The sequence below is a fragment of the Burkholderia sp. AU39826 genome (genome assembly GCF_020419965.1).
In the GTDB taxonomy this organism is placed as follows: Bacteria; Pseudomonadota; Gammaproteobacteria; order Burkholderiales; family Burkholderiaceae; genus Burkholderia; species Burkholderia semiarida.
On the sequence record NZ_JAIZQG010000024.1, the window covers coordinates 55860 to 105370 of the forward strand.

General features: G+C 68.6%; 41 protein-coding genes and 1 pseudogene (1 of these 42 only partly in view). 14 read left to right on the forward strand and 28 right to left on the reverse strand.

From position 1 onward, the window contains the following. The 3 genes in view from LGM42_RS28465 to LGM42_RS28475 are tightly spaced (at most 2 nt apart) and all read left to right on the forward strand, a layout consistent with a single transcriptional unit that may run on beyond the window. A protein-coding gene (locus tag LGM42_RS28465) for an efflux transporter outer membrane subunit (RefSeq protein WP_226234030.1) crosses the window boundary here: on the forward strand, nt 1-894 show its 3' portion. It extends 552 nt beyond the left edge of the window; only the last 894 of its 1446 coding nucleotides appear in the window; its start codon lies off the left edge, out of view; its stop codon occupies nt 892-894. Then, nucleotides 891-2090, forward strand: a complete 1200-nt coding sequence (locus tag LGM42_RS28470; RefSeq protein ID WP_060011813.1) for an efflux RND transporter periplasmic adaptor subunit — start codon at nt 891-893, stop codon at nt 2088-2090. Before LGM42_RS28465 ends, LGM42_RS28470 begins: the two co-directional genes overlap by 4 nt. Before the next feature lie 2 nt (nt 2091-2092). Continuing rightward, entirely contained in the window at nt 2093-3631 is a 1539-nt protein-coding gene (locus LGM42_RS28475) for a DHA2 family efflux MFS transporter permease subunit (RefSeq protein WP_059639816.1), read from the forward strand. Between the two features lie 215 nt (nt 3632-3846). Here the strand turns inward: LGM42_RS28475 and LGM42_RS28480 are convergent, their stop codons facing one another. From LGM42_RS28480 to LGM42_RS28500, 5 genes are read right to left on the reverse strand one after another with little or no spacing between them, the layout of a single operon-like run. After that, nucleotides 3847-4158 carry a DUF1330 domain-containing protein gene (locus tag LGM42_RS28480; protein WP_059584607.1) on the reverse strand — a complete coding sequence of 104 codons (312 nt, stop codon included), beginning with the start codon at nt 4156-4158 and terminating at the stop codon, nt 3847-3849. Then, nucleotides 4155-4511: a non-heme iron oxygenase ferredoxin subunit gene (locus tag LGM42_RS28485; RefSeq protein ID WP_059585100.1), complete on the reverse strand. Its 357-nt coding sequence runs from the start codon at nt 4509-4511 to the stop codon at nt 4155-4157. Before LGM42_RS28485 ends, LGM42_RS28480 begins: the two co-directional genes overlap by 4 nt. Before the next feature lie 14 nt (nt 4512-4525). Next, nucleotides 4526-5053: an aromatic-ring-hydroxylating dioxygenase subunit beta gene (locus LGM42_RS28490; RefSeq protein ID WP_059584605.1), complete on the reverse strand. Its 528-nt coding sequence runs from the start codon at nt 5051-5053 to the stop codon at nt 4526-4528. Then, nucleotides 5054-6313, reverse strand: coding sequence for an aromatic ring-hydroxylating oxygenase subunit alpha (locus tag LGM42_RS28495; protein WP_050018149.1), 1260 nt, complete (start codon nt 6311-6313; stop codon nt 5054-5056). A gap of 15 nt (nt 6314-6328) precedes the next feature. Next, nucleotides 6329-7435, reverse strand: coding sequence for a 3-deoxy-7-phosphoheptulonate synthase (locus LGM42_RS28500; RefSeq protein ID WP_060310612.1), 1107 nt, complete (start codon nt 7433-7435; stop codon nt 6329-6331). A 207-nt stretch (nt 7436-7642) separates the two neighbouring features. On the opposite strand from LGM42_RS28500, the gene LGM42_RS28505 reads away from it, so the two are divergent. Then, nucleotides 7643-8083: an acyl-CoA thioesterase gene (locus tag LGM42_RS28505; protein ID WP_060011819.1), complete on the forward strand. Its 441-nt coding sequence runs from the start codon at nt 7643-7645 to the stop codon at nt 8081-8083. Nucleotides 8084-8124: 41 nt separating this feature from the next. Here the strand turns inward: LGM42_RS28505 and LGM42_RS28510 are convergent. From LGM42_RS28510 to LGM42_RS28520, 3 genes and pseudogenes are all read right to left on the reverse strand, one after another. Then, nucleotides 8125-8322 (reverse strand): annotated as a pseudogene (locus LGM42_RS28510) (LuxR C-terminal-related transcriptional regulator); the annotation flags it as partial. A 306-nt stretch (nt 8323-8628) separates the two neighbouring features. Further along, on the reverse strand, nt 8629-9567 hold the full coding sequence (locus tag LGM42_RS28515) for a LysR family transcriptional regulator (protein ID WP_059584601.1): 939 nt from the start codon (nt 9565-9567) through the stop codon (nt 8629-8631). A gap of 1025 nt (nt 9568-10592) precedes the next feature. Continuing rightward, on the reverse strand, nt 10593-11030 hold the full coding sequence (locus LGM42_RS28520; protein WP_059584599.1) for a hypothetical protein: 438 nt from the start codon (nt 11028-11030) through the stop codon (nt 10593-10595). A 297-nt stretch (nt 11031-11327) separates the two neighbouring features. On the opposite strand from LGM42_RS28520, the gene LGM42_RS28525 reads away from it, so the two are divergent. Further along, nucleotides 11328-12065: a sulfite exporter TauE/SafE family protein gene (locus LGM42_RS28525; protein WP_059584597.1), complete on the forward strand. Its 738-nt coding sequence runs from the start codon at nt 11328-11330 to the stop codon at nt 12063-12065. 280 nt (nt 12066-12345) lie between these two features. Here the strand turns inward: LGM42_RS28525 and LGM42_RS28530 are convergent, their stop codons facing one another. From LGM42_RS28530 to ftrA, 5 genes are all read right to left on the reverse strand, one after another. Beyond that, on the reverse strand, nt 12346-12924 hold the full coding sequence (locus tag LGM42_RS28530; protein ID WP_060310609.1) for an NnrU family protein: 579 nt from the start codon (nt 12922-12924) through the stop codon (nt 12346-12348). A 301-nt stretch (nt 12925-13225) separates the two neighbouring features. After that, the gene (locus tag LGM42_RS28535) at nt 13226-13849 is read right to left on the reverse strand and encodes a TfoX/Sxy family protein (protein ID WP_226234033.1); all 624 of its coding nucleotides are present in this window, start codon (nt 13847-13849) and stop codon (nt 13226-13228) included. After that, entirely contained in the window at nt 13846-14955 is a 1110-nt protein-coding gene (locus tag LGM42_RS28540) for a malate/lactate/ureidoglycolate dehydrogenase (protein ID WP_226234035.1), read from the reverse strand. Before LGM42_RS28540 ends, LGM42_RS28535 begins: the two co-directional genes overlap by 4 nt. Nucleotides 14956-15015: 60 nt before the next feature. Next, on the reverse strand, nt 15016-16470 hold the full coding sequence (locus tag LGM42_RS28545) for a M20 family metallopeptidase (protein WP_059639823.1): 1455 nt from the start codon (nt 16468-16470) through the stop codon (nt 15016-15018). Between the two features lie 269 nt (nt 16471-16739). Continuing rightward, nucleotides 16740-17702, reverse strand: coding sequence for a transcriptional regulator FtrA (gene ftrA, locus LGM42_RS28550; RefSeq protein ID WP_226234037.1), 963 nt, complete (start codon nt 17700-17702; stop codon nt 16740-16742). Nucleotides 17703-17815: 113 nt separating this feature from the next. Between ftrA and LGM42_RS28555 the strand changes: the two genes are divergently transcribed. Both LGM42_RS28555 and LGM42_RS28560 read left to right on the forward strand, forming a co-directional pair. Continuing rightward, a complete protein-coding gene (locus LGM42_RS28555; RefSeq protein ID WP_226234038.1) occupies nt 17816-18235 on the forward strand; it encodes a rhodanese-like domain-containing protein in 420 nt (139 codons plus the stop codon). Between the two features lie 90 nt (nt 18236-18325). Continuing rightward, a complete protein-coding gene (locus LGM42_RS28560; protein WP_006480800.1) occupies nt 18326-18652 on the forward strand; it encodes a superinfection immunity protein in 327 nt (108 codons plus the stop codon). A 30-nt stretch (nt 18653-18682) separates the two neighbouring features. Here the strand turns inward: LGM42_RS28560 and LGM42_RS28565 are convergent, their stop codons facing one another. The 7 genes from LGM42_RS28565 to LGM42_RS28595 form a co-directional block, all read right to left on the reverse strand. Next, nucleotides 18683-19843, reverse strand: a complete 1161-nt coding sequence (locus tag LGM42_RS28565; RefSeq protein WP_226234039.1) for a cytochrome P450 — start codon at nt 19841-19843, stop codon at nt 18683-18685. Nucleotides 19844-19958: 115 nt separating this feature from the next. Further along, nucleotides 19959-20225, reverse strand: a complete 267-nt coding sequence (locus LGM42_RS28570) for a YodC family protein (RefSeq protein ID WP_059584584.1) — start codon at nt 20223-20225, stop codon at nt 19959-19961. A 344-nt stretch (nt 20226-20569) separates the two neighbouring features. After that, nucleotides 20570-21430 (reverse strand): isocitrate lyase/PEP mutase family protein, encoded by an 861-nt coding sequence (locus tag LGM42_RS28575; protein WP_059584582.1) that lies wholly within the window; start codon nt 21428-21430, stop codon nt 20570-20572. Nucleotides 21431-21574: 144 nt separating this feature from the next. Beyond that, a complete protein-coding gene (locus tag LGM42_RS28580) occupies nt 21575-23242 on the reverse strand; it encodes an ankyrin repeat domain-containing protein (protein WP_226234040.1) in 1668 nt (555 codons plus the stop codon). Between the two features lie 201 nt (nt 23243-23443). Further along, complete coding sequence (locus LGM42_RS28585; protein ID WP_226234041.1) at nt 23444-23869, reverse strand: GNAT family N-acetyltransferase; 426 nt, start codon at nt 23867-23869, stop codon at nt 23444-23446. Nucleotides 23870-23923: 54 nt separating this feature from the next. Beyond that, nucleotides 23924-24784: a MurR/RpiR family transcriptional regulator gene (locus LGM42_RS28590; protein WP_089465703.1), complete on the reverse strand. Its 861-nt coding sequence runs from the start codon at nt 24782-24784 to the stop codon at nt 23924-23926. Between the two features lie 55 nt (nt 24785-24839). Then, nucleotides 24840-25193 (reverse strand): YgiW/YdeI family stress tolerance OB fold protein, encoded by a 354-nt coding sequence (locus tag LGM42_RS28595; protein ID WP_226234042.1) that lies wholly within the window; start codon nt 25191-25193, stop codon nt 24840-24842. Between the two features lie 233 nt (nt 25194-25426). Between LGM42_RS28595 and LGM42_RS28600 the strand changes: the two genes are divergently transcribed. Genes LGM42_RS28600 through LGM42_RS28610 form a run of 3 tightly spaced genes read left to right on the forward strand, consistent with a single transcriptional unit; the run spans nt 25427 to nt 27661 of the window. Continuing rightward, nucleotides 25427-26089, forward strand: a complete 663-nt coding sequence (locus tag LGM42_RS28600) for a response regulator (protein ID WP_059584573.1) — start codon at nt 25427-25429, stop codon at nt 26087-26089. After that, nucleotides 26086-27462, forward strand: coding sequence for a sensor histidine kinase (locus LGM42_RS28605; protein WP_226234043.1), 1377 nt, complete (start codon nt 26086-26088; stop codon nt 27460-27462). Before LGM42_RS28600 ends, LGM42_RS28605 begins: the two co-directional genes overlap by 4 nt. Before the next feature lie 46 nt (nt 27463-27508). After that, entirely contained in the window at nt 27509-27661 is a 153-nt protein-coding gene (locus LGM42_RS28610; protein ID WP_226234044.1) for a hypothetical protein, read from the forward strand. Nucleotides 27662-28495: 834 nt separating this feature from the next. On the opposite strand, the gene blaPEN-B is transcribed toward LGM42_RS28610, so the two are convergent. Next, nucleotides 28496-29434: a PEN-B family class A beta-lactamase gene (gene blaPEN-B, locus LGM42_RS28615; RefSeq protein WP_104012598.1), complete on the reverse strand. Its 939-nt coding sequence runs from the start codon at nt 29432-29434 to the stop codon at nt 28496-28498. A gap of 136 nt (nt 29435-29570) precedes the next feature. Here blaPEN-B and penR point away from each other — a divergent pair, with 136 nt between their 5' ends. Continuing rightward, entirely contained in the window at nt 29571-30461 is an 891-nt protein-coding gene (penR, locus tag LGM42_RS28620; RefSeq protein ID WP_226234045.1) for a beta-lactamase transcriptional regulator PenR, read from the forward strand. A 485-nt stretch (nt 30462-30946) separates the two neighbouring features. Here the strand turns inward: penR and LGM42_RS28625 are convergent, their stop codons facing one another. From LGM42_RS28625 to LGM42_RS28635, 3 genes are all read right to left on the reverse strand, one after another. After that, nucleotides 30947-31198: a hypothetical protein gene (locus LGM42_RS28625; protein WP_006482135.1), complete on the reverse strand. Its 252-nt coding sequence runs from the start codon at nt 31196-31198 to the stop codon at nt 30947-30949. A 96-nt stretch (nt 31199-31294) separates the two neighbouring features. After that, complete coding sequence (locus tag LGM42_RS28630) at nt 31295-33517, reverse strand: amylo-alpha-1,6-glucosidase (protein WP_226094026.1); 2223 nt, start codon at nt 33515-33517, stop codon at nt 31295-31297. Between the two features lie 155 nt (nt 33518-33672). Further along, on the reverse strand, nt 33673-40773 hold the full coding sequence (locus LGM42_RS28635; protein ID WP_226234046.1) for an autotransporter-associated beta strand repeat-containing protein: 7101 nt from the start codon (nt 40771-40773) through the stop codon (nt 33673-33675). Between LGM42_RS28635 and LGM42_RS33110 the strand changes: the two genes are divergently transcribed. Continuing rightward, nucleotides 40772-40900, forward strand: a complete 129-nt coding sequence (locus tag LGM42_RS33110; protein ID WP_264162816.1) for a hypothetical protein — start codon at nt 40772-40774, stop codon at nt 40898-40900. The two genes, LGM42_RS28635 and LGM42_RS33110, sit on opposite strands and share 2 nt — an antisense overlap. Before the next feature lie 556 nt (nt 40901-41456). On the opposite strand, the gene LGM42_RS28640 is transcribed toward LGM42_RS33110, so the two are convergent. Beyond that, nucleotides 41457-42116 carry a YdcF family protein gene (locus tag LGM42_RS28640; RefSeq protein WP_060310598.1) on the reverse strand — a complete coding sequence of 220 codons (660 nt, stop codon included), beginning with the start codon at nt 42114-42116 and terminating at the stop codon, nt 41457-41459. A 187-nt stretch (nt 42117-42303) separates the two neighbouring features. Continuing rightward, nucleotides 42304-43338 carry a rod shape-determining protein gene (locus LGM42_RS28645; RefSeq protein WP_226234047.1) on the reverse strand — a complete coding sequence of 345 codons (1035 nt, stop codon included), beginning with the start codon at nt 43336-43338 and terminating at the stop codon, nt 42304-42306. Between the two features lie 271 nt (nt 43339-43609). Here LGM42_RS28645 and LGM42_RS28650 point away from each other — a divergent pair, with 271 nt between their 5' ends. Continuing rightward, nucleotides 43610-46009 carry a patatin-like phospholipase family protein gene (locus LGM42_RS28650; protein ID WP_226234048.1) on the forward strand — a complete coding sequence of 800 codons (2400 nt, stop codon included), beginning with the start codon at nt 43610-43612 and terminating at the stop codon, nt 46007-46009. Nucleotides 46010-46104: 95 nt separating this feature from the next. On the opposite strand, the gene LGM42_RS28655 is transcribed toward LGM42_RS28650, so the two are convergent. Both LGM42_RS28655 and LGM42_RS28660 read right to left on the reverse strand, forming a co-directional pair. Further along, a complete protein-coding gene (locus LGM42_RS28655; RefSeq protein WP_059584559.1) occupies nt 46105-47235 on the reverse strand; it encodes an ATP-binding protein in 1131 nt (376 codons plus the stop codon). Nucleotides 47236-47299: 64 nt separating this feature from the next. Beyond that, nucleotides 47300-48010 carry a response regulator gene (locus LGM42_RS28660; protein WP_059584557.1) on the reverse strand — a complete coding sequence of 237 codons (711 nt, stop codon included), beginning with the start codon at nt 48008-48010 and terminating at the stop codon, nt 47300-47302. A gap of 220 nt (nt 48011-48230) precedes the next feature. On the opposite strand from LGM42_RS28660, the gene LGM42_RS28665 reads away from it, so the two are divergent. Then, a complete protein-coding gene (locus LGM42_RS28665) occupies nt 48231-49145 on the forward strand; it encodes a glutaminase (protein ID WP_059584555.1) in 915 nt (304 codons plus the stop codon). The last annotated feature ends 366 nt before the right edge of the window (nt 49146-49511 follow it).

A 49511-nucleotide genomic window follows, 5' to 3' on the forward strand; every position in this document is an offset into this window, starting at 1 on the left:
GCGATCGTCGAAACGTACCTGCAGCTCGCGCTGGAACAGCAACTGCTCGCGATCGCGCGCGATACGCTCCAGCAGCACAGCTATCTGCTGCGCCTCACGTCGCAACGCGCCGACGCCGGCCTCGACATGCAGGTGGCCGTGCTCAGGGCGAGCGAACCCATTCCGCACGCGCAGGCCGACATCGACACGCATGCGGCCGCCTCGGCCCGGCTGCGCCACCGGCTCGCCGCGCTCGTCGGTCGAGGGCCCGGTTACGCCGACGCGCTGACGCCCGCCGCGCCGCCGGCGGTGGCGTTGCCGATGCCGGCCGTCCTGCCCGCGGCGCTGATCGGCCGCCGGCCGGACGTCCTGGCCGCACGCTACCGGGTCGAAGCCGAAGCGGCGAACATCGATGCCGCGCGCGCCGCGTTCTATCCGGACGTCAATCTGCTGGCCTTCGCCGGCGTGCAGGGCTTCGGCTTCCGCGCTCTGTTCCACGGCAACAGCGGCACGCTCGGCGCCGGCCCCGCGATCACGCTGCCGATTTTCGAGGGCGGGCGCCTGCGCGCCGGCCTGCGCGTGCAAACCGCCGCCTACAACGCCGCCGTCGCGACGTACGACGACACGGTCGTCAACGCGCTCGCGCAGGTCAGCGACACCCTCGTCCAGATCGACACGCTCGGCCGGCAGCGGGCGCTTCAGCGCGAGGCGCTGGCGCGCGCGCAACGGACCTACACCATCGAAACGCAGCGCTACCGGAAAGGCATTTCCGGCTACCTCGACGTCCTGCTCGCCGAAGGCCGGCTGCTCGAGGATCGCGCATCGGTCGCCCGCGCGGATGCGTCGTTCGCGATCGAGCACGCCCGCCTGATCGCCGCGCTCGGCGGCGCCACTTCCACTGGAGTCGCACAATGAACCGTCCCGAATCCCCCGCCGCCGAGCCCTCGCTGCAACGCACGCGCCGGCGCTACTTCCGCTGGTTCTTCATCGCGCTCGCCGGCGCGGCCGGCCTCGCCGCCGCCGCGTGGGCCACCACGCGCGGCACCGAGACGACCGACGATGCGTACGTATCCGGCGACGTCGTGCAGATCTCGCCGCAGATCGGCGGCACCGTCGACGCCGTGCGCGTGCAGAACGCCGACTGGGTCCGGCCCGGCGACCTGCTGTTCAGCGTCGACAAGACCGATGCACGGCTCGCGCTGGACGAAGCGGTCGCGCAACTCGCGCACGCGGTGCGCCAATACCGCACCGCGCATGCGGACGTGGTGCGCGAGGAAGCGCAGATCCGGGTGCGGCGCACCGAATGGGCCAAGGCGAACGACGACCTGCAGCGCCGGCTGAGCCTCGCGCAAGACGGTGGCGTGTCGCGCGAGGATCTTCGCCATGCACGCGACGCGATGGACGGCGCGGCAGCCGCGCTGAACGCGCAGCAGGCCGCCTACGACGCGACGCTCGCGCGCACCGACGGCACGTCGATCGACACGAATCCGCTCGTGCGCGCGGCGGCGGCCCGCGTTCGCAGCGCGGCGCTCGCGCTGCGCCGCACCGAAATACACGCGCCGCTCGGCGGGCTCGTCACGCGCCGGGTCGTGCAGGTCGGCCAGCACGTGTCGCCCGGCACGCCGTCGCTGGCGCTCGTGCCGCTCGATCACGTGTGGGTCGAGGCCAACTTCAAGGAATCGCAACTGCGCGGCATGCGCGCCGGGCAGCCGGTCGAGCTGTTCTCGGATCTGTACGGCAGCGACGTGGTGTTCCACGGGCGCGTCGTCGGGCTCGAAGCCGGCACCGGCGCCGCCTTCGCGGCCGTGCCCGCGCAGAACGCGACCGGCAACTGGATCAAGGTCGTCCAGCGCGTGCCGGTCCGGATCGCGCTCGATCCCGCCGAGCTGCGCGCGCACCCGCTGCGTATCGGCCTGTCGATGACGGCCTCGGTGCCGGTCGATCGCGGCCCCGGCACCGCGTCGGCGTCGCCACCCGCCCGTGCGCCCGAAGCGCGCCGGTCGATCGACGCCACGTCGATCTATCGTGAGGATGACGAAGCGGGCGACGCGCTCGTCGCCGAGACGATTCGCGCGAACAGCGGCGCCCGTCCGCTCGCGCCGGGAGCCTGACGATGCGCTTCTTCTCCAGGAACGCGGCGCCGAAACTGCCGCTGGAGCCGCTTGCCGGCATGCCGCTGGCGCTCGTCGCGATCGCGGTCAGCGTCGCGAATTTCATGCAGACGCTCGACCTGACGATCGCGAACGTCGCCGTCCCGACCATCGCGGGCGATCTCGGCGTCGCACCGGACATGGGCACGTGGATGCTGACCTCGTTCGCGACGCCGCTCGCGATCACGCTGCCGCTTACCGGCTGGCTCACGCAGCGCTTCGGCCAGGTGCGGCTGTTCCGCGTGTCGGTGCTGCTGTTCGTGGTCACGTCGATCCTGTGCGGGATGGCGCCGAACTTCGAGTCGCTGCTGGTGTTTCGCGCGCTGCAGGGCGCCGCGTCGGGCCCGATCACCGCGCTGTCGCAGGCGCTGCTGATGGCGGTGTTCCCGTCGACGCGCCGCCACGTCGCGCTGGCCGTGTGGCAGACCACGACGTTCGTCGCGCCGGTGCTCGGGCCGATCGCCGGCGGCTGGATCACCGACAACCTGAGCTGGCCGTACATCTTCTACGTGAACGTGCCGCCAGGCGTGCTCGTGCTCGGCGTGCTCGCACGGCTGCTGAAGGGGCGCGACAACGCGACGCGGCGGCTGCCGGTCGACGTCGTCGGGCTGCTGCTGCTCACCGCCGCGTTCGGTTCGTTCCAGTTGCTGCTCGATCGCGGCCAGAACCTCGACTGGTTCGCCTCCGACGAAATTCGCATGCTGGCGGTCGTAGGCATCGCGTCGTTCGTCGCGCTGGTCCTCTGGGAGCTGACCGACGACCATCCGATCGTCGACCTGCGGCTGTTCGCGGACCGCAACTTCACGACGAGCACGCTCGCGATCACGGTCGGCTTCGGGCTCTACTTCGGCGCGCTGGTGCTCGTGCCGCTGTGGCTGCAGACCCAGCAGGGATACACGGCCACCTGGGCCGGCATCGCCACCGCGCCGCTCGGCGTCGCGGGGATCGTGATCGCGCCGCTGCTCGGCCGCTTCCAGGGCCGCACCGATCCGCGCCTGCTCGCGACCGTCGCGCTCGTCGGCTGGGGCGCCGCGTCGTTCTGGCGCATGCATTTCAACAGCGACGTGACCCTCGGCGACATCGCCGCCAATTCGCTGCTGATGGGCGCCGCCACCGCGTTCTTCATCACGCCGCTCGTGTCGCTTTCGCTCGCCGGGCTGCCCCGCGAGCGGCTACCCGCGGCATCCGGGCTGCAGAACGCGCTGCGCCGGATCGGCACCAGCGTCGCGACCTCGGTCGCGCCGACCTACTTCGAGCGTCGTTCCCGCGTGCACAACACCTATCTCGTCGACCACATCACGCCGTACGATTTCGCCTCCGCCGACTGGTTCGCGCGGCTCGATCACGCGGGGCTGTCGCCGTCCGGCGCGCTCGCGTCGGTCTCGCATGCGATCGACGTCGAAGCGCACATGCTCGCGCTGAACGATTTCTCGTTCGGCTGCCTGCTGCTGTTCGGCGCGACGCTGCTGGCGGTCTGGTCGATCCGCTCCCGCCACGCGTGACGCGCGACGGAAAACATCCGGAAGCCGTCTCGCCCGGCAGGAGCGACTGACCGGCTAACCGGGCGGCGGGCGGCGCAAGCCCCTGCCGGACCGCATCGCCGTCATGGATGAATCGGCCTGGCGGGCCGCGCTCGACGGCACCGCGAATGAAAAAAGGGGCTGTCGCGCCGATCGACACGGCGCGCAGCCCCTTCAACTGCGCCGCTTAACGCGGATCAACGCGGGTCGCTGGGCGCCGGCACGTAGCCGTCGGCGAGGATGCCGATCGTCCGCGCGGCCGGCTCGCGCAGGCGCTTGGCCGCCTGATAACCCTCCGACCGATACCACTCGCGGGCGCGCTCCGCCGACTCGAATTCGAGCACGACGACGCGCTTGGGCGCCCAGTCTCCTTCCAGCGTCTCGACTTCGGCGCCGCGCACGAGGAAGCGCCCGCCGTACTCGGCCACCGTCGGCGCGCCGAGCCGGCGGTACGCCTGGTAAGCGTCGACGTCGTGCACGTCGATGTCGAATATCACGTACGCGCTCATGATCGCGCCTCCGCGGGCGCCGGCGCCGCCGCGTCGGCCGGCGCGAGCTGCACGAACACGCGGCCGTTCTCGATCTTCACCGGGTAGGTGTGCACGCACGTCGTCAGCGGCGCGCACAGCGCCATGCCGGTCCGCACGCTGAAGCGCCCCTGGTGCAGCGGGCATTCGATCTCGTCGTCGAGCAGGAAGCCGTCGCTCAATCGCGCGTCGCCATGCGTGCACTGGTTCTCGGTCGCGAAGATCTCGTCGCCGACCGCATACAGCGCGATGTCGCGGCCCCCCACCCAGACGCCGAGTATTCCGTCGGCGCGCACCGTTTCCGGCGCGACTGCATCGATCCATTCCGTAGTCACGTTCGGCACCTCGTTCAGATCGGGTAAATCAGCGAGTTCGGAATCATCTCGCTGTCGTAGACGCAGATGCGCGACTCGAAACGCAGCCCGTGCGGCGTACGCAGGATGCGGTCCAGGTAGCGCCCGGTGTTGTACACGTCGCTCATCTGCTCGGTCTTCGTGCGCAGCACCGCGTAGTTCGTCTCCGCCTCGATCACCGTGTCGTCGAGATACGTGACGAGCGGCAGCCCGATCACGTGGCGCTGATAGTACGGATCGAAGAACAGCGTCTCCTTGATCCCGTAGACACGATCCTTCAGCATGCCCTTGCTTTCGAAATCCATCACCGCCAGCGGCAGGTTGCGCTCGTGGTTCTCGCGCGGCACCACCGTGTACCGGCATTGCTCGATGAAGAATTCCGGCCACGCGTCCCAGTCGCCGCCGTCGAGCACGGCCGCATATCTCGCGTTGAGCTGGACGAGCGAATAGAAATCCTCGAAGGTCGCGCCGCCCGCGTGCGGCTCGGCGGCCGGCCGGGCCGTTCTTGTCGTGATCGTGCTCATTCAGGCCTCCATCACTTGGCGCCAGTACTGGTACATGCCGCGCACCAGCGTTTCGCTGACCATGTGTTCGGTCTGCTCGTCGATCTGCCGGCCGCCGAGCTCGTTGTAAACGTTGCCGTGCTGGATCTGCTCGAAGCTCTGCTGCACGCATTCGATGACCTCGCCGTCGTCCGCCGACACGAAGCCGGCCGGCCCGAACAGATTGGCCTGGCGCAGGCGGCGCCGCGTCATCTCCTCGGTGTCGGTCTCGAAACCGAAATGCGTCCACACGTAGTCGAACACGCCCGGGCCGATCGGCCGGATGCGCCGCGTCGACAGCGCATTGACCTGCTGCTGGATGATGACGCTCGGCATCAGCGTGAGCATCACGACGGTCGGATCGCCCCACCACGGTTCGTGCACGACGTCGAGGAAGCGGTCGTCGTGCAGCGTCATGCGTTCCTTGAAGCTCGTCACGTTGTGGGTCACTTCTCCGCCGCCGCCGCCGCTGCGGATCGACACCATCGCGCCGTGCCGGTGATGCGCATCGGTCACGAGCCGGGCGGGATTGTCCGCGCGCCACAGGCCGAAGTTGACGAACCAGGTGTGCAGCAGCCCCGCGTGATACGGATCCTTGATGTTCTCGACCATCAGCTTCCAGTTGCTCGGCACGCGCTGCCGCGTATAGCCGAGCACGGTCAGCTTCGGGCCGTGGAACAGGCGGTCGTAGTAAGGCAGGATGCGCGGGCCGAGGAAATCCTCGAACGATTCGACGTTCTCGTCGAACGACGCGAACACGGCGCCGCCGCGCGTCGACACGCGCAGGCGCCGCAGCGCATGCTTGCCCGGCTCGAAATCCGCCGGCATGCCGCCGTTGATCGTACCGCCCTGACGCACGCCGCGCCGGAACGGCACGCCGATCAGGTTGCCCTTCAGGTCGTAGTTCCACTGGTGATACGGGCAGTGGAAATCCTTCGCCTTGCCCGAGCGCTCGCGGCAGAACTGCATGCCGCGGTGCGCGCACGCGTTTTCGAAGACGACGATCTCGCCATCCTCCGTGCGCGTCATCACGACGGATCGCTCGCCGACTTCGGTCCGCTGGAAATCGCCGGGAGACGGCACTTCGGCTTCGAGGCCGATGTAGCACCAGTGATTCGCATAGAACAGGCGCTCGAGTTCCCGCTGGTACAGCGCTTCACTCGTATACGCCTCGTATGGCGTGCGGCTGGCGCCGTCGCCTTTCCAGTCGAGCGCGCGGGCGATGTCGATGGGTGAGTTCAAGAGAGCTCCTTTCATTCAGTAAGAAACGGCCTGCCTCGCGACGGCGGCGCCGTGCGCGATGAAGCCGGCTGGCGAACGCCGCCGCGCAACCGCCGCGGCAGCCAACTGCTCGATGAGTTCGGCCGTGTGATCCCAGCCGAGACATGCGTCGGTAATGCTTTGGCCGAACACCGGCGGCGTGCCCGGCACCAGGTCCTGCCGGCCCTCGACGAGGAACGACTCGATCATCACGCCCACGATCGCGCGTTCGCCGCGATGCAGTTGCGCGGCGAGGTTGCCGCAGACGTCGATCTGCGCGCGGGTCTGCTTGCCGCTGTTGCCATGGCTCGCATCGATCACGACGTACGGGGGAAGATGCGCGTCGCGCAGCGCGGCGCAGGCGGCCGCGACGCTGGCGGCGTCGTAGTTCGGGGTCTTGCCGCCGCGCAGGACGATATGCGTGTCGGGATTGCCGGACGTGGTCGCGATTTCCACGCTGCCGGAAACGGAGGGCCTCAGGTAACTGTGCGACACGCGCGACGCGCGGATCGCGTCGATCGCGACCTTCACGTTGCCGTCGGTGCCGTTCTTGAAGCCGATCGGCAGGTCGAGCCCCGAGGCCGCCTGGCGATGGATCTGCGATTCGGTCGTCCGCGCGCCGATCGCGCCCCAGGACACGAGGTCGTCGAGATACGGCGCGGTCATCGGATCGAGAAATTCGGTCGCGGCCGGCAAGCCCAGCGCATTGATGCCGAGCAGCACCTTGCGCGCGACGCGCAGGCCGTCCTCGATCCGGAAGCTGCCGTCGAGATACGGGTCGTTCACGAGCCCTTTCCAGCCGACCGTGGTGCGCGGCTTTTCGAAATAGACGCGCATCACGATCTCGAGCACATCGGCGTACTGCTCGCGCAGCGGCGCGAGCCGGCGCGCGAACGCCAGCGCGGCGTCCGCATCGTGGATCGAACACGGGCCGACGATCAGCGCAAGCCGGTCGTCCTCGCCCGCGATGATGCGCGCCAATGCGCGCCGCGCATCGCCGATCGACCGTGCCAGGCCGGGATCGCACGGCAACTCGGTGCGCAATCGCTGCGCACTGATCACCGCCACGCCTTGCGTCAACGCTGCCTCAACGGGTTTTTCCATTTAACGCTCCACTCTCGCTGATCGGATGCCGATTTACGGAGGCAATTAGAGCGCGGTCAAATCCCCGGTGATACTGTCATTTATCTCAGAAGCATTTCACATGGTGGATATCTGTGATTTCCGACAGTATTCCGATATGCGGATCACGTCTAACTTAACTCCTGACAAAACACGTTCTCACCTGCTGTTCTGCCAAGGAGCCTCGCAATGACAAGAAAATATTTTGAAACGCGAATCGACGTGAAGTATCGGGAAACGGACGCGATGGGCCATGTGAGCAGCCCCGTCTATTACGACTATCTGCAGCACGCGTACCTGACCTACATGCACGATCTGCTTGAGCTGCCCTATTCGGAAAAGCTGCCGCACATCATGGTCAAGACCTCGTGCGAATATCTGAAGCCCGCGCAGTACGGCGATACGATCACGGTCCGCAGCAGCGTCACGCGCTTCGGATCGAAGAGCTTCGAACTGGAATACCTGATGGTGCGCGACGGGCAGGCGGACGCCGACGATTCGGCCGACGATCATGCAGTGGTTGCGCGGGCCGTATCCACGCACGTGATGTTCGACTACGGCAGCAAGACCACGGTGCCGGTGCCGGAAGAGTTCAGGACGCGCGTGCTGTCGTTCCAGGGCGCGATCTGATGCCGCAGCCGGGGGGCCACGAACGGCCACCCCGGCGCCGTTCAAGCAAACACGATCAGGCCCATCAACACGGCTTTCACGACCGCATTGGTCTTGTTGGACGCGTTGAGCTTGACGATCGATCTCGAGATGTGGAAATTGATCGTCCGCTCGGTCAGGCCGAGAATGATGCCGATCTCATACGCGGTCTTCCCCTCCGCCGCCCATCGCAATACCTCGCATTCGCGCATGCTCAACGCGACGTCCACGGGAGCCTCTATATTCGCCGCACACTGAATCATTCGTTTCTCCATCCAGAATAAGACGCCAATGTTTCAGATTCATTTCCGCCGCTCATCTCGATTCACATGCCCCTCGGATTGGATGTTTATTATTTAAAGGCGTCACGAATATTCGGCGAATTCAAAAGCAACGCTCTTCCCACCCATTATCTCCGGTGTTGTCACAATGGAATCGAGCATACCGAATCGATTTACGCTTCGGAAGATGCACGAGACGCAATGTATCAATGACGTTGACGCACGCCACCAGAGTTGCACGACACGTCATATCGAAACGGCCGCACGACTGGCGGGCGCGATCGCATCGGCCACGCGCGGCGCGCAGATACTGCGCACGCAATCGCGCAGCCAGCGATGCGCGGGGTCGCGATCGAAACGCGGGTGCCAGATCTGCGAGACGGTCAGGTCCGCGATCGGCAACGGCAGCGTGAAGCTGTACATGCCGGCGCGGGACCGCTCGGTCTGCCGCTCCGGCACGCTGGCGACGAAGTCCGAGCTGCGCGCGAGCGACAGCGCGGTCGGGAAGCTCGATACGACGGTGGTCACCGACCGCACGATGCCGAGGGAATCGAGCAGCGTATCGATCGGGCCGTTGAACTGCCCGCGGCGCGACACGCCCACTTGCGGGAACGACGCGAAGCGTTGCGGCGTGATTTCGCCGGTCGCCAGCGGATGATCCGCGCGGACCACGCCGATGAAGCGGTCGCGAAACAGCGCCTGCACGCGCAGTTCCGGGCCGGCCTGGCCGATCACGCCGACTTCGAGATCGATGTCGCCGTTGCGCAGCGCATCGACATGCTTGTTGGGTTTCGGCGCGAAGCGCAGCCGCACGTCGGGCGCGACGCGCGACGCGTGTTCGAGCAGCGCCGGCGCGAACGTCTCGACGAAGGCCTCGTTCGCGCGAATCGAGAACGTGCGCTTGAGCGTACGCATGTCGACCCGCTCGCACGGGCACATGACCGAATGCGCCTCCACGACGAGCGCATGCACCCTGTCGCGCAACTCGAGCGCGCGCGGGGTCGGCACGAGATCGCGCCCGGCCCGCACCAGCAACGGATCGCCCGTCATCACGCGCAGCCGCGCGAGCGACCGGCTGAGTGCGGACGGACTGAGGCCGAGCGCGTTGGCCGCGCCCACGACGCTGTTCTCGGACAACAACGCGTCCAGAACGACGAGAAGATTGAGGTCGATGGAAGTCGCCATGTTGCGCTCTTGCTGTACTGTCGGGACCGGCCGGCCGATGGGCCAGCGGCATCGTGCCTCGGGCGTATGTGCTCCGCGATTCGCGATAGACCGGAAATCGGCAGTCGCGCCGCCGAGCCCGACGCACGATCGTGCGTCCGCCGAAATGGCGGGCAGTGAATGGCGGGGAGTATTCGTGCCGCTGAGAAAATCCGCTGCGGATTTATTGCACTTGTGAACGATTGTGCACCGCGTTGAAATAAATCGCAACCCGACACGATGCGTATCAGGTTTAAATGAAACGATGAACGCGAATGAACAATAAAACAAAACCGATTCGATTGCGTCGCGCCGCGCATCGCGCACGCAAGCCGGCCGGTGAAGCAAAGCCTGCCGCAGCGGAGCCCGCGCGAGCCTCGGCAGGCGCTGCGCGGCCGGCTGGTACTGCGTGCGCGCAAAGCACCGCGCGGTCCGCTCATCGCGATCGAATAACAGAACTTTTAGACTCTTCTATTGACTTTCTCGTCAATATTCCGTCTTGGCTCGCATACGTTTCACGAAACAAATCCCGATCAACCGATTTTGCGAAAATCTTCCGGCGATTCGAGAAAACCGGCTGGAGTGTCCGCCGCGCCCGTTTTGCGACTCGATCGGCATTTCACCGGGGTTCGGTGATGTTTCGTTCGATTCGCCCGCCGGAATGTCCACCGTTGTCAAAACCGCGCTTCAATCTGGCCGGTCCGGCCGCGTATGCAATCGGCGCCGCACTCGCCCAACCTTGCTGCTGCAGCTTGCCCGTGCGCTCTCCCGCGAACCGTCGGCCCCAGGGCGAGCGGTTCCGCTGTGGCCCCTCCCGCGCCGAAAACAACAGGAATCCTCATGAAATTCGTCGACGCCGGATTACCCGGCGTCCGTCGCCATTCATGCTCGGCGATCACGGAGGCTTGCCCGGCCACCCGGCGCCATCGGCGCTTGCCGGCGGACGTGCGAAACGACGTCGCGACGATGTGCGCTCGACCCATCGCCGCTCGCGGGCGAACCGCCGGTCAGTCGTCGTGCTTGTGGCGCTTTTTGTTCTTGTGCTTGTTGCCGTGGTAATGATCGCTGGAACGCGAGTTGTTGCGCGACACGTGGCCGCCCAGCGCCGCACCCGCGCCGCCGCCCACGGCGGCGCCGACGAGGCTGCCGGCCGTGCCGCCCATCGCGTTGCCCGCGGCGGCGCCGGCGCCGCCGCCCAGGGCGCCGCCGACGACCGCGCCCGTGCGTTCCCGCTTGTTCGACGTCACCGCGCCGCCTGCGCCACCGCCGACGGCCCCGCCGATGATCGCCCCCGTGCTCCCGCCGACCGCGTTGCCGACCGCCGCGCCGGCGACGCCACCCAGCGCGCCGCCGAGCGCGTTATTCGTGTCGCCTGCCACGGCAGGCAGCGACGCCACCGCAGTCGCACCGACCACCACTGCCATCCCGGCCAATTTCTTCAGCATTTTTTTGCCCCTTCCGCTTGATGAGATATCGGTGCGCGAATCTAGCACCTTTCCGGTAAGCCCATCGTAATGAAGCGTTAAATCGGGTGTTTTTTCTGATCGAGATCGCCGCGACGGCGCATCCCGTCTGCACGTTCGCCCCCTGCCACGACGCGACGGACGCTTCGTATCGCAACCCCGGCCTCTCCCGCCGCGTCGGTCCTTCCCGCGCCCACGATCCTGCATTACCATCGTGCGTCCGCCGCGCCTGCCCGCTTCCGGCTAGCGAGTCCAGCCACCTCCCCGTTCCCGCAACCGATGCTTGCCCTCATCATCCTCGCCGGCCTCTGGGCCGGCCTCCAGAACGCCCTCGCGGGCGGCGGCTCGTTCATCACGCTGCCCGCGCTGATCGTGTCGGGGATGTCACCGCTCGCGGCCAACATCACGTCGACGGTCGCGCTGTTTCCCGGCCAGGTCACGACGGGCTGGGCGAGCCGGAACATGGTGAGCGGCGTCGGCAGGCTGCCGTTTCGCGCACTGTTCGCGATCAGCGTGGCCGGCGGCGCGCTCGGCGGCCTGCTGCTGCTCAAGACGCCGTCGTCGATCTTCTCGCACCTGGTGCCGTGGCTCGTGCTGTTCGCGACGGTCGTGTTCGCGTGGGGCAGTTTCTTCCGCAAACCGGGCGCGGGCGCGCAACATCTCGGCCCCGTCGCGGCCGGGGTCTCGCAGTTCCTGATCGCGGTCTACGGCGGCTACTTCGGCGGCGGCATCGGGTTCCTGATGATGGCCGCGCTGACGATGGCCGGCCTGCCGCCGCGCCACGCGATGTCGACGAAGAATGCGCTCGCGGGCGTGATGAACGCATCGGCCGTCGTGCTGTTCGTGACGTCGCCCGAACTGCACTGGCGCGCGGCGATCGCGCTCGGTGCGGGCGCGATCGTCGGCGGCCTGCTCGGCGCGTGGGCGCTGCATCGCGTGAACGAACGCGTGCTGCGCATCGCGATCGTCTGCATCGGCGCGCTGCTGACCGTCGGGTTGTTCGTCAAACCGATCTGACGCACGTCCATTGCCGCCGCGATCGCGGCAATCGACGCGCAAACCGCCAGACGTCTTTCGCGATCCGGTGCCGAACCGGGTCGCGCTGCCAGGGCTTGTCGCCGTGCCGGAGTCGCAGGCGTTCAACCCGGATTCGCGCGTCCCGTGTCGGTTCGCGGTCCTGACGGCGCGCGCGAACGTCGCGGCGCATTGCTTGCGGCGAAGGCAGCCGTCGTTCGGGCCGGCCGCCGGCGTGAAGGATCGCAGGCCGGCGCAAGGCCGACTGGTGTGTGCATTCCGTTCAGCCGAACGGCCGCACGCCGATCAGCGGGCCGTGCAGGAACCGCGCGAACACGGCCCAGGCGACGAGTCCGGCCGCAACGGCCGCGACGTCGCCGGCCAGCCCGCCGGCCGGATAGCGGACACCGTCGCGGCGATCCCGCGCACGCGACACGACGAAATCGACGATCGACCACACGAAGAACGCGCCGAACAGCACGACTGCGTGCACGGTGCCGTTCACCAGCAGGTGCGCCACCGCCCAGACCATCACGCCGGCCAGCATCGGATGCCCGACGAGCGTCTTGATCCGGTTGCGCGGCACGTACGACGCGGCGATCAGCACGAACGCGACCGCGGTCAGCATGCCCGTCAGGTGGCGCACGCCGACCGGCGACACCCACAGCAGCGTCGCACCCGCCCGGGCGATCCCGTACCCCCAGATGATCAGCGCGAAACCGACGATCGACGCGATCGCGTAACCGCCCTTCCAGCCCTTCTCGCCGATCCGCTCGATCGTCGCGGACCGCCAGCCGTCGGCGACGATCCGGATCGAGTGCACACCGAGGAAGATCGCTAAACCGAGAATCAGGACGAGCATCGGCTGTCTCCGTCTGGGATGGTGAGTGAGGAAGCGTTCCGCGCGGCGTACGGTGCGCCGTTCGCGGGGCCGGCGGCGAGGCCGGTGCGGGTCGCCAGGCACGGGCGCAACCCGCGCCGATCATAAACGCCGGGGCGGCCGTTGTGAAGCATGGAGGACGTGCGGTGCGTCAAGCTCGATGCATTCGTGCGCCGGATCGTGCGGGCGAGTCGGCACGCGCAGCGTGCGGGTGGGCCGCGACGGGCATACCTGAAATTCAGGAACGCGAAAATCGCGACGCCGTCGCTTCTCGTAACCGGTACTACGCCTGCTTGCGCTTCGCCGCAGGTTTCGGTGCCGGCGCGGGCGATGATTTCGATGCCGGTTTCGCTTTCTGCGCCGACACCGGTTTCGATGCGGATTTCGCCGCCGGCTTCGTTTTCTGTGTCGACGCCGGTTTCGTTGCCGGTTTCGTTGCCGGTTTCGTTGCCGGTTTCGCCGCAGGTTTCGCTGCCGGTTTCGACGCAGCCTTCGCAGCAGCTTTCGGCGCGGCCTTCGGCCCCGCCCCGGCTACCGTCTTCGACGCCGCCCTCGCCTTGCGCTTCGGCGGCCCGGCCAGCAGCGCCGCGCGATACGCGCCGCGGCACCAGTCGAACAGCGCGCCCGCATCCTCGAGCACGTCGGCCGGCGTTTCGTAATAGCCCTCGAGCGCGACGGTGCGCGTGGGCCGCGCATACGAGAACGGCCCCATCCCCGCCGCGACGAACGCCGGCCGGTTCACGTCGTCCACACGCAGGAACAGCGACCCGCGCGACAGGAAGCCGAACATCACGCCGTCGAGCCGCAACGCCGCACCGCTGAAGAACCGTGCAACGGTGACCGTGCCGAGCAGCGCAAGCCGATACGCGATTTCCTCACCGTGCGCCTTCTCCGCCTGCCAACTCATGCGGACACCTCGCAGCGCCGCGTCCACGCATCGAACTCCGCCGCGTCGACACCCACGGCCGCCGCGCTCTCGCGAATCTGCCGCCACGTCGCGCGGTCGACCGGAATGCCGGCCGTGCCGCGCGCGGCGCGGCTCGCTTCTTCAGGTTCTCCAGGCATCCGCACCGGCGTATCGCCGGCCTGCGGCGACGCCTTCGCCCATGCAACGAATGCATCGGCTTCGCGTTCGGCATCGGCCGCGTCGAACGCGTTCGGATCGATCAGCACCGACAGCATCCCGTTGACGATCGCACTCGTCTTCTGCAGCGTATCGCCGTACGTCGTATGCCCGCCCACCAGCGCACCGCCGAAGATCTCGCACATCGCCGCGAGTGCATAGCCCTTGTGCAGCCCGAACGGCAGCAGCGCGCCGAACGGCTGCTCGTGCATCACGGCCGGATCGTCGGTCGGCTGGCCGCGATGGTCGATCAGCGAGCCGGCCGGCACGCGCTTGCCCTGGTTGTAGGCGACGCGCGTCTTGCCGTACGCGATCGCGCTCGTCGCGAAATCGAGCAGCAGCGGCGGCTTGCCCGCTCGCGGATACGCGGCGCAGAACGGGTTCGTGCCGAAACGCGGATCGGTGCCGTGCAGCGGCGCGACCAGCAGGTCGCCCGGCACGTTGACGAAATGGAACGACACGAGCCCCGCGCGCGCGCACTGTTCGGCCCAATGCCCGATGCGGCCCAGGTGGTGAACGTCGCGCAGCCCGATCGCGCAGATGCCCATGCGTCGCGCGCGCTCGATCCCTTCGACCATCGCCTCGAACGCGATCACCTGGCCGAAGCCGCGCCCGCCGTCGATCGTCAGCACCGCGCCGCCGTCGCGGACGATCGACGCGTGCCCGTTCAGCTGCAACTGCCCTTCCCGCCACGACGCGACGTAATTCGGGATCATCCCGATCCCGTGCGAATCGTGTCCGGCGAGATTCGCGCCCACCAGATGATCGGCGACGAGCGTCGCCTCGCGCGGGTGGCTGCCGGCCCGTTCCCAAAGTGCCGCGATGAATGCATGCAGCGGTTCGGCGCGCATGCGCAGCGGTTCGGTATCGGGCGTCGGCAATGCGGTCATCGGCAACACTCCATCGAGTCGGTTCGGGTCGGGCAATCGATACGTCGAACGCTGCGACGATCAGCGCGCGGTCGCGATCACGTCGGCCACCGCCGCCGTGAGCTTCTTCGCGTACGGCACGTGCAGGAACTCGTTCGGACCGTGCGCGTTCGACTTCGGCCCGAGCACGCCGCACACCATGAACTGCGCCGCGGGAAAGCCTTCCTGCAGCACGTTCATCAGCGGAATCGTGCCGCCGAGGCCCATGTACGCGCAGTCGGCGCCGAAGTGGCGGCGCGACGCGGCGTCGAGCGACGACGCGAGCCACGGCGCGAGATCCGGCGCGCTCCAGCCGGTCGCGGCGCCCGCGTCCGGCTTGAACGTGACCTTCGCGTTGTACGGCGGATCGAGTTCGAGCAACGCCTTCAGTTGCTGCACGGCCTGCGCGGCGTCGACGAGCGGCGGCAGCCGCAGCGACAGCTTGAACGCGGTGCGCGGACGCAGCACGTTGCCCGCATCGGCGAGCGCCGGCATGCCGGCCGCGCCGGTGACCGACAGCGACGGACGCCACGTCGAATTCAGCAGCGCCTCGCGCGGGTCGGTCGTGGTCGGCAGCACGGGTTTGCCGTCCTGGCCGCACGCCCACGGCAGCCCCTTCCACACCGTGTCGCCGAGAATCGCGGCGGCGGCCTCGGCTTCGCGCACGCGGCTGGCCGGAATCTCGCAATGGAACGCGCCCGGCAGCAGGTTGCCGTTCTTCGCGTCCTCGAGGCGTTCGAACAACTGGCGCATCACACGGAAGCTCGACGGCGCGATGCCGCCATAGACGCCCGAATGAATGCCTTCTTCGAGTACCTCGACCTGCAGGTCGCCGGACACGAGGCCGCGCAGCGACGTGGTGAGCCACATCTGGTCGTAGTTGCCGGCGCCCGAATCGAGGCACACGACGAGCGATACCTGGCCGAGCCGGTCGCGCAACGCGTCGACGTACGGCAGCAGGTCGTAGCTGCCCGACTCTTCGCAGGTCTCGATGAGGCCCACGCAGCGCGGCCGCTCGATGCCCTGCTCGTCGAGCGCGCCGAGCGCCGCGAGGCTCGCGTAGATCGCGTAGCCGTCGTCCGCGCCGCCGCGGCCGTACAGCTTGCCGTTCTCGAACTTCGGCGTCCACGGGCCGAGGTCCGCGCGCCAGCCGTCGAATTCGGGCTGCTTGTCGAGGTGGCCGTACAGCAGGATCGTGTCGGTGCTGCCCGAGCGCGTGGCCGGCGACTCGAAGAAGATCACCGGCGTGCGGCCCGGCAGACGCACGATTTCGAGCTTCAGGCCCTTCACCGGCTGCCGTTCGGCCCACTGCGCGGCGTCGGTGACGACGCGCTCGAGATAGCCCCGCTTCGCCCAGTCGGGGTCGAATGCGGGGCTCTTCGCGGGAATCGCGATGTAGTCGGTCAGCGCGTGGAGGATTTCATCGTTCCACTTGCGCTCGATGAAGGTCACGAGCTTGTCATGGTCGAGGACGCGGGTAGTGTCGACGGATGTCATGGTGGGGGTGCCTGGATCGGGCTGACGAAAACCCAGATCATACGCCGATGCTTCCCCGCCGGCGCTCCCTTCCCGGCTGTTCGGACCGCGTTCGGCAACGCGTCGCGCAGCCCGGCCGCGCAGGCGAGCGCGTCGCGCCACAGCCGCCGCGTCGGTTCACCCGCATCCTTCTTCGCGTGCGGGACGGCATCGTTGTTCGGAATGAGCGGCCGCCGCCACATGAGTCGCGCTTTTCATCGTCGCGCACGCGCGGCCCTGCCCGGCGCGCGCTACGTGCCGCCGCGATCCATCCCGCGCCGGTACGCGGCCGGGCTCGTCGCCGCGACGCGCCGGAAATGCCGGCGCAGCGATTCCTCGGAACCGAACCCCGCGCGCGCCGCGATCTGCGCGAGCGGCAACGCGGGCTGCGCTTCGAGCATGTCCTTCGCGACGTTCACGCGTTCGCGGATCAGCCACGCGAGCGGCGACATCCCCGTCGCATCCGCGAACTGCCGCTGCAGCGTGCGCGTGCTCATCGCCGCCTGCGCGGCGAGCGATGCGAGCGTGTGCGGCTCGGCCGCACGCGCGCGCATCCAGTCGATCAGCTTCGCGAGCCGGTCGGTGCCGCCCGGTGCGACCGGACGCGGCACGAACTGCGCCTGCCCGCCGTCGCGATGCGGCGGCAGCACGAGGCGCTGCGCGACGCGGTTCGCGATAGCGCCGCCATGATCGCGGCGCACGAGATGCAGCAGCATGTCCAGCCCCGCCGCCGAGCCGGCCGACGTGACGATCCGCCCTTCGTCGACGTACAGCGCATCCGGATTCACGCGCAGCGCCGGATAACGCGCCTGCAGACGTTCCGCATACCGCCAGTGAGTCGTCACGGTCAGGCCGTCGAGCACGCCGGCCGCCGCCAGCACGAACACGCCCGAACAGATCGAGCAGAGCCGCGCGCCGCGCCGGTGCGCGGCACGCAGCTTCTTCAGCAACGGCTCGGGCGGGCGTTCGTCCGGATCGCGCCAGCCGGGAATCACGATGGTGTCCGCGCGATCGAGCATCGCGAGCCGGTAGGGCGCGGCAACGGTAATGCCGCCTGCCGCGCGCACGGGCCCCGGCTCGCTCGCGCACACCGCGAAGCGATACCAGTCGACGCCGAGTTCCGGGCGCTCGAGCGCGAACAGTTCGACCACGCAGCCGAATTCGAACGTGCAGAGGCGATCGTAGGCGAGCGCGACGACGAGATGATTGTGCATGGCGCGATGTTACCGGAACTTGTCGATCGCGCCACTGCCGCGAAACCGGCCGAACCGCGATACTGCCCTTCATTGCGGCGCGTTCCGTGCCGCTCAACAAGGAGAGCCCGACCATGTCCCACGTCACCGACGTCCCCGCCGCCGACAGCCCGGCCGCCCTCGCGCATTTCGAGGCATCGCTGCGCTTCGAGACCGACTGCTGGGACGTACACGATGCCCTCGCGTCCGGCACGCCCGATTTCGTGCTGCTCGACGTGCGCGGCCCCGACCTGTTCGCCGCCGGCCACGTGCCCGGCGCGCGCAACCTGCCGCACCGCAAGATCATCGAAGGCAAGCTCGCCGGTTACCCGGCCGACACGCTGTTCGTCGTCTACTGCGCGGGGCCGCATTGCAACGGCGCCGCGCGCGCGGCGGTCCGGCTCGCGCGCCTGGGCCGCCCGGTCAAGCTGATGATCGGCGGCGTGACGGGCTGGCTCGACGAAGGTTTCACGCTGAGCAACGACGTCCTGCCGGCGGACGCCGAAGCCGCCTGATCGTCACTAAAAGCGCAACAATCAATTGCCTGCACACGAACGGAAAAAGCGCGACAATCAGCCTCATTGCAGTTCGGACGGAGCAGCACCATGCATGATGCAGTCCTGATTCAAGTGGCCGGTTCAGTCGCGGCGATCGCGCTCTATTTCCTGCCGGCCGTCATTGCCGACCGGCGCGGCCGGCACGACAAGCTGACGATCGCGATGTTCAACGCACTGTTCGCATGGACAGGCATCGGCTGGCTGATGACGCTGTACTGGGCGTGCCAGCCGAACCCGCGCACCGACGTCGCGCAGACGATCCTCGCGAAGCGCCGCGGTGTCAGCATGCGGACCTTCTCGACCGGCCTCGTCGAACGCGTGCAACGCCGCGTCGCCGCGCAGGAGCAATGGGCGGAAAAGCAAGGCTGCCGTTAAGCCCCTGCCGTCAAGCCACTCTTCCCCGCTTCACCGTATCGCGTCGAACTTCGGCATCCTGACGTTGGTCGACGCGCGGTAATCCCACTTCAGCGCGTCGCGCGGCGGCCAGCCGCCCGCGCGCAGCCGCGCCGCGAACGCGCCCGCCGTCACCGCCCGTGCGATCCGCTCGCCCGGACACCCATGGGGCCCCGTGCCGAAACCGAAATTCGGCCCCGCCGCGCGGCCCGGCATCAGCCGGTGCGGATCGCGATGCACGGCCGGATCGCGGTTCGCCGCGGCAAGCACGACGAGGATGGCATCGCCGGCGTCGACGCGCACGCCTTCGATCGTCGTGCGCGCCGCGACGAAGCGGCGCGTGTTCTGCACCGGCGCATCGAAACGCCCGACTTCGGCGACGAATGCGTCGAGCGCGGCGGCATCCGGCACCCTGTCCGCTTCGCCGTTCCATGCCACGAGTGCATTGCCGAGCCATGCGGCCGTCGCCTCGCACGTCTGCGACAGCAACCCGACGAGATTCGCGACGAGCGCGCTGCTCGCGTGCCAGCCCGACGCACGGGCCGCCCGCTGTACCACGGCGACCAGCGTGCCGTCGTGCGCATGCGACTGCGCGACGCGTTCCGTCATCCGGTCGAGCAGGTGCCGCGCCGCGTCGCTCGCGCGCGCCAGCGCCGCAGCATCCGACAGCGGCGACAGCGCGGCGACGAACTCGACGACCCGAGCGGCAATGTCGTCGAGCTGCGTTTCGTCGAAGCCGAGCAGATCGGCAACCGCGCACACGGGCACCGTCATGCACCACGCGTTCAGCGCATCGGCATCGCCGGGCGCCGGCAACCGCTGCGCGGCAAGCGCGTCGGCGCGATCGCGCAGCGCATCCGTATCGATCGGCGCGAACGCCGCGCGCAACGCCTGCTTCGGTACGTCGTGTCGCGACGGGCCGTCGTTCATGCGTACTAGGTCGCCGAACAGCGCGCCGGCCGTCGTGCCGCGCAACGCGGGCGGCACCGGCGCGTCCAGCGGCCGCACACGGCAGGCCGGATGGCCGAGCACGGCCGTCACGGCGGCCGCGCGGCTCGCGACCCACAGGCCGAGCGTCGCGTCGAACGCGAGCGGCGGCCCGTCGACGAGCGCTGCGTAATAGGGATAGGGATCGCGGTGCGTGACCGCGGCAACAGGATCGGTCGGGTTCATGCGCTCAGTATCGGCGCCGCGCGCCGCCGCATGTTTCGGGATGGCGTGAAATGTCGTCGCACGGGCGCCGCGCGCCACACGTGACACGTCGCGGCATCGCGGCGGCCGGCCGGCGTCAGGCCGCCGACCGCGAGCGGAGCGACTGCATGCGCAGCCGGACCCGTCCGGCCGAAATCGCGCGCGGCTCGGGCACCACCGTGTCGTGATGGAACATTTCCTGCCGGAACTCGCCGCTTTCGTCGAACCACTGGCAGATCAGCCAGTCGCCGTCGTCGAACACGACCGGCCCGGCATACGTGACGGTCATGCGCGGCCCGCCCGTTTTCAGCGTCACGACATCGCCCACGCGAAATCCGACGCGGTGATTTTCTCGGATCGTCATCGCTCTCTCAGCTTTTTATATATTGAATATATTGATATTCCCGGCAGGCACTCGCCGATCATTGGAACGTGCCGCAGATTATCAATCAAAAAATCATCCCGCAACTCCCACGCACTGAAACGTTCTGAACTGGAACCTGCAACAATGCGCGGTATCGTCGCGTATGAAGGCCCGCCAAGCCTCAGATCTGGCGCGGTTTGCGCGCCGGCGGCAGCCGATCGGAGCGGAATGCGGAGAATAAACGACGATTTTCGCGTCAGCGTCGGCGATTAGTGCGGACGCGAAACCGATTGATTATTGTCAACCAATGCTTAAGTGGAAACGATTCCGGATTTTATTGGGGCTCATTCATCGAACAAAATCGGCGAATTATCCGGCGCCGCAAACCAGCGGTTGATATCGCGCCCCGGCACGGCTGCCCGGCTGAAGGTGAACGTGCCGTCGCGCCGCATCTCCGTCGCCGCGCGCAGGAACGCACCGAACGCGGCCCGCGCCAGCGCGCCGCCGACGCTGACACGCTTCACGCCGAGCGCCGCCAGCGCGTCGAGGCTCAGCAACCCGCCCTGCAGACCCATGACGACATTGACGGGCGCGCCGACCGCCCGCGTCACGGCCGCGATTTCGTCGGGATCCGTGATGCCGGGCGCATAGAGCACGTCCGCGCCGGCGTCGCGATAGGCGACGAGCCGCGCGATCGTGTCGTCGAGGTCGCGGCGGCCGTGCAGGTAATTTTCGCAGCGGGCGGTCAGCGTGAACGGAAACGGCAGCGCGCGCGCCGCGTCGACGGCCGCCGCGATGCGCTCGACCGACGCGTCGCGCGCATAAATCGGCGTATCGGCACGGCCGGTCGCGTCCTCGATCGAGCCGCCGACCGCGCCCGCCTCGGCCGCCAGCCGGATCGTTTCGGCCACCGTGTCGGGCGCGTCGCCGAAGCCGTTCTCCAGATCGGCGCTCACCGGCAGGCCGCCCGCGGCGACGAGCTCGGCGATATGAGCGAGCATCGCGTCGCGCTCGATCGCGTTGTCGGGGCGCCCTTTCGAAAACGCGTAGCCGGCGCTCGTCGTGGCGAGCGCCTCGAAGCCGGCCATCGCGAGCAGGCGCGCGGTGCCGGCATCCCACGGGTTCGGGATGATGAACGCGCCGGGGCGCGTGTGCAGCGCACGGAAAGCTTCGGCGTGGCGGGCTTGCAGGTCGGAACGGGTCATCGCGAACTCCCGGGAAGGTGTTGACGGATGAGCTTACGCCGGTCGTGCACGCGACGTTTCAGCTTTCGCCGAAATGTCGTCGCGCAACAGGAAAGACGCTGGCGTCCGGGCTGCCGGCCACCACGCCGGGCGGCCCGCGTCGGTTCACGTCGATGCGGGCCGCCCGCCGTCGATGCCGAGCAACACGTCGGTGACGGCCTCGGAGAACCGCATCGCGCGACCGTCGATCAGCACGCCCTCCGGATTCGACGGATCGCGTACCGCTTGCGGCACGCCGTGCGCGATCAGCACGCGCGCGCACGCTTCCCAGTCGGGATCGCCGACGCCCTCCGGTTCGTTGACGGACGCCCAGGACAGCGTACCGAGCGCGTCGCTGCCGAATCCATGCATCTCGCGCCAGCTTGCGCCGTGCGCGAGCAGGAACGCCAGCAGTTCGGCATCGCCGCGGAACACCGCGTGATTCAGCGCGCTCGCGTCCCAGTCGCCGCCTCGCGCGGCGATCGGCCAACCGAGTTCGACCATCGCCTTCACCGCGTCGCGCGAACCCCATGCGGCGGCGTCGGGCAGCAGCCGCAGCCGGTCGTCGGACAGCGCGCCGGGCAATTCGGGATGCTTCGCCTGAATACGCCGTGCGTCGTCGGCATCGGCGCGCGCGCAGGCCGCAATGAACGCGTCTTGCGCATCGAGCGCCTCCTGCGCGCCGGCCGCGCGCAACAGCGCCGCGACCTCGGACAACCCGGTCTGCATCGCGAGCCGATACGCGCTGACGCCCGCGGCGGTCCGCGCGCCGGGATCGGCGCCGGCCGCCAGCAGCGCGGCGACGTGGCGCGCCGGGCAACGCACGGCGATCGCGCGCAGCAACGGCGCGCCCCACGTCTTCGTCGGCCCTTCGCCGGCCGGCTCGTTCGGGTCGCCGCCATGCGCGAGCAGCAGCTCGAGCGCGGCCGCGTCCGGCATGTCGAGCGCGCGCCGCAACGCATTGGTCCCGCCCACCCTGGCGCCGTGCTCGAGCAGCAGGCGCGTGCATGCCGGGTTCTCCACCGAGTGATACAGCGATTCGCCGTCGTTCGGATCGGCGCCCGCTTCCAGCAGCATCGCGGTAAGCACGGGATCGCGATTGACGCCGGCGGCGCCATACAGCGCCGACAGCGGCGCCGATTCGTCGGGCTCGGCGAGCGAGGCCGGCGGATACCGGTTGCCGATCCGCTGGTTCGGATCGGCGCCCGCGTCGAGCAGATGGCGCGCGCACGCACGCAACCTGGCCGCGAATTCGGGAAGCTGCCCGAGCCGCGAATGCGTGACGGCGACGAGCGGCGGCAGCTTCAGCACACCGCCGGCGCGCGCGATCCAGCCGGGATCGGCGGCCAGCGCGCCCTTCACCGCGGCGAGATCGCCGGCCGCGCATGCGATCGCCGGGTCCGCCGACACGAGATCGGGATGGTCGTGCAGCAATTGCGCGGCCATGCGCGGCCGGGCTGCGTCGACGCCGCCGGTCACCTCCGCGCCGTACGCGTGGTCGAGCCAGCGCCGCATCAGCAGCGACCGCGCTTGCCGCGCGAGCGCATGCGTGTCGACGAACGCGCCGAGATCGGCCCAAGACGCAAAACCGTACTCGCGCGCGATGCACGACTGCGCGTCGTGCAGACGAAGCCCGAGCGCGAGCGTTTCGTCATGCGTGCGGCTCGCGGCGGCGGGCAGGAATGCGACGAACCGTGCGACGGCATCGGCGTCGCCCTGCCGGTATAGGCGCAACAACGCCTTGGCCTGCTTTTTCAGATGATCGGGATGGGCGTCGGGAGGCAGCTTTTTCATGCGGATCCTTGTGCATGGATGGCCGAAGGTCCGCAATACCGCCAGCACGAAGGATGGGGAAGACTGGATTGGCTGCGACAGGTGGGTTGAACCCTTTCCGCGGACCCGGAAGCGACCTGCATCGCTGCCCGGTATCGTAGGCGATGGCCGTCGGCATCGTCAATCGCGCGGCATCGCGCATGCGCGCAGCAGCGATGCCATTCAGCCCGCGAGTTTCTTCGTCAGGAAGATGCGCGTATGCCCGACCGGATAATCGGGCAGCTCGCCGAAGCGGACATAGCCGCGCTTCTCGTAGAACGGCCGCGCCTGGAAGTCGAACGTGTCGAGCCATGCGCTGTGACAGCCGCGCGCGACGGCCTCCTGTTCGGCCAGATCCATGATGCGCGTGCCGGCGCCCTGCCCGCGCGCGGCCTCGGGCACCACGAGCAGGTCGACATGCAGCCAGCCGAACGCCGTGCCGCCCCACAGGCCGCCGACCACCGCGCCGGCCGCGTCGGTCGCGATCACGGCCAGCGGCCGGAAGTCGACCGGGCCGCCCTGGCTTTCGTTGAAGCGAATGAGCGGCGCGACGATCTGCTTGCGCACGTCCGCGTCGCCCGCGTCGGTCACTGCATAGGTCAACGTCATCGATTGCGTCGGGTCATCAATGAAGGTTCGCTGAAACCGCACATCCCGCGCCCGTCAAACGACGTACGCGCCCTTCGCGTGCAGTTCCGCCTCGGTCCGCTCGAGCGCGGCGATCGCATCGCTGCCTTCGAGCGCCAGCAACTGCGCGACCAGCGCCTCGGCCATCGCGTGCGCGGCCACCAGCGACGGAAAGAACGACGGGCTGTCGTGCGTGAAGATCAGTTGCGCGTCCGCGTGCAGCGCGATCGGCGACACCGCGCTGTCGGTGATCGCGACGATCCGGCTGCCCTGCGCCTTCGCGGCCTGCGCGACGCGCGTCGCCTCGGCCGAATACGGCGCGAAGCTGACGATCACGGTCACGCTGTGCTTCGCGATCGTCCGCAACTCCATTTCGAGCGAACCGGCGACGCCGTTGAGCAGCGACACGGTCGGACGGAACAGCCGGTAGCCGTAGACGAAACCGAACGCGACCGGATAGCACGAGCGAAACCCCGCCACGTGCACGTGCGATGCCTTGCGGATCAGCCTCGCCGCATCCGCGAGCGCGTGCTCGTTCTGCGCGGCGGTCGCCGACAGGTTGTGCTGCTGCGCGGCGAGCAGATCGTGCGCGAGCGACGCCTTCGCGTCGGGCCGCACCAGCGAGCGCGCACGCTGCGTGAGCGGCTCGGGCCGCGTGCGCACGCGCGCGACGCACAGGTCGCGCAGCTCGTTCCAGCCGGGAAAGCCGAATTGCTGCGCGAGCCGCACGAGCGACGCAGGCTGCACCTGCGCGCGCTGCGCGACCTTGCGCATCGACGACGTGGCGACTTCGTCGGGATGATCGAGCAGGAAGGCGGCGCCCGCCTGGAATTGCGGGCTCAGCTCGGAAAATTGCGCCCGGATCCGGGACGCGAGTTCGTCGAAATTGGCGGCCATCTTGGTGGGAACGGGAACCGGTCGTCCATGGTATCACCGGCCCCGCGCCCACCTGTCAGCGCAGCACTTCGACGTGATCGGCGTCGACCTTCACGCTGCCCGACCATTTGCGCTCGAATTCGCCGGTCAGCTTCACTTCGTTCTTGTCGCTGACGGGCTGGCCGGCTGCCCACAACTTGTGGTCGATCTCGACGCGGATCGTACCGGTGGCATCGGCGAATTCGTAATCCTCGCCGCCGACGTGCTTGACGATGCGCCCCTGCAACTGCACGTGCTGGTCGTCCTTGCCATTCGCGAGCAGCTCCTTCACCGTCGTCGTGGTCAGCGCGGACGGCCCCGTGTATTGCGCATGGACGACGGCAGGCAGCGTGGCGAGTGCAATCATCAGGATTCTGGCCAGGTGTTTCATGATCTCGTTCCTCTTCTTCGATGTGGCGCCGCGCTTCGTTGAACGCGACGGCGCCAGATTACGGACCGTAAGATTAAGCAAACCTGAAGGGCATGCCGAAGTGACACGGCGCCGCATCGGACGAGTACGAAACGAGGCCGCGCACCGCGCGCATTTAAGCCAGACCTAAGATGCGCACGCTTATCATGGGAACCCCGGGCGCCGCGGCGCCCCCGTTGAAGAGACACGAATCCATGCGCGTACTGCTCGTCGAGGACGATCCGCTGATCGGCAGCGGGCTCGAACAGGGCCTCAAACAGGAAGGCTTCGCGGTCGACTGGGTGAAGGACGGCGACGCCGCGTCGCTCGCGCTGCGCACGACCGGCTACGGGCTGCTGCTGCTCGATCTCGGGTTGCCGAACCGCGACGGCCTGTCGGTGCTCGCCGCGCTGCGCCGCCGCGACGAAAACCTGCCCGCGATCATCATCACCGCGCGCGACGGCGTGCCGGACCGCATCGCGGGCCTCGACAGCGGCGCGGACGACTATCTCGTCAAGCCGTTCGAGCTCGACGAACTGCTCGCCCGCATCCGCGCGGTCAACCGCCGCCATGCGGGCCGCGCGCAGACGACGCTCGCGATCGGCCCGCTGCGGCTCGATCCCGTCAAGCACCTCGTCTGGCTCGACGACGACGAAGTGCCGCTGTCGCCGAAGGAATTCGTGCTGCTGCACGAGCTGATGCGCGAACCGGGCGCGGTGATTTCGCGCGAACAGTTCGAGGAACGGCTGTACAGCTGGGGCGAGGAAATCGAGAGCAACGCGGTGCAGGTGCATATCCACAACCTGCGCAAGAAACTCGGCCACGACGTGATCCGGACGGTGCGCGGCGTCGGCTACCGGATCGGTGACGGCACGTGACGCGCGTGCAACGCGCGCTCGCGCGCTGGCGCAACGCGTCGCTGCGGCGGCGCCTGCTGACGTGGCTGATGCCGGCCGCCTGCGTGATCGGCCTGGTCGCGAGCGCCGGCACCTACTGGGGCGCGCTGCGCGAACTCGACGACCTGCTCGACGACCAGATGCGCAGCATGTCGAAACAGATCGTCGTCGGCCCGAACGGCGAGCTGTCGTTCAGCAACCATGCCAGAGGCAAGCACGGCTTCGAGGCGAGCGACCCCGATGCGGTGCTGCTGCAGGTGTGGCGCAACGGTACGCTCGTGTATTCGACCGACCGCGACTCGAAGCTGCCGCCACCCGCGCAGCAGGGCATCGCGAGCGTCGACGTCGGCGGCCAGCCGTGGCGCACCTATGTGACGGAGCGCGGCGGCACGACGATCCGGCTCGCGCAGGCGCGGCATGCGCGCTGGGAAGCGATCGCGGGCATCGCCGTTCATCTTCTGTGGCCGGTGTTCTCGATGCTGCCGCTGCTCGCGCTGGGCCTGTGGTTCGGCATCGGCGCGGGGCTGCAGCCGCTGCGGGCGATCGCGGCAGGCCTGAAACGCAGGAATGCGAACAACCTCGAGCCGGTCGACGTCGCATCGATGCCGAACGAGGTCCGTCCGCTCGCCGAGGCGATCAACGACCTCCTCGCGCGCCTCGACCGCTCGTTCACGCTGCAGCGGCACTTCATCGCCGATGCCGCGCACGAGCTGCGCACGCCGATCATGGGGCTGTCGATCCAGTCCGAACTGCTGCGGCGCGCGGCGACCGCGGAGGAACGCGAGCGCATCCTCGCGCAGATCCACGCGGGCACGACGCGCCTCGGCCACCTCGCCGAACAGTTGCTGACGCTCGCGCGCCTCGAACCCGATGCGCAGGCGGCCGTCGCCGCGTCGGCGCCGGTCGATCTCGCCGCGCTGTGCCGCTCGGTGGTGTCGGACCGCGCGCGCGTCGCCGACGCGCACCGCATCGATCTCGGCGCGATCGTCGACGCACCGGTGATGGCCGCGGGCAATGCCGACACGCTGCGCGTGCTGCTGAACAATCTCGTCGACAACGCGATCCGCTATGCAGGCGAAGGCGCGCGCGTCGACGTGTCCGCGCGCATCGACGGCGCGACGCCCGTGCTCGAGGTGGCCGACGACGGCCCCGGCATTCCGGAGGCAGAACGCACCGACGTGTGGGAGCGCTTCTATCGCGGCGAAGGCGCGCAGGCAGTCACGTCGTCGGGCAGCGGGCTCGGGTTGTCGATCGTCAAGCGGATCGCCGAACAGCATCGCGCGACCGTCGCGCTCGCGACCTCGCGCGGCGGGCGCGGGCTGACCGTCACGGTGCGCTTCCCGCGGCCGGCCTGATGCGCGGGCGGCGGACGGCTTGTCCACAGATTATGTTGGCAAGCTTGTGGACAACCCCTCCATTAACGGCACCAAGCCATTGATCGGAAAGGGTTTGTCATCGGTGCGCGGCAAACGCGCCGGACCGCGGCAAGCACGCGCTCACATCGGCCGCTTCACGCTGGCGGCCGCCGACGAAGCCGACTTGCTCGTCGTCTGAAGGCCGACGCGGCGTTCATGAATCGGCAGCCGGGATTCATCTCGACGCAGCTTCATCCAGAAGGTCGGCGTGGCCGATATCTGCACGGCGGGCGTTCGCATGTGCGACGTGTGGCGACGCGTGACATCGGCCGAATCGCGACCGCCGACTTCTCCACAGAAAATGTTGGCAAGCTTGTGGATATCCTGCGCACCGCGACGCTAAACCCTTGATCCGATGGACTTTGGCACGCGTGATGCAGACGCGGCGCACGTGATGGCCGTCGCGCGCATCCTTCGCCGCACATCGCGTCACGACGCCGCGACAACGGACGCCCGATCTCCGTCATGTCATGACCACCGCATGCGGACCGAACCTGCATCGCCCACTTACCCACAAATTTTGTTGGCAAGCATGTGGATAGCCTGCGCATACCGCGATCAAGCATTTGATCCGAAAGACTTTGTCCGCGCCGCCTAGAAAACGGCACACGGGCGGCCAAGCGCCGGTTGCATGCCGCTCCGATACGTGATGCGCCAGCCGCCGCGCCGGCTGCGGTGCTTGTCCACAGATTGTGTTGGCAAGCGTGTGGATAGCCTGCGCATACAGCGGCCAAGCGCTTGATCCGAAAGACTTTGTCCGCACTGATTCAAACGCGGCACGACGGTGCGCGCCGCGCGGCGCGCCCGCTGCGCGCGGGCTTGTCCACACTTTTTGTTGGCAAGCATGTGGATATCCTGAGCATGCGCGAGCTAAGTCGTTGATCGCACAACGTTTGATCGCGCGGGTCACGACTGCGGCACGATGCGCCCGCGGCGTGCGCGATGCCTGTCGCGCCATGCCGTGCCGCGCTGCTCAGCCGAACGTCCGCGCGACGATGCGTGCGACCGACGCGATCACGTCGTCCTTCGCCCGCGCATCGGCTCGCGTCTGCGTGTAGTACACGGCCAGCACGATCGGCGCGCGCGACGTCGGCCAGATGACGCCCGCGTCGTTCGTCGTCCCGTAGTCGCCGGTGCCGGTCTTGTCGCCGACCGCCCACCCGGCCGGCACGCCCGCGCGGATCCGCTTGTCGCCGACCTTGTTGCCGCGCAGCCATGTGACGAGCTGCTCACGCTGCGCGGCCGGCAACGCGTCGCCGAGCGTCAGCACGCGCAGGCTGGCGGCCATCGCGGCCGGCGTCGTCGTGTCGCGCGGGTCGCCCGGCAACGCGGTATTCAGTTCGGTCTCCCATCGATCGAGACGGAACGTGTCGTCGCCGATCGAGCGCGCGTAGGCCGTGACCGCAGACGGGCCGCCGATCAGCTTCATCAGCAGGTTCGCGGCCGAGTTGTCGCTGTACTGGATCGTGGCCTCGCACAGCGCGGCGACCGTCATGCCCGCGCCGACATGCTTCTCCGATACCGGCGAATAGTTGACGAGATCGGCCTTCGTATACGTCACGCGCTGTTGCAGCAAGCCCGGTTGCTCGACGCTCCGCGCGAGCACCGCCGCGCTCAGCATCGCCTTGAACGTGCTGCAGAACGGGAAGCGCTCGCCCGCGCGATGCTCGATGACCCGGCCGCTCGCCGTGTCGATCGCGCACACGCCGAGACGGCCGCCCGCGTCGCGTTCGAGATCGGCCAGCGTCGTCGCAGCAGCAACAGGCGCAATGGCGTCCGCGGCAGCCGCCGCTGCCGCCGTGGCGGCGTCCGGCGCAGCGGCCTGTCGCGACGCGCATGCGGTGACGGTGAGAACGAGCGGCGCCGTCGCGGCGGCCAGCAACAGGGATCGACGTTTCGATGAGTAGGTCATGTCGGTTGTCTCGTGGTGGAACGGCGGCGAAACGTGGTTGGCGCGTTGAAAACGGCCGGCCGCCGAGGCAGCACTATCGGCACTTTACGGTTGCCTGACAAGCAACGATAATTGAGCGCTGACAAAAGAAATTCTTATGACCAAGCTCCGCCCTCATCTTCCGCTCAATGCGTTGCGCGCGTTCGAATCGTCGGCGCGCCACCTGAACTTCACGCGCGCCGGCCTCGAGCTGAGCGTGACCCAGGCCGCCGTCAGCCAGCAGGTGCGCTCGCTCGAGGAGCGGCTCGGCTGCACGCTGTTTACGCGGCTACCGCGCGGCCTCGGGCTGACCGACGAGGGGCGCGCGCTGCTGCCGGTGCTGAGCGACGCGTTCAGCCGCATCGAGACGGTGCTCAAGCAGTTCGACGGCGGGCGTTTCCACGAGGTGCTGACGCTCGGCGTCGTCGGCACCTTTGCCCTAGGCTGGCTAATGCCGCGGCTGAAGCAGTTCGGCGACACGCACCCGTTCGTCGAGCTGCGGCTGCGGACCAACAATAACGTCGTCGACCTCGCCGCCGAGGGCCTCGATTTCGCGATCCGCTTCGGTGAAGGCAACTGGCCGGCCACGCGCAACGAGCGGCTGCTCGATGCGCCGCTCACCGCGCTGTGCGCGCCGGACATCGCGCGGCGCGTCGCGCGGCCGGCCGATCTCGCGCACGAAACGCTGCTGCGCTCGTATCGCACCGACGAATGGCACGGCTGGTTCGACGCCGCGCGGCTCGAACCGTGGGCCGTCAACGGGCCCGTGTTCGATTCGTCCCGGCTGATGGTCGAGGCCGCGATGCAGGGTGCGGGCGTCGCGCTGGCGCCCGCGTGCATGTTCTCGCGCGAACTGCAGCTGGGCCAGCTCGCGCGGCCGTTCGACATCGACGTGCGCGCGGGCGGCTACTGGCTCACGTCGCTGAAGTCGAAGCCGCTGACGCCGGCGATGACGCTCTTTCGCGACTGGATCGTGGCGGAAGCGGCTGGCACGGCGCCGGGCAGCTAACGCGGCCGCGCTTGTCCACAGAAAGTGTTGGCAAGGATGTGGATATCCTGGGTACGCGGCACCTAACCCCTTGATCGCGCACGCATTCGCGCGCCGACGCACGGCGCGGGCAGCCTTTGCACGCGGGCTTCGCGCACCGCTCGCATTCGGGCCGGATCCTCAACCCGTGCGACGCAATCGATTGCGAGTTGTCCACAGATTTTGTTGGCAAGCCTGTGGATATCCGCCGGATCGGACGCGTAACATCTTGATACACAAGGGGATTCGATTCACGGACCTTGACCGGTCAATGGCGTGGCACCGGAATGATTGTGGAACCGCGCGCCGCGCATGCGTGGCGCGCCCGGCCGAGGGCCGGGGCGGTTCTCCACAGATTGTGTTGGCAAGCGTGTGGATATCCTGCGTATCGGGCACCTAACTGATTGAGCGCGCGGGGTTTTGCGCCGCGTGCGCAGAATCGGGCAGCGCCTGCGCCACCCCGTACGTCAATGGCGGTCGAGCCCGCCGCGCAATTCGCTCGCCTTGTCGCGCAACGCTTCGTAGCCCGAACGCGCATGCTCGGGCAGGTCGGGATCGCCGATCAGTGCGCCCAGCGTTTCGATCAGGCTGAACAGAATGCCCTTCGCCGCGCCGACCGCGATGCTCTGCGATTCGATCGACTTGTGCAGGTGGTCGACCGCCGCTTCCAGATTCTCGAGCTTGTGCTCGCCGTCGTCGGGCCGGTTGTCGGTCGTCATCGTCTACCTCCGCCATCGTTCAAGGGTCATGTCACGATTCTATGCCGCCGCGCGCGAACGTGGCGCGACATCGCGCAACGTTCGCGCGGCGCCCCGCTACAGCACCGCGACCACCTTGACGCGGCCCGGCCGCTCCGCCGCCGCGACGACCTGCCCGTCGACCCGGCGGAACGTCAGCGACACGGTTTCGTCGCCGACGCGCAGCGCATCGATCCGCAGCCAGTCGACGCCTTCCGGCAATGCCGGGCGTTCGACGCGCACCTCGTGGCGCGACGCGTCGATGCTCACGCCGAGGCACGCCTGCAGCATCATGAACGGCGCGCCGGCCGCCCACGCCTGCGGCAGGCAGGCAACCGGATACGCGGTCGGCGGTTCGCCGCGCCGGCGCGGGAACCCGCAGAACAGTTCCGGCAGACGCATCTCGAAGCTCACCGCCGCCTCGAACAGCGCACGCAGCAGGTTCACCGCGGCCGTCTTGTCGCCGTAGCGCGCCAGGCCGCGCGCGATGAGCGCGTTGTCGTGCGGCCACACCGAACCGTTGTGATAGGCCATCGGGTTGAAGCGCGGCTGGCCGGCCGCGAGCGTGCGGATGCCCCAGCCCGTCTGGAACAGCGCCGAGCCGAGCACGCCGGCGACCGCCGCGCCGCGCTCGGCGTCGGGCAGCCCGAACGCAAGCAGATGGCCCGCGTTCGATGCGAACACGCGGCAGAGCTCGCCATGCCCGTCGAGCGCGATCCCGTAGAAATCGCCTTCCGGCATCCAGAACAGCGCGTCGACCTGGTCGCGCAGCGTCTTCGCGCGCAACGCGTAGCGCGCCGCGTCGGCCGCATGGCCGCGCCGGTGCGCGCACGCCGACATCGCGTCGAGCGCCGCGCACGCGTAGGCCTGCACCTCGACGAGCGCGATCGGCCCGTCCGGGAAACGGCCGTCCGCATGGAACACCGAATCGTGGCTGTCCTTCCAGCCCTGGTTCGCGAGGCCGCGCTCCGACGTGCGCTGGTAGTCGAGCAGTCCGTACGGATTGCGGTCGCACTTGTCGATCACCCATTGCACGGCCCGCTCGAGCGCGGGCCACAGCTCGTCGATCAGCGCATCGTCGCCGGTGCGCTCGGCATAGGCGCCCGCGAGCACGATGAACAGCGGTGTCGTATCGACGCCGCCGTAGTACAGCGCGAACGGCACCTCGCCCGTTGCGGCCATCTCGCTGCGGCGGAACTCGTGCATGATCTTGCCGGGCTCCGCGTCGCGGAACGCGGAGGTCTCGCGCGCCTGATGCTCGGCGAGAAAGCGCAGCACGCCGCGCGCGAGCGACGGCTGCAGCCACAGCATCTGCAGCGACGTGATGATCGCGTCGCGGCCGAACGGCGTCGAGAACCACGGAATGCCCGCATACGGGTACGGCCCCGTGTCGAGCTGCGTCGTGAGCAGCCCGAGATCCGCGAGCGAACGATCGAGCCACGCGTCGAACAGCGGATTGCCGGTGTTCACGCGCGCCATCGACTCGCGCCGTGCCCGCATCTCGCGATGCACGCCGACGAGCGCCGTGCGCAGCGCGACGCGGCCGCACCCGGGCCCTTCGCCCTGCGCGGGCCCGAGCGTCGCGTCGACGGTCAGGTAGATCGACACGCACGCCTGCGCGGCGATCGTCAGCGTGTAGTCGGCACGATCGACCGACAGCGCGTCGGGCGCCGGCGAAAAATGCACGGTCACGTTGCGCTCCACGCCGTCGAGGCCGTCGTAACGCAGCCGCACCGCGCCCGCGTCGACGCGCGGCGCGCCCACCGTGCCGCGCTTGGGCCGCCGCGTGCCGCGCACTTCGAACATGTCCTTGAAATCCGCCGCGAACGACAGCGACAGCGGCACCTCGGCTTCGCTCGCGCCGTAGTTCGTCAGCGTCAGCGCTTCGTGCAGCACGTCGCCCGCGAGCACGCGCATGCGCTCGATATGGATCACGCCCTCGGGCGTCTCGTGGCCGCCGAGCGGCGGCAGCGGGCGGTTCGTCAGGTGCGCGGTGAACGACGCGTTGTCGGCGCTCGTCGCGCCCGAGAGCAGCGACGGCGCGCGGCCGCCGAACGTCAGGCGCCACGTCGACAGCACGCGCATGTCGTCGACGAACAGGCCGTCGTCATGGCCGGCGATGTCGCCGAGCGCGTCGCTGACCACGAACGCGTCGCCGGATTTCAGCACGTACTGGTTGTTGCGCGCGAGGACCTGCGGATCGGCTTCGGGCGCGATGAAAGCGGGACCCGACGCGGTGGCCGGGGGAATCGGCGCGACTTGCGGCGCCTGCGTCGTCGTGGCTTCGGCGTGATTCGGCATCGATGCTCCTGTGTCGAGGCGCAACGCGCGGCGCGCGTCGCGTGTTTCGCACAGGATAGGCCAGAACGGCGAACGTGCGCAGCGACGAAACGGCCGCGGCGCCACACGACGTTGCTTCGTCGCATGGCGCCGCGGACGGGCACGTCAGTCGCCGGTCAGAATTTCCACAGGATGTTGCCGAGGATCGCGTTGTCGCGCACGCCGCTGCCGTATTGGCCGCTGTACGTGAGGCCGAGCGTCAGGCGCTTCGTGATGTTCGCGTCGATGCCGGCTTCGAGCACCGCGCTGTCGCGAGCAATCGGCACGCCCGATACCTGGAACGATGTGCCGCCGTTCGCGAACGTGAACGCCGACGAGGGCCGCACGTTGCCGAACGCATGCCGCCAGCCGACCGTCCCGCGCGCGGTGAACGTGCCGCTCGCGATCGAGCCGAGCTGCGACGCCGCACGCAGGCCGAGCGTCGAGAAGCCGACGTGGGTCGTCTCGCCGCCGGCGCGCAGCGCGGCCGCGCCGCCGGTTTCCGTATAGCCGTCGGTATGCAGGTTCACGTACGCGAGGCCCGCGAACGGTTCGATCGCGACCGGGCCGACCGGCAGCGCGTAGCCGACTTCGCCGAACACCTGCGCCGAATGCGCGTTGTAGCCGGCCGAGTCGTGATCCGAGAAGCCCGCGAAGCCCGGATAGCGGTCGCTGTTGATGCGATACCACGTGTACGACGCGCCGCCGCGCACGCCGAGCGCGCCGTACTGCGCGCCGCCGTACAGCGACAGGTAGTAGCTGTTCACCGCCGCCGACGAACTCTGGTCGTTGTCGACCGAGCTGTGCGTGACGCCCGCGGCCAGACCCGCACGCCACTTGTCGTTGAACGCCATGTCGGCGCCGGCGATGAAGCCCGTCATGCTGCGGTTGATCGACGACGCGTTGCCGTCGCCGGCGAGCCGGCTGCGGCCGCCGAACGCCTGCCCCCAGACGACCGGCTGATAAGGCGTCCCGCCGTAGCACCCGTCGCGCGAACCGATCCGGCGCTCCGGCGGCAGCGTCGGGTCGGCCACGCCGGCCGTGTTGTCGCCGCACAGCGCGGCGCCGCCCGACGACAGCGCCGCGAGCGGGCCCGATCCGGGCGCGAGACCCTGACGGACGCGATCGGTCACCGCGTCGCGCACATAGCGGCTGTCGAGCAGCAGCATGCTCTTCAGGCTCGCCTGCAGTTCGCCGCCGAGCAGCCCGTACGCGCGGCGCGCGGTCGGCGCGTCGGCCGTCAGCACCGTGTCGTACAGCGGATTGCCGGTGCCGAGCGCGGCCACCGCGGTCGCGACCGAGCGCTGGTTCGGCGTGGTGGCGACGTCGGGCAGCGACGTGCCGTTCTGAGCCAGTTGCAGATACACGTGACCCGGATCGTAGCTGAGGGTCGGCGTGAGGAACGCATAGTTCGCGCTCACCTGGGTGAACGCGCCCTGCACGCCCGACGACGCGCTGAGGATCGTGTACGTCGTGCCCGGCTGATAGGTGCTCTGGTTCGCGAGCACCTGCACGGTGCCGCCGTTCAGCGTCGCGGTGCCGCTCGCCGCGAGGCTGCCGCTTTGCTGCGGCGTCGCGGCGACCTGGAACGTCGAACCCGGCTGGAACGTGACGTTGCCGCCCACGTTCAGCGCGGCGCCCGGCTGCGTGGCGGCCGCCGTCGCGCCGCCTTGCACCACGAGGCCGCCGATCGTGCCGGTGCCCGTCAGCGTCGCGCCGTTCTGCACGGTGACGGTCGACTGGCCGAGCGAACCGTTGACGGCGAGCGTGCCCGCGGCGACCGTGGTCGGGCCGCTCAGCGTGTTCGTGCCGGTCAGCGTGAGCTGCCCGCTGCCGGCCTGGGTCAGCGAACCGGTGCCGGACAGCACGCTCGCGATCGTCACGTTGCCCGATTGATTGACGATCAACGCACCGTTGTCGACGACGTCGCCGGCCACGCTGCCCGACGTGCCGCCGTTGCCGAGTTGCAGCGTGCCGCCGGCTGCGATCGTGGTGCCGCCCGTGTACGTGTTGGCGCCGGTCAGCACCTGCGTGCCGCTCGCCACCGTCACGCCGCCCGAGCCGCCGATCGTGCCGCCGAAGGTGCTGCTGCCGCTGCCGTTCAGCGCCAGCGCGTTCGCACCGAGATTCACGTTCGTGCCGGCCGCACCCGACAGCGCACCGATCGTTTGCGTGCCGGTCGCCCCGCTCACGTCGAACGTCGCACCCGTGCCCGCGAGATTCACCGCGCCCGTCGATGCGAGGCTGCCGCCCGCGCCGAGCGCGAGCGTGCTGCCGCCGGCGATCGTCGTGCCGCCCGTGTACGTATTCGCACCCGTCAGCGTTTGCGTGCCCGCGCCGGCGAACGTCACGCCGCCCGTCCCGCCGATCGCGCCGCCGAACGTACCGTTGCCGCTGCCGTTCAGCGTCAGCGCATTCGCGCCGAGATTCACGTTCGTGCCGGCCGCGCCGGCCAGCGTGCCGATCGTCTGCGCGGCCGTCGCCCCGCTCACGTCGAACGTCGCCCCCGTGCCCGCGAGGTTCACGGCGCTCCCCGACGCGAGGCTGCCGCCCGCACCGAGGGCGAGTGTGCTGCCGCCGGCGATCGTCGTGCCGCCCGTATACGTGTTGGCCCCCGTCAGCGTTTGCGTGCCCGTGCCGACGAACGTCACGCCGCCCGTCCCGCCGATCGCACCACCGAACGTACCGTTGCCGCTGCCGTTCAGCGTCAGCGCATTCGCGCCGAGATTCACGTTCGTGCCGGCCGCGCCGGTCAGCGTACCGAACGTCTGCGCGCCCGTCGCGCCGCTCACGTCGAACGTCGCCCCCGCGCCCGCGAGGTTCACGGCGCTCCCCGACACGAGGCTGCCGCCCGCGCCGAGTGCGAGCGTGCTGCCGCCGGCGATCGTCGTGCCGCCCGTGTACGTGTTCGCCCCCGTCAGCGTTTGGGTGCCCGTGCCGGCGACCGTCAGCCCGCCGGCGCCGCCGATCGTTCCTCCGAACGTACCGTTGGTGGTGCCGTTCAGCGTCAGCGCATTCGTGCCGAGGTTGACGTTCGTGCCGGCCGCGCCGGTCAGCGTGCCGATCGTCTGCGCGCCCGTCGCGCCGCTCACGTCGAACGTCGCACCGGCGCTGGCGAGGTTCACCGCGCCGGTCGAGGCGAGGCTGCCGCCCGCGCCGATCGCCAGCGTGCCGCCGCCGCTGATCGTCGTGCCGCCGGTGTATGTGTTCGCGCCGGTCAGCGTCTGCGTCCCGCTGCCGGCCAGCGTCAGGCCGCCGGTGCCGCCGATCGCGCCGCCGAACGTGTTGCTGCCGTTGCCGCTCAGCGTCAGTCCGTTGCCGCCGAGGTTCACGCTCGTGCCGGCCGCGCCGGTCAGCGTGCCGAGCGTTTGCGAGGCCGTCGCGCCGCTCAAGTCGAACGTCGCCCCCGCGCCCGCGAGGTTCAGCGCACTGCCGGACGCAAGGCTGCCGCCCGCGCCGAGCGCCAGCGTGCTGCCGCCGGCGATCGTCGTGCCGCCCGTGTAGGTGTTCGCGCCGGACAGCGTCTGCGTGCCGGTACCCGACAACGTGAGGCTGCCCGTGCCGCCGATCACCCCACCGAACGTGCCGCTCGCCGTGCCGCCGAGCGTCAGTGCGTTGGCGCCGAGGTTCACGTTCGTTCCCGCGACGCCCGCCAGCGCGCCGAGCGTCTGCCCGCCTGTCGCACCGCTCAGATCCAGCGCCGCGCCGGCACCGGCGAGATTCATCGTGCCCGTCGGCGCGAGGCTGCCGCCCGCGCCGAGTGCCAGCGTCCCCGCATTGACCGTCGTGCCGCCCGTATAGGTGTTCGCGCCGGTCAGCGTCGTGGTCGCCGCGCCGTTCTTCACGAGGCCGCCGCTTCCGTTGATCGCGCCGGTCAGCCCGAGATCGTTGCTGCCGCCAAGCGTCAGCGTCGAGCCGGTCGCGAGATTGACCGCATTGCCGACCGACAAGGCCGCATTCGTATCGAGCGTGGCCGCGCCGCCGACGGTCAGCGCGCCGGAACCCAGCGCCCCGCCGTTGCCGAGCACGAGGCTGCCGCTATTGAGATTCGTGCCGCCGCTGTAGGTATTGACGCCGTTCAGCGTCTGCGTGCCGGTGCCCGACAACGTGAGGCTGCCCGTGCCGCCGATCACACCGCTAAACGTGCCGCTCGCCGTGCCCCCGAGCGTCAGTGCATTGGCGCCGAGGTTGACGTTCGCTCCCGAGACACCCGACAGCGCGCCCAGCGTCTGCCCGCCTGTCGCACTGCTCAGATCCAGCGTCGCGCCGGCGCCGGCGAGGTTCATCGCGCCGGTCGATGCAAGGCTGCCGCCCGCGCCGATCGCCAACGTGCCCGCGTTGATCGTCGTGCCGCCCGTGTACGTGTTCGTGCCGGTCAGCGTCGTGGTCGCCGCGCCGTCCTTCACGAGGCTGCCCGTGCCGGCAATCGCGCCACCGAGCGTAAGGCTGTTGCTGCCGCCGAGCGTCAGCGCGGCGCCCGTGCCCAGATTGATCGCATTGCCGACCGACAAGGCCGCATTCGTATCGAGCGTGGCCGCGCCGCCGACGTTCAGCGCGCCGGCGCCCAGCGCCCCGCCGTTGCCGAGCACGAGACCGCCGCTATTGAGGTTCGTGCCGCCGCTGTAGGTATTGGCGCCGTTCAGCGTCTGCGTGCCCGTACCCGACAACGTGAGACTGCCGGTACCGCCGATCACCCCGCCGAACGTGCCGCTTGCCGTGCCGCCGAGCGTCAGCGCGTTGGCGCCGAGGTTCACGTTCGTTCCCGCGACGCCCGACAGCGCGCCGAGCGTCTGCCCGCCCGTCGCACCGCTCAAATCCAGCGTCGCGCCGGCGCCCGCCAGATTCATCGCGCCGGTCGACGCAAGGCTGCCGCCCGCGCCGAGCGCCAACGTGCCCGCGTTGATCGTCGTGCCGCCCGTGTACGTGTTCGTGCCGGTCAGCGTCGTCGTCGCGGCGCCGTCCTTCACGAGGCTGCCCGCGCCGGCAATCGTGCCCCCCAGCGTAAGGCTGTTGCTGCCGCCCAGTGTGAGTGCGGCGCTCGCGTCGAGATTGATCGCATTGCCGACCGACAGGTTCGTGGTCGTATCGAGCGTCGCCGCGCCGCCGACGGTCAGCGCGCCGGTGCCGAGCGCCGACGCGTTGCCGAGTACCAGTCCGCCGGCGTTCAGCGTCGTGCCGCCCGCATAGTTGTTCGCGCCCGACAGCGTGAGCGCCGCCGCGCCGTTCTTCACGAGACCGCCGCCGCCGGAAATCGCGCCGCCGAGGCCGAGATCGGTGCTGCCGCCGACCGTCAGCGTCGTACCCGTCGCGATGTTGACGCCGTTCGCGAGCGACACGTTGGCAGTCGCATCGAGCGTCGACGAACCGTTGACATTCACCGCACCGAGGCCGAGCGACGTATTGCTGCCGACGACGAGGTTGCCGCCGTTCAGGTTGGTGCCGCCCGTGTACGTGTTCGCGCCCGTCAGCGATTGCGTGCCGGTACCCGACAGCGTCACGCTGCCCGAACCGCCGATCGTGCCGGCATAGGTGGCATTGATGCTGCCGCCGAGCGTCAGCGAATTGGCGCCGAGGTTCACGCTCGTTCCCGCGACACCCGACAGCGCGCCGAGCGTCTGCCCGCCCGTCGCACTGCCCAGATCCAGCGTCGCGCCGGCGCCGGCAAGGTTCATCGTCCCCGTCGACGCGAGGCTGCCGCCCGCGCCGAGCGCAAGTGTGCCCGCGTTGATCGTCGTGCCGCCCGTGTACGTGTTCGCGCCGGTCAGCGTCGTCGTCGCCGCGCCGTTCTTCACGAGGCCGCCGCTTCCGCCGATCGCGCCGGTCAGCCCGAGATCGTTGCTGCCGCCGAGCGTCAGCGTCGAGCCGGTCGCGAGATTGACCGTGTTGCCGAGCGTCACGTTCGCGCTCGTGTCGAGCGATGCCGACGCGTTGACGTTCAGCGCGCCGGTGCCGAGCGACGAATTGTTGCCGACCACCAGGCCGCCGCCATTCAGGTTCGTGCCGCCCGTGTAGCCGTTCGCGCCGGACAGCGTCAGCGTGCCGCCATCGTTCTTCGTCAGCGCGCCGCCGCCCGACACCGTGCCGGACAGCGTCAGCCCGGTCGCGCCCTGCACCGTCAGGCCGCCCGCGCCGAGCGACACGTTGTTGGACACGTCGAGCCCCGCCGTGCCCGCCTGCAACGCACCGCCGTTGCCCGTGACGGTCCCGGTGCCGAGCGACGCGTTGTCGTTGATGATCGCCACGCCGCCCGTCAGCGTCGCGTCCTGCGCGGTGGACGCGCCGTTGATGGTCCAGTTGCCGCTCGTGACGTCGAGGTGATTGAAGTTGATGTAGTTGCTGACCGCGATCGTGCCGTTCGCCGCGGCGCCCTGCTGCAGGTTGAGCGTATTGTTGCCGCCCGCGCCGCCGTCGACGACGCCGGTTGCGGCCACGCCGAGCGTGACCGGGCCGATCGTGATGTTGAACGCGCCGCCGGTGCCGCCGGCCGTGTTGACCGACGAGCCCGTCACGGCATTGAACGTGTTCGTGCTGTTCGCCCCCATCGACACGCCGCCGTTGATCGTGCCCGAGTTGGTGAACGTATTGCCCTGCCCCGGCGTGCCATTCGAACCGAGCGACACGCGGCCGGTGATCGTCCCGCTGTTCGTCATGTTGACCGTGCCGCCGCCGTACGCGGCGACCACCGGCGCATCGGCGCCGACGAGGGTCGCGCCGGGCAGTGGGGACGAGCCGATCGTGCCGGTGTTGTTGATCGTCGACGTGCCGCCCGTGCCGTTCTGGACCGACAGCGCCATGCCGGTCACGCCGCTGATCGCGACGCCGGTCGAGCCGTTCATCGTGCCGTTGTTGGTCACGGTCGTGGTGCTCGCCGCCGCGTTGCCGACCACCGCGCCGCTCGACAGCACGCCGAGCCCCGAGCCGAGCACGGACGGGTCGATCGTGCCGTTGTTGGTCAGCGTGACGTTACTGCCGGTCAACGACATCGCCGTGCCGCCGACGCCGAGCAGCACGCCGACGCTTGCACCGGGGTTGACCGTCGCATTCAGGTTGTTGGCGCTGTTCGAATAACTGGGCGCCAGCGGGTTCGCGACGCCGGAACAGGTCACCGTCGTGCCCGCGGTGCTGCAGGTCGCCTGGGCGGGAACGATGCCCGCGCCCGACAGCGCCAGAAACATGCCGGTGGGCAGCAACAGTCTCGGAAACGGCTCACTCGCTTTTCTCGAACGGGCAGGATTCATGCTTTCCCTCTTTATTGATTTCGGTTTTGGTATGGGTATTGCGGCCGCACTGGACGGCACGCAGCAGAAAATCGCGGATAAAAGCGTCCTCCCCGGCAATCGCGATGCGCTGTCGGTTTATTCGTGATGATTTTTTGATCGGCCCGGAAATGCGGATGCGGAACTAGTCGAATGACATGGCGACGGCCCCTGTTTTTTGCAGCGACTTTCTGGTTGATTTGATTACTGCCCGCTTTCGTCAGACTAGGCTATATCAAACTCAAACCGTTTTCCAGTCGATATTTTCCCGTCGGATCAACGGCCGACGGTTATGTAGTTTTTTTACTTTCTGACAGATGCGCAGCAATAACATGCAACGCGCTCTTCACCGGCTTTTCTTGATTTTTCGCAAAGACAACGATTGTTCCGCATCGGTGAAAACACCGATATATCGCCCCGATTCAATACACGCGGATTTTGCAGTGCAATATTTTTACCGCGACGAATGATCCATGCAGATAATCAACATCCGCTTAATAAATCGATCTGACCTCGATTATGGAACTGTCGGCGATACTGTTTTGATTTCTGTCCCCTCAAGACATCTGAAACGAGAATCGCTATTATTTATTCAGTGCTATGACACCCGCGCGGCCGGCGCGGACGACAGAAAACCGGAAAAAACAACGAAACCACCCGCCCCGTCACGAAAACAGGCGCATCAGATAAAGCATCGGCCGAAACGAAACCGGCCGCGCATCGGGATTCACCCACAACCGCACCGCATACACCGCGTAGGCCGGCACCTCGCGCCAGCTCGAATAGAGATCGCGCCACTGGAAGCGGCGCGGATACGCGGCGGAGATGTTCGACCGCGCAATGCCGACGCGCTCGAATGCGAGGCGGGCCCGCGCGAGGTGGTAGTACTGGCTGACGATCAGCACGCGCGACAGGCGATGCGCGTGCAGGTAGGCAAGCGTGTGCTGCGCGGTCGCGAGCGTGTTGTCGCCCTGATCGTCGACGGCGATCCGGGCCGCCGGCACGCCGCGCGCGACGAGGTAGTCGCGCATGGCCGTCGCCTCGTTCAGCCCGGGCCCGTCGATCGCGCCGCTGACCAGAAACGCCGGGCACTGCCCCGCGCGGTAACAACGCACGCCGACATCGAGCCGGGCCGCGAGCACGGGCTTCGGCGCGCCGGTTTCGTCGAGCGCGTTGCCGAAGATCACGGCGACGTCCGCCGGGTCGCCCGGCATCCGCATGCCGTGGACGACGATCGCGGCCGCCGCCGCGCCCCAGACGCACGCGACGACGGCCAGCACGCGGCCGGCCCGGGCCGCGAAGCCCCGTTTGGTTCGATATTTCAAGGTATTCGGTCTCTCAGGTGTCGCCGGGGGCGTCGGCCGGCCCGGCCCCGAACGGGCGCGTCACGCTAGCACGGCGCGCCCGCGCCTGTCCATGCGATGGACCGATGCCGGCCGAGCGGGCCGGCCACTGGAAGATCGAAAGAATGTGAGGGCGTGCGCCCGGCCGCGGCCGGCAGCACCGCCCGGCTCAATCCGCCGGGCACATCGCGAGCCGCCCCATCGCCTCGCCGGCGCCGCGCACCGCGCAGGTGGACGGCTCGTCGGCGATCCGCGCGACCAGCCCGGTCTCGTCGTACAGCAGGCGTTCGAGATCGGCGAGCAGCGCGCCGCCGCCCGTGAGTACCGCGCCGCGATTCGCGATATCGGTCACGAGTTCGGCCGGCGCGTTTTCCAGCACCGACTTCACCGCACCGATCACCTGCTTGAGCGGTGCAGCCAGCGCGTCCGCGACGTCGTGGTTGGACAGCTCGACCGAGCGCGGCAGGCCGTCGCCGATGCCGCGGCCGACGGCGCGGGTCGACGTGCGCGGCACCGCGCTCGTGGCCGAACCGATCGTCTTCTTCACGTGCTCGGCCGTCTGTTCGCCGAGCAGCACGCCGTACAGGTTGCGGACATGGTTGACGATCGCCGCGTCGAACTGGCTGCCGCCGACGCGGATCGCCTCGCGGTACACGATGCCGCCGAGCGCGATGACCGCGACTTCGGTCGTCCCGCCGCCGATGTCGATGACCATCGAGCCGACCGGCTCGGTCACCGGCAAACCGGCGCCGAGCCCGGCCGCCAGCGGTTCCTCGATCAGTTCGACCTCCGATACGCCGGCCGCGAACGCGGCCTCGCGGATCGCGCGGCGCTCGACGGCCGTCGCGTCGGACGGCACGCACAGCGTGACCTCGACGCGGCGGCCGAAGCGCGAGCGGGTGCGCGACATGTCGATGAAGCTGCGGATCATCTGCTCGGCCGCGTGCGTGTCCGCGATCACGCCATGCCGCATGGGCCGCACGGCTTCGAGATGACCGGGTTCGCGGCCGAGCAACGCCTTCGCGAGCTCGCCGACGGCCTCGAGGGTAGGCCGCGCGTCGCTCGCGCCGCCCTTGCGGAAGCAGACGACCGACGGCTGGTTCAGCACCACGCCGCGTTCGTGCGTATAGATTTGCGTACTCGCCGTTCCCGGGTCGATCGCAACGGGTTGCGCAAACAACTTTCCGAACAGCGGTGTCGACATATCAAACCTTTGTGAAGGAGCGGGCCGGGACAGCCGCGCCGCACTTTTCGCCGCGCGTGCATGCCGCCCCATCACGAGCTTAGCGGCAAATCGTTCCGATACTTTAGCCAATTCCAATGATTTTTTCGCGACGAAATTGCCGAAAACGGCGTCCCGCGCACGTCCGGCTACGCAACAGCCGCTCGCATCGGGCCTGTAAAACACGGTAATCTCTCGGTCTTGCCTGTTCCCGGCAGGCCTCCGACGCACGATCACGCCAGGTATGTTCACCATGACAGCGACCGTTTCTTTCCGCTGGGCGCCGCTGCGCCCGCTCTGCACGACGCTCGTTGCCTTCTGGTGCTGTGCGGTTGCCGCGCAACCGCTGCCGGCCGCCGAACCCGCCGCCGCCCCGACCGTTGCGGCCGCAGCCAACGCGGCGGCTGCCGCCGCACCCGCCGCCACGCACACCTGCGCGGCCGACGGCGGCCCGGCCGGCCGGCCGTCGATCGGCCTCGTGCTGTCCGGCGGCGGCGCGCGCGGCTACGCACACCTCGGGGTCCTGAAAGTCCTGGAGGACAACCGGATCCCGATCGACTGCATCGCGGGCACCAGCATGGGCGCCGTGGTCGGCGGCCTGTACGCGAGCGGGATGGCGGCCGACGAGATGCAGAAGCGGCTGTCGGAGGTCAACCTGGCCGATATCGCGTTCGACGTGACGGACCGCGCGGACCTGCCGCAAACCAGCCGGGAAGACGAACGCCTGTACATCAACGGGCTGACGCTCGGCTTCGGCAAGAAAGGCGTCAAGGCGCCGGTCGGCCTCGTTCAGGGCAACCGGCTGCAGGCGCTGCTCGCGAACTGGACGGCCGCCGTGCCGACCAACCAGCCGTTCGACCACCTGCCCATTCCGTATCGCGCCGTCGCGACCGACCTGCAGACGGGCCAGATGGTCGTGCTCGACCACGGCTCGCTGCCGCTCGCGATTCGCGCGAGCATGGCGATGCCGGGCCTGTTCGCGCCGGCCGAGATCAACGGGCGCGCGCTCGTGGACGGCGGGCTCGTCAGCAACCTGCCCGTCGACACCGCGCGGCAGATGGGCGCGAACATCGTGATCGCCGTCGACATCGGCTCGCCGCTGCGCCCGCTCGATGCGCTCGCGTCGCCTGCCGACGTGATGCAGCAGATGGTCGGCATCCTGATCCGCCAGAACGTGACCGCGCAGCGCAAGCAGCTCGACGCGCACGACGTGCTGCTCACGCCGGACCTCGGCTCGCTCGCGTTCACCGATTTCCAGAACGCGAAGCAGGCGATCGCCGCCGGCGAGATCGCCGCGACCGCGGCGCTGCCGAAGCTGCGGCGTTTCGCGCTCACGCCGGAACAGTACGCGGCCTACCGGTCCGCGCATGCGCAGCCGCTGCCGCCACCGATCCGGATCACGCGCATCGACATCAAGACCAGCGGCGGCGTGCCCAAGCGCGTCGTCAGCAACGCGCTGCACGTGAAACCCGGCGACATCTACGATCCGAAGACCGTCAGCCAGGATCTGCTCGGGCTCACGACGGGCGGCAACTTCGAGAGCGTCACGCAGCAGATCGTGAGCCGCGGCGACGACAACGTGCTCGAGATCGACGCGCGCGAGAAGTACTGGGGGCCCAACTTCCTGCTGTTCGGGCTCGGCATGTCGAGCAGTTCGACCGACGAAGGCGGCTTCCGCCTGCACGTCGGCTACCGGCGGCCGTGGCTCACGGAATCGGGGCTCGAATTCCGCGCGGACACGACGATCGGCAGCGACCTGCAATCCGCGCGCATCGAGTTCCGCCAGCCGCTGTCGATGGCATACGGCGTCTATCTGTCGCCGTACGCGGAATACCAGCGCCGCTACGCGAACCTGTACGACGACACCGGCGACGTGAAGATCACGCAGTATCTGATGCAGACGGCGCGCGCCGGGCTCGATCTCGGTTTGCCGATCGGGCGGCTCGGCGATTTCCGGATGGGCGTCGGTTACGTGACCGGGCACGGCTCGCCGACCTACAACCTGCCGTTCGACGACGGCAGCGGCCAGGCGCTGCTGTGGCCGAGCTTCACGTCGCAGGCGCTGATCGCGCGTGCGCGGCTCGTGATCGACCAGCTCGACGATCCGCTGTTCCCGCGCAAGGGCTATTTCACCGAGCTGCGCGTCGAACGCTCGCTGGTGTCGCGCAACGGCGGCTCGGCGCAGGAATTCTCCGACGGGATCAACAACGCACCCTATACCGAGATCTACGGCAAGGCGATGATCGCGCAACAGTTCGGCCGGCACAGCGTCAGCGCGACGATCGAGGGCGGCAAGAGCATCGGCGGCACCAACCTGATCAACGCGTTCAACTTCACGCTCGGCGGCTTCCAGCATCTGTCCGCGTACGCGGCCGACCAACTGAACGGCAACGAGCTCGCGTACGGGCAGGTCACGTACATGAACCAGTTGATGACGTTCAACGCGTCGCCGGTCAAGGCGCTGTCGGTGGGCGCCAGCGCGGAAGTCGGCAACGTGTGGTCGAGCGGCCAGCAGATCGGCGGCGGCGCGCTCAAGCAGAGCTATACGTTCTTCACGAGCCTGTCGACCGCGTTCGGGCCCGTCTATATCGGCGTCGCGCTCGCCCCCGGCGGCCGACGCAACTTCTACCTGCAGCTTGGCCGCACTTATTGAGCATGCGCGGATGCCGCTGCGGCGGTATCCGCGGCGCCGTCTCGACGGCGGCCATCGACTTCACGGTTGCCGCGGATCGGCCTTGCGGCGTGGCGCTAGACCGGCCAGCTGATCTCGAACCGCGCGCCGCCGAGTTCGACCGGATCGACGACCGCGATGCGGCCGTTGTGCGCATGGAGCACCTGTCGCGTGATCGACAGGCCGAGCCCGTAGCCGCCGGTACGGCGGTCCAGGCGCACGAATGCGTCGAAGATCCGTTCGCGCTCGCTCTCGGGCACGCCGGGGCCGTCGTCCTCGACGAAGATCCCGATGTTGCCGTGCACGAGCGAGATCCCGACGACGATCCGCGATTGCGCGTACTTGCTCGCGTTGCGCAGCAGGTTGCGCATCGCATACGACATCAGCCGCCGGTCCATCTTCACGCGCAGATCCGACCCGATCGCGATGCGCGACTCGATCGCACGGTCCGGATACAGCAGTTGCGCGTCGCTCACCTGATGCTCGAACCACGCGACCGGCGCGGTCATCTCGAGGTTCGACTGCAGCGAGCTGTATTCGAGCCGTGCATACGTGAGGCTCATGTCGATCAGCTCCTCGAGCTCGGTCACGTCCTGCGCGATGCTCTCGAGCGCGCCCTGGTATTCGGCCGCCGAACCCGGTTCGCGCAGCATTTCGAGCGCGAAGCGCACGCGCGCGAGCGGCGTGCGCAGTTCGTGCGAGATCCCGTTCGTCAGATCGCGCTGCGCGGCGATCAGCCGCTCCATGCGCATCGCGAGCGCATTGAGCGTGCGCGCGAGCGGGCCGATGATCACGCTGTGCGATTCGCGCGCACGCGTGTTGAAGCGCCCGCCGGTGAAGTCGATCGCCCGCTCGCGCACCATCACGAGATCCGACCAGACCGGCCGCATCCACCGATACGCGGCGAGCGCCGGCGCGGTGAACACGAACGCGAGCACGATCCAGATATCGCCCGGCAGCGAATCGAACGCATGCCACACGACCTGCGGCGACAATTCGACGCACAGCGCGAGTGCGGGCACCAGCGCGGTCAGCAGGACGAGGCCGAGCAGATGCAGGTAGGTGCGCAGGTACAGGCGCGACCAGCTCGGAATGCGGTCGGCGCGCGTGTCGGTCCACGCGCGGCGGAAGTGCAGCCAGCGCCATTTGACGTAGCGCAGCGTCGGCAGCGGCGGTGCATCGGGGTGCGAACGGGTTCGTCGGATCATCGCGGCTCCCGGCCGGCGGGCGGCATGCCCGCGCGGAACGTGGCGGCGTCGCGCGAAGGCGGCTTCATTCCCACGCGTGCTTGCTGAATTGATAACCCTTGCTGCGGATCGTCTTGATCCGCTGCGGGTTGCTCGCGTCGTCGCGCAGCTTGCGGCGCAGCTTCGAGATACGCCCGTCGATCGTGCGGTCGAGGCCGTCGAATTCGACACCGCGCAACTGCAGCATCAGATCGTCGCGGCTGACGACTTCGCCCGCGTGACACACGAGCGCCCACAGCAGGTCGAATTCGGCCGACGTCAGATCGGGCGTGCTGCCGTCGGGCAGCACGACGGTGCGGTCGGTGCGGTCGATCGAGAACTTCCCGAACGCGTAGCGCTCCGGCTGCGGCGCGGTGCCTTCGGCCACGCGCGCGGGCGCGCGGCGCAGTTGCGCCTTGATCCGCGCGAGCAGGATGCGCGGCTCGACCGGCTTGTGCACGTAGTCGTCCGCGCCGAATTCGAGGCCGAGCAGCTCGTCGAACGGCTCGTCGCGCGCCGTCACCATGATGATCACGCCGTCGTACTGCTTGCGCGCCTCGCGGCAGATTTCGAAGCCGTCCTTGCCGGGCAGATTCACGTCGAGGATGACGAGATCGGGACGAATGGACAGGATCGCCGGCACCGCGGCGTCACCATGCAGCACAGTGTCGACTTCATAGTCGTTCTTGCGCAGGTAGCCGGCGATCAGCGTGGACAGACGGGTGTCGTCTTCGACGAGCAGGATGCGAAAAGACATGGGCAACGGTCGGGTCATCGGGGAAGCCGCGGCGGCACCGGCCGGTGCCGGACGCCGGCCATCGGCCGAAACGTACCGCATGATACTGCGCCCGCCGCTTGCCTGTTTGGCTGTCTCGAAAATAAGGGCGCGACTCGGGCCGCGCTTGACGAATCGGCGCCGGGACGGTTCCATACGGGCTCGCCGGAATCCCGGCCCTGCTTCCATCCTGCCTGACGCGATGAATTACCAGACGATTCTTGAACGCATCCACACCGAACTCGCCCCCTGGATCGGCCAGGGACGGGTGGCCGACTACATTCCCGAACTCGCGAAAGTACCTGCCGACAAGTTCGGGATGGCGGTCGTGACGCTCGACGGAAACGTTTACACGGTCGGCGATGCGCACGAGCGCTTCTCGATCCAGAGCATCTCGAAGCTGTTCGCGTGCACGCTCGCGTTCCAGTTGCTGGGCGACGCACTGTGGGAACGGGTCGGCCGCGAGCCGTCCGGCACCGCGTTCAATTCGCTGGTTCAGCTCGAAAGCGAACGCGGCAAGCCGCGCAATCCGTTCATCAATGCGGGCGCGCTGGTCGTCACCGACGTGCTGTGCCGCCGCTTCGTGAAAGCCGAGACGGCGCTCGTCGAATTCGTGCGGCGGCTGATCGGCGCGAACGACATCGACTACGACTCGCGCGTCGCGACGTCGGAGTTGCAGCACGCGGAGCGCAACCGCGCGATGGCGCACTTCATGGCGAGCTTCGGCAACATGCAGATGCCGCCCGATACGGTGATCGACGCGTATTGCCGGCAGTGTGCGATCGAGATGAACTGCGTCGAGCTCGCCAGCGCCGCGCTGTTTCTTGCGAACGGCGGCGTCGCGCCGGCGACCGGCGAGCGGATCGTCGATTCGAGTTCCGCGAAGCGGCTGTCGGCGCTGATGCTGACTTGCGGCACCTATGATGCGGCCGGCGATTTCGTGTATCGCGTCGGGCTGCCGGCGAAAAGCGGCGTCGGCGGCGGGATCGTCGCGGTGCTGCCCGGGGAGATGGCGGTGTGCGTGTGGGCGCCGGGGCTGGATGCGAACGGGAATTCGTTGGCGGGGACCAGGGCTTTGGAATGGTTGACTACGTATTCGGGGCGGTCGATTTTTTGAGGTGTGCTTCCCTCGTTTTTTCGCCTTCCATCAGGCCGGAGCTGTCCGCGTTTTTGTGGGCGAAGGGGTTGGAAAGTGGGTTATCCGCTCGCCTGCGTGAATTGATTTTCGAACAGGAGAGAGCGGACGGTTCTCCAGTTCGGCGCCTCAGCCATCACTTCGTCGGTGACCGAGCTGATGGAGTCGGGAAATCACGGATCGGTCTCCGAATCTGGACATCTGGTTCGCAGATCCCTACGCGGAGGTATCCGGAATTTAGTGTGTGAGGCGGGTTGAGATTCAGACTCCAATGTTGAATCGTTCTGGGTAAAGCAGTGCGAACTGAGTCATGGCGCTCTTCCAATCGTGCCGGGAACCCGTCCACTT

What these genes read in the sequence shown, in the direction of transcription:
- LGM42_RS28590 (WP_089465703.1), bottom strand. Translation starts at nt 24,784, where the DNA reads ATGGCCGCCAATTTCGACGAACTCGCGTCCCGGATCCGGGCGCAATTT.
- blaPEN-B (WP_104012598.1), bottom strand. Translation starts at nt 29,434, where the DNA reads ATGACCTACTCATCGAAACGTCGATCCCTGTTGCTGGCCGCCGCGACG.
- LGM42_RS28545 (WP_059639823.1), bottom strand. Translation starts at nt 16,470, where the DNA reads ATGACATCCGTCGACACTACCCGCGTCCTCGACCATGACAAGCTCGTG.
- LGM42_RS28480 (WP_059584607.1), bottom strand. Translation starts at nt 4,158, where the DNA reads ATGAGCGCGTACGTGATATTCGACATCGACGTGCACGACGTCGACGCT.
- LGM42_RS28585 (WP_226234041.1), bottom strand. Translation starts at nt 23,869, where the DNA reads ATGACGTTGACCTATGCAGTGACCGACGCGGGCGACGCGGACGTGCGC.
- LGM42_RS28530 (WP_060310609.1), bottom strand. Translation starts at nt 12,924, where the DNA reads ATGCTCGTCCTGATTCTCGGTTTAGCGATCTTCCTCGGTGTGCACTCG.
- LGM42_RS28600 (WP_059584573.1), top strand. Translation starts at nt 25,427, where the DNA reads ATGCGCGTACTGCTCGTCGAGGACGATCCGCTGATCGGCAGCGGGCTC.
- LGM42_RS28565 (WP_226234039.1), bottom strand. Translation starts at nt 19,843, where the DNA reads ATGAACCCGACCGATCCTGTTGCCGCGGTCACGCACCGCGATCCCTAT.
- LGM42_RS28560 (WP_006480800.1), top strand. Translation starts at nt 18,326, where the DNA reads ATGCATGATGCAGTCCTGATTCAAGTGGCCGGTTCAGTCGCGGCGATC.
- LGM42_RS28500 (WP_060310612.1), bottom strand. Translation starts at nt 7,435, where the DNA reads ATGGAAAAACCCGTTGAGGCAGCGTTGACGCAAGGCGTGGCGGTGATC.
- LGM42_RS28645 (WP_226234047.1), bottom strand. Translation starts at nt 43,338, where the DNA reads ATGTCGACACCGCTGTTCGGAAAGTTGTTTGCGCAACCCGTTGCGATC.
- LGM42_RS28595 (WP_226234042.1), bottom strand. Translation starts at nt 25,193, where the DNA reads ATGAAACACCTGGCCAGAATCCTGATGATTGCACTCGCCACGCTGCCT.
- LGM42_RS28535 (WP_226234033.1), bottom strand. Translation starts at nt 13,849, where the DNA reads ATGAGTTGGCAGGCGGAGAAGGCGCACGGTGAGGAAATCGCGTATCGG.
- LGM42_RS28625 (WP_006482135.1), bottom strand. Translation starts at nt 31,198, where the DNA reads ATGACGACCGACAACCGGCCCGACGACGGCGAGCACAAGCTCGAGAAT.
- LGM42_RS28575 (WP_059584582.1), bottom strand. Translation starts at nt 21,430, where the DNA reads ATGACCCGTTCCGACCTGCAAGCCCGCCACGCCGAAGCTTTCCGTGCG.
- LGM42_RS28525 (WP_059584597.1), top strand. Translation starts at nt 11,328, where the DNA reads ATGCTTGCCCTCATCATCCTCGCCGGCCTCTGGGCCGGCCTCCAGAAC.
- LGM42_RS28655 (WP_059584559.1), bottom strand. Translation starts at nt 47,235, where the DNA reads ATGATCCGACGAACCCGTTCGCACCCCGATGCACCGCCGCTGCCGACG.
- LGM42_RS28650 (WP_226234048.1), top strand. Translation starts at nt 43,610, where the DNA reads ATGACAGCGACCGTTTCTTTCCGCTGGGCGCCGCTGCGCCCGCTCTGC.
- LGM42_RS28515 (WP_059584601.1), bottom strand. Translation starts at nt 9,567, where the DNA reads ATGGCGACTTCCATCGACCTCAATCTTCTCGTCGTTCTGGACGCGTTG.
- LGM42_RS28635 (WP_226234046.1), bottom strand. Translation starts at nt 40,773, where the DNA reads ATGAATCCTGCCCGTTCGAGAAAAGCGAGTGAGCCGTTTCCGAGACTG.
- LGM42_RS28475 (WP_059639816.1), top strand. Translation starts at nt 2,093, where the DNA reads ATGCGCTTCTTCTCCAGGAACGCGGCGCCGAAACTGCCGCTGGAGCCG.
- LGM42_RS28665 (WP_059584555.1), top strand. Translation starts at nt 48,231, where the DNA reads ATGAATTACCAGACGATTCTTGAACGCATCCACACCGAACTCGCCCCC.
- penR (WP_226234045.1), top strand. Translation starts at nt 29,571, where the DNA reads ATGACCAAGCTCCGCCCTCATCTTCCGCTCAATGCGTTGCGCGCGTTC.
- LGM42_RS28470 (WP_060011813.1), top strand. Translation starts at nt 891, where the DNA reads ATGAACCGTCCCGAATCCCCCGCCGCCGAGCCCTCGCTGCAACGCACG.
- LGM42_RS28580 (WP_226234040.1), bottom strand. Translation starts at nt 23,242, where the DNA reads ATGAAAAAGCTGCCTCCCGACGCCCATCCCGATCATCTGAAAAAGCAG.
- LGM42_RS28660 (WP_059584557.1), bottom strand. Translation starts at nt 48,010, where the DNA reads ATGTCTTTTCGCATCCTGCTCGTCGAAGACGACACCCGTCTGTCCACG.
- LGM42_RS28505 (WP_060011819.1), top strand. Translation starts at nt 7,643, where the DNA reads ATGACAAGAAAATATTTTGAAACGCGAATCGACGTGAAGTATCGGGAA.
- LGM42_RS28490 (WP_059584605.1), bottom strand. Translation starts at nt 5,053, where the DNA reads ATGAGCACGATCACGACAAGAACGGCCCGGCCGGCCGCCGAGCCGCAC.
- ftrA (WP_226234037.1), bottom strand. Translation starts at nt 17,702, where the DNA reads ATGCACAATCATCTCGTCGTCGCGCTCGCCTACGATCGCCTCTGCACG.
- LGM42_RS28555 (WP_226234038.1), top strand. Translation starts at nt 17,816, where the DNA reads ATGTCCCACGTCACCGACGTCCCCGCCGCCGACAGCCCGGCCGCCCTC.
- LGM42_RS28570 (WP_059584584.1), bottom strand. Translation starts at nt 20,225, where the DNA reads ATGACGATCCGAGAAAATCACCGCGTCGGATTTCGCGTGGGCGATGTC.
- LGM42_RS33110 (WP_264162816.1), top strand. Translation starts at nt 40,772, where the DNA reads ATGCTTTCCCTCTTTATTGATTTCGGTTTTGGTATGGGTATTGCGGCC.
- LGM42_RS28540 (WP_226234035.1), bottom strand. Translation starts at nt 14,955, where the DNA reads ATGACCGCATTGCCGACGCCCGATACCGAACCGCTGCGCATGCGCGCC.
- LGM42_RS28630 (WP_226094026.1), bottom strand. Translation starts at nt 33,517, where the DNA reads ATGCCGAATCACGCCGAAGCCACGACGACGCAGGCGCCGCAAGTCGCG.
- LGM42_RS28520 (WP_059584599.1), bottom strand. Translation starts at nt 11,030, where the DNA reads ATGCTGAAGAAATTGGCCGGGATGGCAGTGGTGGTCGGTGCGACTGCG.